Here is a 55338-nt window from a genome sequence, read left to right on the forward strand (position 1 = left end):
AAAAATCCGCTGAACCTTTCAAATGGAAGTTCACCCGTCAGGATCTCAAACGATTACTCGACAAACTATCTCTTTGTTCACAGAAAGAAAAGGCCGCATAAATAATACGTCACCGAACTTATGATCCAGAGCACTAAGTAATAGATACGAAATCCAGCAAAGTACTAAGCCATTAAGGAAAAGCTGAGCCACCATGTGAGCTCCATGGTCAGGACAAAAAGGAATCAATTTTTCAAAAAAAGCCAGATAATAAAAGAGAATCGGACCGGGATGATGATGCTCCCAGCGAGATGGGGGGCCAAGAAGTGCCGAGAACTTTGCAGCACGAATAACTTGAAGCCCATCTATTCCATAGTCAAAAGCCTTGTTTTTATATGTCCGAAAAATGGTAATATTAAAAATAAGAAAGATAACTACCAGCAGGGTAGGAATACACCATATTGAGAGGATTCTTATAATAGAGCAACGTACTGACAAGGATTTCATATTATTAATCGGCTAACGCCATGCTTCACCGGCGCGAAAACCGCCTGCGGGTTTCGCGTACGGTGGAAGCGCTTGTTCGCTGATCATCTTCATCTTTGATTTGCTCCCACGGTATGCCCTTGCCCGCATGGATGCTGGCTCTCGATTCTTCAACCTTTTTCAGGAAACGAGGGTCGTTTTCCAGTCGGAAATCAAACCAGTCGTCTTCATCTTCAAATCCAATTAAAACGCCGGCCGGTTTCCCGTGCTTAGTAATAATGATTTTTTCTTTCCCCGCCTGTATTAAGTACCTCGAAAAATGATCTTTGACCTTAGCTAATGCGACTTGTTTCATGTTCGTTCTCCTTTTTCTCGCAGCCATTGTTCCGCATGGGACTTATTCACAATCCTTAGCACTACATATCCTATTCCACGGCAGAATAATATCGTGGTCCGACCCCGCCACCCATCCGCGCCGGCAAGCCCAATTGTCAAGGATAAAGATTTGACCCCCAAACCTGTTATAAGGGTTAGGCTGAATATTCAATTAAATTTTAAGTAATTTATTTTCTATTTCTTCTCTCATCGAAATAATGTTCAACTGCTGATCATATTCAACATTGAACATAAAGTTTTTATTATCAACTAGATATTTATATATGTGCCAATCAGTTTTCGGTGCGGGAATTCCAAATAATTTTGAAAATCTGATCCATTCAAGTTTACCTTCTTTGCAAGTAGGCGGATCAATATGCTCAATCTCGGCAAGATACACAAAACAGATCCAGTTATAATTAGTTGGTGAACTTTCAACCATTACACCACAATATTTTGGATTTGTGATACGGATTCCAGTTTCTTCAAGTGTCTCTCGACTAGCTGAATGTATCGGACTCTCATATGGATCGATTTTTCCACCAACCGGTGTATATTTACCTTTATTGGGTTCTTTTTTACGTTTCAACAGTAAGAAGCGGTCACCCGACTTCAAAATACACAAAACTGCTGGTTGTTTATGTCCATTCGATACATACATATTTCAAACCATTTTCAGCCTAACGTCAGGAGTCAGGCGCGGGTAGCAACGTCGCCTGCACTCCTTGGTTAGGTGGTTCTTCCTCGATCTTACTCCCGAATGCTATGTTCTTGAAAGTGCTGTCGAACTTTCGCCGCAACCTGACTATCAGTCATCTTGTCAATTGTTTCAATGCCAACGACCCGTCCACCCAGTTTGTTTCTATCCAGACGTTTTTTCAGTTCGCCCTTGGCCTCACCGGGACCAAATATCAGAATAGATTCTGCATCACGAATACACGCAATTACCGCATCGTAGTAAATGTCGAGATGTCCCATAAACTTTCTATCGCGGATATCCCCTGCCGGTCCTTGCCGTGATCCATAGGGAGTCGTAGAACGTATATCATCAGAATGCCCGAGCTGTTTTTCAACCTTCGATATTAGCAGTTTTATCTCTTCCCCTCTGTCCGTAATCGCTACGATAAGAGCCTTCCTATGATCAATCCACAAACCTACTTTTCTTTTCATAGATTTTCCTTTGTCTATTAAGTCCAGTTAACGACGGAATTGAGCGGCGCCCGCAGACGGGGCGGGGAGGAGCGAGCCGAAGGCTCGCGCATCCGCCCAACATAATGCTCACCCGTCGAGGGCCTAATGTCCGAAGATCTCGAGTGAAACGAGAGACCTTTGAGAAAACTACAGTGCCAACCAAAAAAAACAACCACTGACGATTGCCACACCTGCGACTGCTGCTTATGCAAGTCACCGTTTCTCAGGTCGGGTGCAGCGGATAGTTTGCAGCTTCACTCTAGTTTGGATGGGTCAAGCAATCTAGCGCCGTGATGAATTGTAAGAAGCTCGACAAGTTCGGCGCGAAGCCGATAAACGATACGATAGCTTCCTGGGAGAATCTCACGGATAAGAGGGTCGTTCCTCTCCGGTACGATCCTTCCCAAGTTTGGGAAATTAGCAACCTGCTCAACAGCCTCAACGACGTCTGTGGCGAACAAACAAGCATAGTGTGGCGAGTCTTGCGAAATGAACTCAGTGATAGACTCCAGGTCATCGGCTGCTTGCGGAGTCCATCTCACTTCAGCCATTTCGCCATCCGTTCCTTGACCTGAGCATGGGAAAGTGTCTTGCCGGCGTCAGCTTGCTGGAGCCCCCTTTCAATCTTCGAGAGAAACAGAAGACGCTCCATCGCGTCTTCTACCGATGCATCATCTGGAAGCCCCTGCATAGCTTGGATCATCTTCTCTTTTTTCGTCATACCTGCAGCATACCTTTTTCGGTCTAGAGCGTCAACCGGCTATTCGCTGCCAACGACGGAATTGAGCGGCGATCCCGCCAAGGCGGGACGCGGTGAGGAGCGAGCGCATGAGCGCTCGCGCATCCGCGCCGGAAAGGCGGCAGTACCGCCCCGGGCAAAACGTAAACTCCACCTCTTTGTTGGCCTCCTATTTCTTCTTGCTGATCAAACTTTTGTCCACATTCATCCAGATGGTAAATGAATTACCTGCTTCCATTTCTTAAGGATGTTGGCCCTAGGGTTGTAAATTTAGAGTCGAGAACATCGATGCTATGTCTTCGTCTTTAGTCACTTCATCCTGACGGGATTCACTTGAAGAGAAATCGACATCGTCGTCACTTCTGGAGCTGTCTTGCTCTCGTTCATCAGCATGCTCTCTTATTGCAGCTATATCTGCCTCGATATCGAGTTTGACAACCTTTGAAAGCGACTCCAGAGCTTCCGCCTCTTCGCGCAAGGCATCCGCATCAAGATCAGCATAGTCGGACGCGACGCTTTCAGCGACCTCCTGAATAGTGGCGGCCACTCGATCCATCTTTTCATCCGGGAAAAGTCCCGGGCGTGACTGCACGAGTCTGCACAAGGGCCGAAGGTCATCCGCCCACCGTGAGCCAACAAGCAACCCGTCGATAGCCTTTTCCATGAACGGCTCCGTCCATCTGCGGAAATCATCATCGGTAAGTGTTGTCAAGACATCGACAAGATCGGCTAGGCCGTCTCTATCGAATTCTTTTTTGGCGATGCGTGACTCAATTAGCGGAAAAGTCTCGCGTACAAATGAAAGAAGAGGTTTATGAGCATCCGCAGCGATCTCAGCAAATAGCGCGAGTCGTGACTCAATGGCATGCGGCCAGCGTTCTCTACTATCAACATTCCCTCTTCGCATGTTGATCACGCGACACGGTTCTCCCGAAAGCAAACGGCGGAACATTTGCTCGGCCGTCTTTGAGTTGGCCTGGATAAGACCATACAGAAGCGGGCGCCGGTCACGCCATGCCCAGAGGGAATCAAGTTGCTCGTAAAACACAACTGACAGAAACAACAAAGTGAACTCCGCATCGCTTGCCAAGAGATACTTTTTTACAAAATCAGCCACGGAGGGATTCTGAAAGCGAACCAGTATCTCCGCGCCCTCCTGATTATAAGAAAGAAAGTCACCCTCTAGCTCCTTGAGAGCGCTACGATAGTCCTGCGGCCCGATGGTTGCGGCATACTTTTTTGCATAGGCCAAGTTGTATGACTGATAAGCCTTCTCGGCGTCGCGTATGAAACACTGATGAGGCATGCTGGCCAGTACTAGCAGCAGGTTTCGGGCAGCCTGCGATAGCTGGTTGCTAAAAGCGTGTTCCCATAGGGCCAAAGGGTTTTCCATGCTGTTCATGAAGAACTCTATGTATCGAGCCGGCGGGACATCTCGGAGACGCGCGAACTCTGTCAAGAGTTGCACAATGCGGGGGCTATAGTTTCTGTGGTCAATGATCCGCAAATAGTTTTTGTCGGCCAGAATAGAGGCGCGATACTGAGTGGGCAAGGCGGAGAAGTAAATGTGGTTGAATAAGATGCGCGCCCGATTCATCCGCGTATACTTCGCAAGATCCACAATGCATTTCTGCGCGGTAAAGCCTTCTCGATTTAGTTTTTCATATTGCTGATATGCCTGCCGAAGGACGTATTCACGCGTTGTCAGAATAAGCTTAATGCCGGTGGTCTTACGAATAGCATGAATAAAGTCGATGATACGTTGGTCTTCATTCTTGCGGAGCTTCTCCGAGAAGGATGTTTGTCCAAGAAAGTCGTCGTAGTAGAATACACGCCTTGTCTCGGGCGCCTTGAACTCCCACGCTTCAGCGATGTCTTCGCTGACCTTAATGACTTCGAAACCCGCGCGGCTATAGTGGAGAATAAGCATCTCCGCAAGGATGGTCTTTCCGATTCCAGGGATTCCGGCAATGATGCAGAAGTTGTCATGCTCGAGAATGTGGGCGGCTTCATCAAAGCTCTCATTCTGAACATATAGCTTCGCATGCTCGCGAATTCTGTCCAACTCATGATTTGAGAAGTTCCTGACGGCCGCGTGGAGTACTTCTTCAAGCAGAGGAAGGCTAAATAACCACAGCTTGATTGTCTTACGTTCGACCTGCTCGAACTTACCGAGCAGATTGTTTAGATCGTCCTTGCCATAGACGTCATCGGCGCATTTGATGAAAGGGTGAAGTGCCCGAACGATTTCGTCCTTCTTGGCCGGGTTCAATGGCACGGACGTAGCCACAATGTAACGCTCGGGCTTGATCCGAGCCAGTTTAGGTAGTTCGTTGGTCGCTAGAACATGCAGAAGTGCATCGTAGCCCGATTCAACGTAGTGCTTACACTGGACGATCAGGTTGTTCTTGGCGTTGCGGGAATGACGGAAGTCTATGCCGCCGTCTCTGCCAGTGGTGAAAGACTGAAGTGTAAGGCCGAGTTCCTCCTGCAGTAGATCTCGAACGACTACCTCAAAGTCAACTGGTGATAAGGTTCTGAAATCGTAGTTTGGCATCTCTTTTCCCGTGGCCAACAACGGAATTGAGCGGCGATCCCGCCAAGGCGGGACGCGGGGAGGAGCGAACGCCCGAAGCGTTCGCGCATCCGCGCCGGAAAAGCCCAATTGTCAAGGATAAAGATTTGACCCCCAAACCTCCCGTATGTCCCGATCCAGGTGATGAACTCTATATGATTGTCGCAAAATCGGCTTTTCTCATCTTTTACGCCCAACGTTGCTTTCACCGGCGGCGCGCTAGCGGCGTCCGGTGGAAGGCATGGTTGGGACGTTTTTCCATCGTCTTCCGAATCTGATACTTCACCTCAGGCTCATGCACGGCAGGGAACTCATCCATCCACGACAAATCCTTCCCAATAACCAATTCCTCCATTGTCGCATGATGCGTATTTCTCATGGGAATAAGACGCATTTGAAACCCATGTCTTCGGGCCATTGTCTTGACTTCTTCCGCGTTATCGTAGGTTATCAAGAAATCACCCCTCAACGACTCGCACACCGTAAACAATCGCTCATGGTCGATCTCGCAGTGGGTGTACAACCGCCTCCCAGCTTTCTTTCCACCAGCCGTATATGGAGGATCTATGAAATAGACTGCATGGCGGTTCGCTGCAAACTCCTGAATGACTTTTAACCCGTCATCACATCGGAAATCAATTCTCGTTGCAACGTGGTTGAGGTCCGAGAGCCTCCTGGCGAGCGTCGCCGGGTACCAGCGAGAACGGATACCTTTCCCGTTCTCTCCGTACTTAATGAATCCGGAACCATTGGCAAGAATTCCTCCATGGAGCGTTCGATTCTTAAGAATCGTCTGAAACGCTTTCTCTCGTCTTGTCTTCGGAGTTCTCGATAGTTCCTGTACAACGGATTCCTTGTTCAGGTCGAACGCAAGGATATGATTGGCCAGCCAGCCCGCGTCGCCATTGACCACCGTTTCCCATACTGCTGCGATTTCGTCGTCCAATTCGACCATCACTGCTTTCTGCACAAGATTCTCAAAGACAGCCGTAAGGCTGATAATTCCACCGCCAGCGAACGGCTCGACTAATATGCCAGGCTTCGAATACATGCGCGCGATCCAGTGCCGAAACGTTGGCACAAACCATGTCTTGCCGCCGGGGTAGCGGAAGGGGCTTCGTTGCGGGACCGATGCTACATTGACCGGCCTCAGTGCTTCTATTTCTTCACGGAGCTCAGGGAATAAGAGGGATTGCTTGGGGATAGCCATGTCAGAATGGCCTCTCGATAGTCTTGTTTACGGGTGGAGTTTCGATCTGTTCATCCAGCTTTTCCTGAAGCAGTTTCACGAAGTCGTTGATCTTCCCTGGCGCGGGAGTTGTGATAGACATCAAGGCTGGCTCGAATTGGGTGAACACTTCATCGATCTTGGTTAGCTTGAGCCTCTCTTGTCCGCCTTCCTTGGTAATCTTGAGGTCGTAGATCAGCCAGGCAATTTCGGCTTTTGATTTGCTCACCTTTGCCAACGGGGGGAGTGTCTCAAAAAAGCTCTTGTTCAAGGCGACAGCGGTCTTCTTCTGCCAGGAATGCAGAATCCCGCCCTTGAAGAGAAGTTGTGGTGCCAGGCGTTTACGGGAAGATGAAAGATAGTCCGGGCGCGGATAGTTCGGTTGGGTTGACCAATCCATTTGTGCGTGCGTCTTCGGGTTCTTCATATAGTACTCAAAGGGATCGCGCACGTTGCCGGATATGTAAACAGCCTGAACCTCGAGGGCGCCGAAGTCGAAGACCTTACCATTCTCGTCGTAAGCGACGAGGACAACGTCAATGTTACCGGCTGACTTTCCATGCACATCGTTAAGTCTCACTTCTGTCAAGGAACTCCACCGGGTGCCATCGTCAAAGAAAAAGGATGCGGCATCGTCAGCGATGAGCCAGTCTTCGCGGAACCGTATCGGGCATGTTATCACGGTACTTCTCTCGTGCAAGACACTACACACGCCGAGAGGATTCTTGGCCTTGTCTTTCGTGCAGTTTGGCACTTTGTTGTTGAAGGGACACAGACGCCGAGACCGGTATCTGTCTGCCTTGGCCGAGTGATCGGTCAAGAGATGGCCAAAGACCTCTGCAAGTGGTTGTACGGGTTCTTTCATAGTTTCTCTCAATTCACTGCTTTCCATAGGAGGATCATACTGAATTCGTAACTCCTTTTCAACCTCAACTCCCCCTACCTTCGGGATTCTCCCTTGTCCCAACGATGGAATTGAGCGGCGCTCCCGCCAAGGCGGGACGCGGGGAGGAGCGAACGCGAGCGCGCGCGCATCCGCGCCGCCGGGCGCGGACAACACATGATAGCCGCTCAATTCCTTCGTTCGCTGATTACTCTATCGCTTCTGCAAGACGCTTGTCTGACTTGATTAGGTCATTGACGACGGAAGATAAGTCAGAATCCTTGCGCTCTGCAATTCTCTGCACGAACGAAAGATTCTCCCGATCTAGATAGACAGGCAGATTGAACTTTGCGTTTGCCCTGTAGAACTTGCCCCGCTGACCCTTGGAAAAATCGTATTCTTTCTTCATGTTCTACTCCTCATAGTGCTTCGTTTCTCTTTTTGTGGCCTTCCGGCTGGAAATTATCCGAATCCTCACCATCAGGTCATCAAGCTGGTCGTAGGTGTGATGAACAACTAGCAAGGCGCCTGTCGCAGAAATGCCAAGAGTGAGCCAGCGTTCCTCTGATTCGCCATGTTCAGAATCGAACACAGATATGGCTTTCGGGTCTCTGAACACCGTCGAGGCCAGTTCGAAGCTCACTTTGTGCTTGCGCTTGTTAGCTCTGGCCTTCTCGGGATCCCATTCGAAGTTATAGCGCATTCCACCTCTCCCGATTGTAACAAGCTCTCTTCATGATAAGGCATGCCGACAGTTGGATCAATATTTCATTTTTAGCGCCGCGAACGACGGAATTGAGCGGCAATCCCGCTAAGCAGGACGCGGGAAAAGAGCGAGCGCCCGGAGCGCTCGCGCATCCGCGCCGGCAAGGCGGCAGTCCCGCCCTGCGGGAGCGCCCGCTCGAATGACTTGTTCGCACCGCATTTACGCCGCGAACAGCTATTTCCCAGTTCATATATTTTAGCCGAAAAATGGCCTGATGTAATCAAGACAATTCACGAATATTCCGGATAAGGAGAGATGAAAACAGGTAATTCTACTCTATCTGGGGTAGATGATTTCGGAGAGTGCGGAGTCGGCTTGATGCGTAGGAATAGTATAGAGGAGAGAAAGGGAGCGGCGGCCGGAGCTTATTCACAGCCGTACTCAATCACCCTCACCCTGACCCTCCCTTCGGCAGGCGAATTTATCCTGAGCGAAGCCGAAGGAGGGCAAGCTCCCCGTCAGGAGGGGGAGGGGATAAGAAGAAAGAAAAAAAACGGGGGGATGGCACTGCGACGTCCCCCCGCCGCGATCAGGCCCCAGCCCGGCGAAGCCAACATAGGACAGGCGTGGCCGGCTCCACTAAACGCATGGTGAGGTTGTTGATTTATTCCTTTTTGTAATCCTTTTTGTGATGCTTGGGGGCAACAAATTCCCCTTGCGGATTGACGCGGACATCGATCTTTGCTTTGTCCTGAAGCATTTTCACTTTGTACACAATCTGATCGCCTTTGATTTTCTTTTCTGCCGATACGATGACACAGCCAGCATACTTCGTGGTGACTGCCTGGGACACCTTCGACGGCAGGTCGCTTGGTTTCAGCTCTTCCTCAATTTCCAATAAGTCCCCCTGTGCCGAGTATTCCACGTTTCGATGTGTCGAGCCATCAATTGACTCTATCTCGTACGATGTTTTCCCACGGTGTTGCTCCGTTGAGTAGTTTTTCACCGTTGCGTTCGGATACGCCTTCTCAAACGCTGCGATGACGGCGGAGGGGACATCAGCCTTCTTGATCGTTTGCTCTTCAGCCGATATCGCCACCGTGAGTGCTACGAGAAACAGACATGTAAGAACAGCCAATGCGCATCTCATGATTCGTCCTCCCCTGGTTGTTTTCTGCCGTGTGACACGGTGCTGCCGCATCGTCAGCGGCACGGAAATACCGAAATTGGCTCGCGGAGCCTGTCAGTCGCGTGTACCTCGCTTGTCACTTCAGTGTGATCTCTCGCCCACTCTTGATGACGTGCAACGGGGCTTCGTGGTTCCAGATGGCTTCCCAGACGCTCTCCGCATTCAGGACGACGAGGTCGGCTTTGTTTCCTTCCTTGAGCCCGAACTCCTTTATCCCGAGCGCTTGGGCGGCGCGCGTGGTGATCAGGTCATAGAGAATCTCCATGTCCTGAACGGTTATCATCCACATCAGGTGGGCCGCGAGGAATGCCACTTCGAGCATGTTGTTCCGGCCGAACGGATAATACGCGTCCGCGATGTCATCCTGGCCCAGCGCGATTCCCACACCGGCATTGTAGAGATCACGCACCCGGGCGTGCAGCGGGCCCGTCTGCGGATCGCTCACGACGCCGACTCGCGCCTTCTTGAGCAGCGCTTCGATCTTTCTATAGTACGGCTCGGGATAGAGCGCCATTGCGCGGGCGTGCTGAGCCGTCACACGACCTTCCCATCCATCCTTAATCGTTCTCAGGATGAGCATCTCGAGTGTGCGCAGTCCGGGATCGCCCGCGTCATCAACCAGCATGGAGACGCCCTTGTTGTATTCCCTTGCAAGGGCGAACATCTGGTCAATGTGCGTCTGGGAATCCGCCTCGGTATACTCGATCCAGGGGATGCCGCCGACGACGTCCGCCCCAAGATCCATCGCCTGCCTGACATAATCTTCAGCCCCGGGGTCTCTCACCACGCCGTCCTGGGGGAAAGCGACGACCTGGATTTCAACCTGGTTCTTGAACTCCTCTCTCGCCCTGAGCAGCGCCTTGACGCCTTCCAGCTTTGCCTTGGTATCCGTGTCCGCGAACGCGCGGATGTGCGTGTTGCCGAACTTGATCGCCAGTTTCACGGCTTTGCGGACATTCTCGATGATCCATTTCTCATTATATTGGGCTTTCACACTGGCGGCCTGCTCGATGGCGGTCATCGCGCCGCCCATCGCCCCGGCGGTGTAGGAGCTGAGGGCGTCCATTCCCACCATCGACAGCGTGTACACCTTGCAGAGGTGCAGATGCCCGTTGATGAATGACTCGGTGACAAGCTTCCCGCCCGCATCAATCTTTTTCTTTGCGTCCGCGCCGAGTTTCTGGCCGATCTTGAGGATCCGTCCATCCTTGATTCCAATATCCAGCACTTTCCCCTTTGAAAACCGCGTGCGCGCATTCTTGATGCGCAGGTCAAACTTCATTGTGGTCTCCTTTTCTGTAGCTGCCTGTTGCAACAGGTTTCTAAAGAGCTTTTCTACGCTATATTTATGTAGAGCCCCAGTATATACGGGTTAGGCAATTTAATTCCTTAGATAAAATGGCAAAAGCATCAATGCTATTCCAATTGTAATAACCAGGATCGTATTGGATATAAAATATTGATACGCACAGAGCGCTACACCGCAGATGAGCGCAACGGCTTGTTGCTGTTTTTTGCCATAGACAATATACCCCATGCCGATGGCGCTGAATATGACTGCAAGAAGGATATTTGTTGTTGAATCCATTAGTGATTATATGCCTATGCCGCTCAAGGCGTCTATCACTCGCCCCACGGCGAGCGTCAGCGGAAGGTGTGATTCTTCGAAATGCCGGGCAGATTCCCTGAGCCGCTCGAGGAACTGCTGGTGTCGATGCGATGGAATCTCTCCATGTTCCTCAATAAGCGCCTCGATCTCGTTCAGCACGCTCTGGATGCGCGCTCGAACGCGGGCATCGATTGATGGTGTGTTTTCGAGTTCTGCGCGGAGTTCTTGAATTGTTTCATGAAGCTGTCGTTCCTTCATAATGTTTTTCCTTTCTTAATTCGGTTTCTGGCAGGAGATTATTTGATGATATTAGTAAGCTGCAATCGTACAAAGTCCTAATGTGTTGCGTCGCGATCACTCTCCTATCTCAAGTCTGAAGGCTACAAGTGTCTGATTCACGTCTTTGATAAAAGCGATGAGAGATACTATTAACGACAACATGCATCCGATAAAAAGGGCAATGATCAGCCACGCACCTTCACATTGGAGCAGCACGATGAAAAACAGCATGATGATCAGGACCGCGGCCAGGAGCAGGCTGATCGAGGCGAGCATGATGGACAGCCGGATTAGGCGCGCTCTTTTCGATAGTATTTTAAGCTGGGCGTGAATAGCTTCCCGATGTGCGCCAGGCACCTCGCGAAGTTCTCGCCACAGGAACCTTGAGCGGTCGACGACTCGCCCAAGGCGGTTTGTCATGGTGAGGAGAAGGAGTGCCACTCCCGAAACGAGAATAACCGGGCCGATTGCTGTCTGAAGGATCGGTATGAATTCACTGACAGAGATATTTGTCATATATACTCCCTCCACGGCATCAGGTAATGTCAAAAGATATTGTAAAGCAACCACAGATTTCTCTGATTATTTACGCCTTTTCCGAGTAAATCAGTGGTGATTCATCTGTGGTAACATCCGTATAATTAAGCCGCTGTATAGAAATTCTTTTCTTTCTCCATTTACCACAGATTTATTCACCACAGATTGGCGCAAACTTCCTCCCCCCCCCAAAAAATCTTCACCATCACGCAAGACTCACCCATCGAGGGCCAATAGCCCAAAGATCTCGCGCAAAGAGAGCGACCCGGCGTCAGATGTTTCTCAAGTCGGGTGCTGCACGGGGTCAGGTCGAGGGCGTACTATTCTAACGAATAACGGCAAAGATTTTTCGGATTTGCCGTCTATAGCCAGGTCTATTGAATACTGGCCCGCTTTTTCGATCTTGAAATTATGAATGTTTAAAATTAAATTGCTCACCACATAGTGCTGTTCTTCTTTAAATTTAATCTCCACGTTAGCGTTAAGACTCGGGAGAATAGGCTTTCCATCTTCATCGACGAAGTTGATTTTTATTCTATGTCCTCCCTCTTCTATTTGGCTGAATCGTATTCTCAGTGCGACTGAACACTGAGGATGTATCACGGGGAACTTCTGGGCATACAGGCAGTCAAATGCGCCTAATATATTGAGTTTTCCGCCGGTTTCCGTAGCCGCATCACAAAGGGCGAAGACTTCTATATCCATAGAATTACCTCCAGTCTGTTAAAAAGGTCTTATATGAAGCTCACCAGTCCCCAAACACTTTTTTGGTCGGAGGCTGCGGGTGTTCATGCGCTACGATATGATAAATCGACCGCCATCTAATTTGAGTCATGACCACGACCTGATAATTCCCTGTTGAGGGAAAAATTTAAAACTGTTCTTATCGCAACTATTGCGCCCAGGACTATTATCTCATTTAAGCTCGGTTTAACAATAGTATTCACGATGTCTGCTGCGATTAAGAACTCCAGCCCCAGTAAAAGATAGGAGCCGAGATGGTGTCTTACTATCTCTCTGTTCCGGCATTTATCTACTCCTTTTAGCCTATTAGATTCCACTACTATGAATTCAATCAAGCTTGATAAAACACCCCATACGATAATCGAAACGCCTATAAGCCCTATTCCCAGCGTTAGAAAATGCAATATCCTCATTTATAGCCTCCCTCTGATAACCGGAGATACATGAATGAATCCCTGACTATGCCCCCCCTCGGCAGAGTCCCCTGCGACTTGGCCTGCTCATTCGCTCCCGGCTATCTTCCGTGTGCGATACCCCTCATAATCAGTTACCAGACGATCATATTCTCCATCCATTAAGGGGGATGAGATCATGAAATCAGCGGAAGCCCGATTGCAGGCAATCGGGATGTTCCACACCACCGCCATCCGCAGGAGCGCCTTGACGTCGGGATCATGGGGCATCGGTTCGAGCGGATCCCGGAAAAAGATCAGGAAATCGATCTCGCCATCGGTGATCTTTGCGCCGATTTGCTGATCACCGCCCAATGGTCCGCTCTGGAGTTTCGTGACTTTGAAGCCAAGTTCGCGTTCCGGCATCTCGCCGGTGGCATACACTTTATGGTGCGCCAGGAGATCGCGGTTGAATTTGGCCCACTCCACCAGAGCCCCTTTCTTATTGTCATGCGCGACAATGGCAATCTTCTTATCATGTTTCATAGCGATTTTTTTATCAGCCATATGATTTCTTCAGTCCTTTCTCCGCAGCGGCGGAACTACCCTGACCGTGTGGCACCAATGCAAACGGTTATGTTTCACTCCGCCTACGCACACCATCGCTTTAAAAAGGCCGCTCAAGACACATTAGACATACCAGGTTATTGAACATTTTACAGAGATCTCAATGCCCCGGCAATATTATTTGTTATTATCAAAGGGGTTATGTCATAATTGAAATCACACCTCCTACTACAGAATTTCTCGGGCACACACACCGCGAGACGACAATAAGTTAAACACATATCAAGAGTGTAGGGGAGTAAGAAGCCTACTGGGCACGTTGGAATAATCAAACAGAGGAAAAGGTCGTAGACGTTATATGTCGTCCTATCTCTAAGAAAAGATTGCAGACAAATTCATTCCCCAGGGATGAATTAAGATTCAACCCGTTCGCATTGCGGCGGTTAGATAAAACGTCTACAACTTACTGGAGCATCTATGGAAAATTCTAATTAAAACTGTTAAAATTATAGGTGAAAATGTTATGAACGCTCAAATGCGTATTGATCGGAAAAAATCGCCGAATTCTGCAAGCATCACCACATTCGCAAGTTATCATTATTCGGCTCAGTGTTGGAGCAAGGCTTCAGACCGGACAGCGATGTGGACATGCTCGTGGAATTTGATGCGGGGGTAACCGTTGGCCTTATAAACCTTGCAGGGATGGAAATTGAGCTGTCGAAGATTCTCGGTCGGAAGGTTGACTTAAGAACCCCCGCAGAATTAAGCCGATACTTCAGGCAGGAGGTTTTGCGGTCGGCGGAGGTGCAATATGCGCAAGGATGATACTGTGCGCATGCGACATATGCTAGATGCCGCCCGGGAGGCTACCGCCTTTACCCAAAACAAAGCAAGAAGCGATCTGCAGGGCAACCGTATGCGTGCACTCTCTTTAGTCAGGTTAATCGAGATTATCGGCGAAGCTGCATCGAAGGTCGGTCGGGAAAGTCAGCAGCGCTACGCCTCAGTTCATGGGCAAGCATCATCGCTATGAGAAACCGCCTTATCCACGCGTACTTTGATGTTGACCTTGATCGCCTCTGGGACACCATTAAAGCAGATCTGCCTCCACTTATAGCTGAACTAGAAAAGGCCCTACCACCCCCCAGCCCCTCAGTATGAATTATGTGTATATCAAATCCGGCATACAATTTGTGCCGGAAAGAGGGGTATATCTGGAGAATACAAAAATGACCAAGATTGACCCGGCAATAGTGAAAGATGTCGTCACGAGGGCGCTGGAGGAGGATATAGGCTCCGGGGATATCACCACGCTCGCGCTCGTGCCGGCAACCGAGGAGGTGGAGGCTGAGATCACCGCGAAAGAGGACTGCGTTGTTGCAGGGCTCCCGGTTGCCGAAGCGGTATTCGAGCATCTCGACGTCCGCGTGAAATTCGAGGCGCGTGTGCAGGACGGCGAAAAAGCAGCGGCAGGCGGGATGCTCGCGGCCGTGACCGGCCCCGCAATGGCGATTCTCATGGGCGAGCGCACCGCACTCAATTTCCTCCAGCACCTCTCCGGGATCGCGACGCTCACGAGGAAGTTCGTGGATCTCACGAAGGATACCGGTGCGACCATCCTCGACACGCGGAAGACGATGCCCGGTCTCCGCCATATGGAGAAATACGCCGTAAGCGCAGGCGGAGGCATCAACCACCGGATGGGGCTCTTCGATCGTGTGCTCATCAAGGACAATCATCTCCGGATCCAGGAGCGCTACAGTGCCGACGCAATAGCCAGGGCGGTGGCGCTGGCGAGAGAGAAGAATCAGGGCGCGCCCGTGGAAGTCGAGGCGGGCAGCCTCGATGCGGTGGAGGCGGCAGTGAACGCCGGGGCGAACTGCATCCTGCTCGACAATATGACCCCCGACGAGCTCCGCGAGGCGGTCGAACTGATCGCGGGGAGGGCAGCAACAGAGGCATCAGGCGGCATCACCCTCGACAGTGTGAGGGAGGTCGCACTCACCGGCGTTCAATTCATATCTATAGGTCGCCTGACGCACTCTGCCAGGGCCATTGACATAAGCCTGAAAATAGTACGGTAGCAGACGGGCTCCGCGAAGGGCGTCAGCAAGGATTCGGTTGTGGTGGCGTGCCGCCGCCCATGTGCTCTTTGCATATGCAATTATCGTTCTATTTATTACTGTGTCGATCAAGAATGACGTGCTGGTAAAAGAAACTGCGATGCAGACAGATCATAAAATCCATATAGAACGTCCCGATCAATGCGCGGAAGACAGAGTCATTGACCATCTGATCAATGCTTCAGGATACGTCTCGGGTGAAGAAATAGCGCAGGAATTGCGCATCTCGCGGACCGCCATCTGGAACCACGTGAACAATCTTAAAAAAATCGGGTTCCGGATAGAATCCCACCCCCACCTGGGCTACCATCTCATCGGCCTACCGGATAAGCTTTTGCCCGCGCTGATCTCCAATGGTCTCAAGACGGAACTCATTGGGAAAAAGATTGTTCACTGCGCGAGGACAACTTCCAGCAATGATGAAGCTGAGAGGCTCGCGAGGATGGGCGAACATGAGGGGACGGTGATAATTGCCGAGGAGCAGACCGCCGGCAAGGGGAGGGTGGGCCGCGTCTGGCACTCGCCGAGAGGGAAAGGCATTTATCTTTCGGTCATCCTGAGGCCGCAGCTTCCGCCCGCGAGGGTCTCGTATCTGACACTCTGTTCGGCAATCTCCGCAGTTGCGGCAATTCAGGCATGTTCCGGCCTGAGAGCTTTTGTGAAGTGGCCGAACGACGTGCTCGTCTCCGGCAGGAAAGTCTGCGGCATACTGACTGAGCTGGCCACGGAGGCCGACCGAATCAACTACGCGATTGTGGGAGTGGGCATTAATGCAAACCAGGAGCCCCCCGATCTCGCCGGCCTCAAAATGGCAACCTCGATCAAAATAGAGAAGGGGGGGGAGGTGTCCCGCCTCGAACTGAGCAGGGCTTTTCTGGAATCCCTCGACAGCAACTACGCCCTTCTCCTGCACGAGCATTACCGGGAGATCATCGAACGATGGCTTCAGGTATCCGCGACTATCGGCAGGAGAATCCTGGCCGAATCCCTTTCAAATGAGCGATGGGAAGGGGTAGCCACGGGGCTCGATGAGGATGGATGTCTGTTGTTGCGGCTTGACAACGGTATGACAAAACGGATCACGGGCGGAGATGTGAGCATTTTGTAAGCCGTTGCACGTGCAGCGAATATGCGTCGAGATCATGAGTCAACAGGTAATGGACCAGTCCTAGGCGGGTCTTGATTTGTAGGGGTTCGATCCTTCGACTGCGCTCAGGACAAGTTTTATCGAACCCGGGCGCGATGAATCGCGCCCCTACATCATAAATACATTCTGGGGTGTGCATTTCAAATGAAAAAAACGAGTCAAATCTCAGCCCGAAGGCAACGCCGGAAGGAACGTTTCCTCGTCATCGACATCGGCAACACCACGGTTCATTTCGGCATCTGTGATCGGGAGAGAATCCTTAAGCAGTTCAGGATTTCCAGTATCGCATCGCGGTTCCGCAAAGAGGCGGCGCGCGCGCTGAGGGAGAGCGGGCCGTGGGATCTTCCGCTCGGGGGAGCATTGGTCTCCAGCGTCGTGCCGCTCCTTGACAGCTCGGTCAATTCCCTGTGCCGCCGCATGGGGATCATCCCCATCTGGCTGAATCACAAGACGCCCACGGGCATCACATTGCTCTATAAGAAACCTCAGGAGATAGGCTCTGACCGCATCGCAAATGTGGCTGCCGCGAGAGCGCTCTATAGCGTTCCCGCGATAGTGGTGGATATAGGCACCGCCATTACCTTTGACTGCGTCTCCGAGAGGGGGGCTTATCTCGGCGGCGTGATTGCCCCGGGCCCCATGCTCTCACGAGCAGCGCTGGCGGAGTGTACCGGGCTGCTCCCGTTTGCTGAAATTGAAACCCCGCCCCAACTTATCGGCAAGAGCACGGTCCGCGCAATTCAGGCCGGTGTGATATTCGGGACGAGGGCGCTCATCTCCGGAATTATACGCGGGTTGCAAAAGGAGATGGGAGGCCGGCCGGAAATAATTTTCACGGGCGGCCAGCTTGAGCTGATCATCCATGGCTGGGATTACGCGAAATTGGTTGACCCATTGCTGACATTACAGGGTTTGAGGATCATCTACAACAGAGTAGTAGCTAGTAGTCGGTAGCTAGTAGTTAGGGATTCATGGTAATAGTGAAAGAGGAGCTCTTGCTTTGTCCCTTATCCCCTGGCTACTAGCTACTCACTGCTTTTTATGAAGATCATTGTTGGCATGTCAGGCGGCGTTGACAGCTCCGTGGCTGCCCTCCTCCTCAAGGAGAAGGGATACGAGGTCACGGGAGTGACGCTGAGGACATTTTCAGGCTGTCGGAATCCTGAGGATACCTGCGCCGACCAGGGGAGCATTGTCGCCGCGACAGGGGTCGCCCATAAGCTCGGCATAGCGCACAGGGTTGTGGATGTGCAGAACGCATTTAAAAAATTCGTGATTGATTATTTTTGCAGCGCGTACTCCTCCGGACGGACGCCAAACCCCTGCGTGGCATGCAATGAGTCGGTAAAATTCACCTCGCTGCTGCAATGCGCCGATGAGCTCGGGGCGGAGAAGATCGCCACGGGCCACTACGCGAGGGTGAGGGAGGATCACGGGCGCGCGCTGCTCGTGCGTGGGATTGATGAGCGCAAGGATCAGGCATATTTTCTTTCACGCCTCACGCAACCGGTTTTGAAACGGACCGTCTTCCCCCTCGGGGAGCATAGGAAAATCGGGGTGAGGAATTTTGCCCGTGAGCATGGCCTGGCGGCGCACGAGCGGCCTGAGAGCCAGGAAATCTGTTTTATCCCGGGCGACGATTACCGCGCGTTTCTCAAGGAGATGCGCGGCACGCGGATTGCCGGAGGCGATATACTTGACAGGGAAGGGAAGGTGGTGGGTAAACACCAGGGAGTTGAGTTCTACACGGTGGGGCAGCGGGGCGGATTGTCCCTGAACTCAAAGACACCGCGGTATGTGACCTCGATGGACCCCGTCAGACGCACCGTCACCGTGGGCGGCATTAACGATCTCATCAAAAACGAGATGCGAGTCTCGGGTGTCAACTGGATTGCATGGGATGCGCCCGGGGGCCCGTTTCACGCGCTGGTCAAAATCCGCTATAATCATCCGGGCGTCATGAGCACGGTGCAGCCGCAGCCTGGTGGAGGAGCGCTCGTTGTTTTTGATTCACCGCAGAAAGCCGTCACGCCCGGCCAGGCGGCTGTTTTTTACAGTGGCGATGTCGTTATCGGAGGGGGATGGATAGATTAAATCCCAAACCTGCCATCCGGCAGGCAAGTCACAAACTTGCCCCGTGAAGCGGGGTCCCAAATCCCAAAAAAGGAGAAAAAATGGATGGCTGCATATTCTGTAAAGTTGCATGTAAAGAGATAAAGAGCACAATCGTCCACGAGGATGATGAAATTGTAGTGTTCAAAGATATCGAGCCCCAGGCGCCGGTGCATCTGCTCATCATCCCCAGGAGGCATATCGGCGGGCTCACGGAACTGGGGCCGGGGGACGAGCAATTGATCGGGAAGATCATCGCCCTCTCGAAACAGCTTGCCGAGCGCTTTTCCTTTTCCCAGTGCGGATTCCGCCTCGTGGTTAATTCGGGGCCCGACGCGGGCCAGGCGGTAGATCATCTCCATTTCCACCTGCTCGGCGGCAGAAAATTCAGCTGGCCGCCAGGGTGATAAAGTTATCCACAGCCTTAGCCGACACTTACTAATGGGAGCACATTATTCTTTACACTTTTTTCCATGGTCATTGCGATCCCGCAAAGCGGGAGAAGCAATCTCCTGCTGCTCAATGAGTTAGGATTGCTTCGTCGCTGCGCTCCTCGCAATGACATGTCAAGTATTTAATGCTCCCCGTAATAAGTGTCGGCTGCAAGGGGTGCGCTACAGAGGTGGGGATAGGAAATGCATGCGGAGAGACTTGAGGAGAAAGTGGGCAATTTTCTGAAAGCCCATGACCTCACGCTTGCTCTAGCTGAATCCTGTACCGGCGGCCTGGTCGGGCACACGATTACGCAGGTCGCCGGGAGTTCTGATTACTTTCTGGGCGGCGTCATCGCCTACAGCAACCGCGCCAAGGTTGAGCTCCTCGGCGTCAAGAGAGCAACGCTGAACAGATGCGGCGCGGCGAGCAGCGAAACCGCTGCGGAGATGGCCGAGGGTGCTCAAAGGATTTTTGGCGCTGATTGCGCATTGTCCACGACGGGTATCGCGGGGCCCACGGGCGGCAGCGACGCCAAGCCGGTCGGCCTTGTGTATATCGGGATGGCAATGAGGGGCAGAACTGTAACCGCAAGACACCTGTTCAGCGGGACGCGACACAAGATCAAAACGCAGGCATCCAGGGCTGCGCTCGCAATGCTATGCGCATATATTAAAAGTAACTGCTCAGGAGCCGGAATTCAGGAGTCAGGAGCCAGGAGTTAGAATAAGGACGCCGGCGGCGACCTCTGAGGACTTGGGCTACGGCGATGTTTCCGAGTTAATGCAGTTACTCGAAGAGGTCAGCAAGCTCCTGGAAGCTTATGCGCGATCCATTCTGGATTCTGGCTCCTGGCTTCTGACTACCTGAGTAGTTACCTTAAAACATGTACTTTCAACCTTAGGCCTTAAACTTCTGGCTATTTTTAGATGAGCATACGATCCTTCATCGCGATAGAGCTCGGAGACAAGGAGAAGCGGTCTCTTGAGCTTATTCAAAATAAGCTGAAACGTGAGCTGCCCGCCGTGAGGTGGGTCAAGCCGCATACGATCCATCTCACGCTCAAATTCCTCGGCTACATAGAGGAGAGCCGGATAGCCGGGATTAAGGAGATAGTTGACACTGCCGCTAAGAATTGCAGGCCTTTCCGGATACTGCTGAGCGGCATCGGAGCCTTCCCGAATGCCAGAAATCCACGAGTGGTCTGGATTGGAGTCCGGGAAGAGAGCGGAACGCTGAAAAAATTTGCAGAAGCGCTTGACAGGCTTCTCTCCGGGATAGGCATTGAACCCGAAGACCGCGCCTTCAGCCCGCACCTCACGCTCGGAAGGGTGAAGGAGCGGGGGGGCAGGGATATTTTTAGCGGCGTGTTAACTCTGTTTAAAGATCAAGAAGCCGGCGAGATGGGGGTAGATAGAATCTCCCTCATGCGCAGCGATCTCACGCCACAGGGACCTATCTACAGCACGCTGCATCTGGCTGAATTGCATTGAGTTCCTACCTATTTACAGGTCTGCATTGTTGATCCAACGGCACGTTACCGCGTGCTCACCGCTTACCGGCATACTCTCGCGCGATCGATCCGTGAAAAATAATGGAATAAAAGTCAATGTCACTTCGTCTATTATAGTGAAGAGCTGAAGAATCTTTATAGCGGGTGAACGCGATGTGTTATAATGTGGGGCATTTGACGGCAAAGCGAACCATATGAACGCCTATCAGCTCAGGGAGGAGGTGCGCAATGGCGCAAAAAGATGATGTAAAGGAAGTAAAACTGGACGAGGGTAAGGCTAAAGCGCTTGAGGTCGCCGTATCGCAGATTGAGAAGCAGTTCGGCCAGGGCGCCATTATGAAGCTCGGCAGTCAGGCAGCCAAGGTGAGTGTGCCCACCATTTCGACAGGCGCCCTCACCCTTGATATCGCGCTGGGGATAGGTGGAGTGCCCCGGGGAAGGGTCATAGAAATTTTCGGGCCTGAATCTTCCGGGAAAACGACACTCGCCATGAGTATTGTCGCAAATGCCCAGCGGGCGGGCGGCACCGCTGCGTTCATTGACGCCGAACACGCCTTCGATGCGGCATACGGGCAGAGGATCGGGATCAACCTGGATAATCTCCTCATCTCGCAACCTGACTGCGGCGAAGACGCCCTCAATATCGCCGAGGTGCTCGTGCGCAGCAATGCGGTTGACGTGGTCGTGGTTGATACCGTCGCCGCGCTTGTCCCGAAGGCTGAGATTGAGGGGGACATAGGAGATTCACACGTCGGTCTCCAGGCAAGGCTCATGTCCCAGGCGCTGCGCAAGCTCACGGCCAGCATCAATCGCTCTAAAACGTGCTGCATTTTTATAAACCAGATCAGGGAAAAGATCGGCGTGATGTTCGGGAACCCCGAGACGACCCCCGGGGGGCGGGCGCTCAAGTTCTACTCATCAGTGCGATTGGACCTCCGAAGGATTGAGAGCTTCAAAAACAGCCAGGGGGTTGTTATGGGAAACCGCGTCAGGGCAAAGGTCGTGAAAAACAAGCTGGCGCCCCCGTTCCGCACCGCCGAGTTCGAGATCTTCTTCGATGAGGGCATTTCACGGGAGGGAACAATCCTCGATGTCGCGATCGAGCACGGGATCGTGGAGAAGAAAGGGGCCTGGCTCGCCTTTGGGGGGGAGCATATAGGACAGGGTCGTGAGGCCGCCCGACTGGCGCTGAAGGGGAACCCGAAACTCGCCAAGGAGATCACCCAGGAGATAAAGAAGAAGTTAGACCTTAAATGAAGAGATACGTACTGTTGCTCACACTGATGGTAGTCTGCGCGTCAGCGTTGATTGTGTTTATTTCAGACTATCAGGCCCTCGTGAAAAAGAGCAAGGGGCGGCGTGGGTTCGCCGGGGAGGCTGCCGAGAGGTCAATCGAAGATATCGTCGAGGCGGTCGGTCCCTCAGTGGTCGCGATCAATACCAGGGAGAGGAGGCTCGTACGCCCCCGCGGCGGGGACCCGCTCCTGCGCTATTTCGGGGACGATTCGGATCTGCTCGCTGAATCTGAGGGGATAGGCTCCGGCGTCATATTCGATCCAGATGGTTATGTCCTGACGAATGGCCACGTCGTGGGGCGCGCGCAGGAAATTCAGGTGACTCTGGCTGATGGACGGCGGGTTGAAGCGACACTCTGCGCGATAGACCAGGAACGCGATCTGGCGTTAATCAAGTTGGCCGAGGGCGGCCTCCACGCTGCCGAGTTCGGGGACTCTGAAAACCTCAGGGTGGGGCAGTGGGTCATCGCGTTTGGCAATCCTTTCGGAACGGCGTCGAGGAACGCCCAGCCCTCGGTGACGAGTGGTGTGATCAGCGCGCTTCAGAGGAACCTGAAAGTCGGGCATGGGCTTATTTACCGTGATCTCATTCAAACTGATGCCGCGATCAACAGCGGCAATAACGGCGGGCCGCTCGTAGACCTGAGCGGCAGGGTGATAGGGTTAAACACATTGATCCTCACCTCTTCGGGCGCCTCGACCGGTTTAGGATTCGCAATACCCATTGATTCCATTAAAGAGAGGCTGGATGAGCTGAAGCGGCAGTGCCTGAAAAGACAAGGCGTCAGGGGTGCCACGAGGTGAGGAAACGGTCGCTTTTGAAGGGGAAGGGCGCGTCTGGCAATCGCGCGGAGGATGCATCCGGCGGTTACTCCAAGGCCATGAGTGCTGCCTTGAGGCTCCTCTCCTTCCGGCCGCGCACAGAGCAGGAGCTGGCGAGCCGCTTATATGCAAAGGGCTTTGCTCAGGATCTGATCGCACGGGTGTGCGAGAGATTGAAAGCGCTGGCCTATATTGATGACCGCCAGTTTGCCATATCCTGGATCAAGGCCTTCTCCGGTCCCAGGTGCCGAAATGCCTGGGTGTTGAAGCGGGAGCTCAAGAAGAAGGGAATTGTTCCCGAGCTCGCTGATGAGGTCGTCAAAGATAATTTTAAAAAGGAGGAAGTTTTTAAGGCCGCCTGCGAGCTCGCGCGGCAGAGGATGAGCAAAGCGGCCTCACGCGAGGCCGATAGGGTGAAAACACGGGTACAAAACCTGCTCCTCCGCAGGGGGTTCGACTACGATTTTATCCGGGAGGTCATTGCCGGAGCGATCGACACAAAGGAAGAATAGAAACCGCGGATGAGGCGGATTGGACGGATTATTGTTGGAGCTCGTTGTGTCTCAATCCGCATAATCCTCGCAGAGTTTTTATATGGAATCGAGTGAAATACGGCAGCAATTTATCGACTACTTTTGCAATCTTGGCCACCGCCATGTGCCGAGCGCCCCGCTCATCCCGGCTGACGACCCCACGCTCCTTTTCACAAATGCGGGGATGAACCAATTCAAGGATGTTTTCCTGGGCACCGGCACGAGGGATTATCCGCGCGCGGTAAATTCACAGAAGTGCATGCGTGTTTCCGGCAAGCACAATGACCTCGATGATGTCGGGAGGGATACCTACCACCACACGTTTTTCGAGATGCTCGGAAACTGGTCTTTCGGCGATTACTACAAGCGCGAGGCGATTGAGTGGGCCTGGAATCTTCTCACGGCAAAATGGAAGATATCGCCTGAGCGACTCTGGGCAACGGTTTTCACGGGCGACGATGAGGCTGCCCGCATCTGGCCTGAGGTCAGCGGGATCAGTCCCGAGCGCGTACTCCGCTTCGCTGAAGATGAGAATTTCTGGGAGATGGCTGAGACCGGTCCCTGCGGCCCTTGCTCTGAGATCCATATCGATATGGGGGAAAAACATTGTCTCCGGAGGGGAGAGCCGGGACACCGCTGCGTGGTAAACGGCAATTGCGGCAGATACATGGAGATATGGAATCTCGTGTTCATTCAATACAACAAGGATGAGCAGGGCGCCCTTCAGCCATTGCCGAAAAGGCATGTTGATACCGGCATGGGCTTTGAGCGCCTGGTGGCGGTTCTGCAGGGGGTGGACTCGAATTACGCGACCGATCTGTTTGTTCCGATTTTGGCTGCGCTGGAGGAGGCAGCCGGTGAGCGGTTCGCGCCCGACAGCCCGCACGCGACCCCCTTCCGGGTGATTGCGGACCATCTGCGCGGCCTGAGTTTTGCCATCGCCGACGGCGCCCTCCCCTCGAATGAAGGGCGCGGCTATGTCCTCCGTATGCTCCTGAGGCGCGCGGTTCGCTACGGACGCACGCTCGGGATCGAGGAACCGTTCCTCTACAGGATGGTGCCCGTGGTGGCGTCAATCATGGGGAACGCGTACCCGGAACTGGTACAGCATCGAGAACATGTGAGCAGGGTGATACTTTCCGAGGAGGAGAGGTTTCATAACACGCTCAGCTTCGGCCTCGAGTTGCTCTCTGAGATAATCAAGAACGCGAAAACGAATGGCCAGAAGGCCCTTGCCGGGAAAGATGTCTTCAAGCTCTACGACACCTACGGTTTCCCGGTCGACCTCACGGGCATGATCGCGAGGGAGGAAGGCCTCTCGATTGACGAAAAGACTTTCAAGGAACTCATGGAGGGCCAGAGAGAGAGAGCCCGGGTGACATGGAAAGCCGCTCCCGCCGGCAGGACAGCCGCGGTGTATAGAGAGATCTTGGAACGCGGCGGCGGGACGGAGTTTTGCGGATACGAGAGGCTCTCGGTTGAAGCGACGATTACGGCGCTTCTCAAGCAGGGAAGGGAGGTGGACAACCTCGCGGAAGGGGAGGAGGGCGAGCTCGTCCTCGACAGGACGCCATTCTATGCTGAGGCGGGCGGGCAGGTTGGCGATGAGGGGCGGATCTGCAGCGATACGGCTACCGCCCTGGTCTTCGGTACCCAGTCCCCCCTCCCTGGCCTCGTCGTCCACCGGGTGAAGATGATCAACGGTGGGGTGCGGGGGGGGGAGCGGGTGAAGGCCGAGGTGAACGAGGGGAAAAGGCTGGAGACCGCGAGAAATCACACCGCGACGCATCTTCTCCAGAATGCCCTCAAACAGGTACTGGGTGAGCACATCAAGCAGTCGGGCTCCCTCGTGGCGCCGGGCCGGCTGCGGTTTGACTTCACCCACTTTACGGCGATGTCTCCGAGAGAGATCGAACGGGTGGAGGAGATTGTCAACAAGCGGATCCGTGAAAACGCGCGGGTTGGGGTATATGAAATGCTATTCGAGGAAGTTCGCACGAAGGATATCATTGCGATCTTCGGGGAAAGGTACGGTGACAGGGTTCGCGTCATCGATATCGGGGAATACAGCAGGGAGCTCTGCGGGGGGACGCACGTCAATGCGGTCGGGCAGATCGGGCTGTTCACAATACTCGGTGAGGCCTCCGTCGCTGCGGGGGTGCGGCGCATTGAGGCCCTGAGTGGCGAGGCGGCGTTCCACCTGTTGAGGAAGCGGGAGCGCCAGATCGCGGAGCTCGCAGAGATGCTCAAGGTTGAATCAGACAAGGTCGTGGAGAGGGTGGATGCGCTCCGTGGAGAGTGCAAAAGTCTCAAGAAACGAGCCGGCCGTGAGCACGAGAAGGAAGCGATCGGTGACGTCTCAGAACTCATTCGCGAGGCGATGGACGTGGGGGGGATTCAGGTAGTTGCCGCCGAGCTCAAAGGGCTCCAGGTCGATGGTCTGAGAAACGCCGGGGATCGGATCAGGCAAAAGCTTGGGTCTGGAGTAATTCTCCTCGGGGCACGCCATGACAACAACGCGCACCTTATCTGCATGGTGAGCGAAGACCTGGTTAAAAAGGGCCTCCACGCCGGCGCGATTGTGAAGGATATTGCCAAAGTCATAGGGGGAAGCGGCGGCGGGCGGCCTCAGATTGCCCAGGCGGGTGGGCCCCGGGCAGACAAGCTAGTTGAGGCCCTTCAGGAGGCCCGCGACGTCATCGGGAAGATGATAAAAAAATAGTCGCAGGAAGCTTTTCCACAGTATGAGCGCATTTGAAAAAAAGGTGGCCCTGATCATTGAGCAGGTGAGGCGGGGGGGGGACCGCGCGCTCGTCCGCTTCACCAGGGACTACGACCGCGTGCGCATCCGGCAAGGCGGGATCCGTGTCACCAGGGGGGAAATTGCGGCTGCCCTCAAGGAAACGGGCGCCGGTTTTACGCGATTCGTGAGGAGGATGGGCAGGAATGTTTCGTCCTATCACAGGAAGCAGGTGTCAGCCGCCAGATTTTTCAAGAACGTTCATGGAGCCCAGGTCGGCTGGCTCTATCGTCCCGTCGAGAAAGTGGGTGTGTATCTCCCTGCGGGGAGTGCCCCACTGGTGTCCACGGCCCTGATGACCATTGTGCCGGCGAAGGTAGCGGGCGTTCGTGAGATCGTCGTCGCAACGCCCCCCGGTAAGAACGGGAGGATCAATCCGTTCCTCCTTGCCGCCTGCCACGAGCTGGGCGCGAATTGTATCGTCGGCATTGGCGGGGCCCAGGCGATCGCGGCGATGGCATTCGGGACGCGGAGCGTCCCCAGGGTTGATATGATTGTCGGCCCTGGCAATAGGTATGTCACCGAGGCAAAGCGCCAGCTCTACGGGAAGGTGGGAATTGATATGACTGCGGGGCCGAGCGAGGTGGCGATTATCGCTGACTGCACCGCTCATCCGTCATTCATTGCCGCCGATCTTCTGGCGCAGGCGGAGCACGACCCTCTGAGTACCGCCGTTCTCTTAACGCCCTCCGTGCGGCTCCTGCGCCGGGTGAGGAGAGAGATTCAGAATCAGTTGCAGTCGCTCGAAAGAAAAGAGATACTCTCTAAGGCGATGGCGCGCGGCCTCAAACTTATTAAATGCCGCAGCCTCGGCGATGCGGTGGCAAGGGTCAACCTGATGGCTCCTGAGCATCTCGAGATCATTGTCCGCGATCCCGGGGAGATTCTCATGGGGATCCGTCATGCGGGAGCCATCTTCGTGGGGGCATACAGCCCCACCGTGTTGGGTGATTATGTCGCGGGGCCGAGCCATGTGCTCCCCACGGGCGGGACGGCCAGGTATTTTTCTGTGCTCTCGATTGATACTTTTTTGAAGCGCGTGAGCGTGGTGAGATATGGCAGGGCTTCGCTCAGAAAGGCCTCTCGGTCGGCAGAGCGCCTGGCCATGCTGGAGGGACTCGGTGCACACGCGAGGTCCATCCGGCTGAGATTGGAAAAGAAATAGTAAGGACGCGATACGCGCCTCAGTATTGACAGGGATATCATGCAAAAGAAAATTTCCTTACTATTTCAGCGCGCTCAAGGGAAAGAGATGAGCCCCATTCGCAAAAACATAGCGCGGATGGAGGGGTATAAGCCGGGCGAGCAGCCGTCTACCACGGATTACATCAAGCTCAATACGAACGAGAATCCCTATCCGCCCTCGCCGCGCGTCCAAAAGGCGCTGGTCGCCGAGATTGAGCGGCTCCGCCTCTATCCGGATCCGATGGCGACCAGGCTGCGGGAGAGAATCGCCGAACTCCATCAGGTACCGCTGGAAAATATTCTCGTGGGGAATGGCTCTGATGAACTTCTGACAATCGTGATCCGGACATTTACCGACAGGGGCGATCTTGTGGCGAGTCCCTCACCAACGTACACACTTTACAAGACATTGTGTGAGATACAGGGGGCGCGGTACGTCCCCGTTGAATACCGGGATGACTACTCGCTGAACGAGAATCTGATCCCCTCACGGGCGAAGATTGTTTTCGTCGCCAACCCCAACTCCCCTTCCGGGACGCTCCTGCCGGAGGAAACCCTTGCCAAAATCGCGGCCACTATCTCCGGCGTCCTCGTCATTGATGAGGCGTATGTGGATTTCTCCAGGAAGAACTGCCTGGGTCTCTTGAAGAACCACACAAATGTGATCATCCTGCGCACCCTCTCGAAGTCATTCTCACTCGCGGGGCTGAGGATTGGCTATGCGCTCGCCGATAAGGATATCATCGCAAATTTCATCAAAGTCAAAGATTCATACAATGTGAGCCGGCTGGCGATCGCGGGCGGCCTCGCGGCACTGAGCGACCTCGAATGGATGAGGGCGAATATCCGGAAAATAATCGGCACCAGGAGGCGACTCATATGGGGGCTTGAAGAGCTCGGCTTCTCTGTGTACCCCTCGGAAGCCAATTTTGTGCTCGCGAGGCTCGACGCCTTCCCGGCCGACCAGCTATACCGGCAACTCAAGAGAAAGAAAATTCTCGTGCGCTATTACGACACCCCGTGCTTAAGAAACTGCCTGAGGATCAGCGTGGGGACAGACCGCGAAATAAAGCAGCTCGTCATTCATATTGCGGAGATCATGGGCTGGAGGAGCAGGAGTTAACTACGGCTCAAAGTTGAAGGTGTAAAGTTTAAAGTAGGTTAACGATACACTCATGACGAATGGGGGCATGAGATGGCAGCCAGAAAAGTAACGGTCAACAGGAAAACCCGCGAGACGGATATCCGGATGCAGGTCAATCTCGACGGGACGGGAGCCTCGCGCATCTGCACGGGGATCGGCATCTTCGATCACATGCTCGAGCTCTTTTCAAAACACTCACGCATAGACATGGTTCTCACTGCGCGGGGAGACCTCCGGGTCGATGCGCACCATACCGTGGAGGATATAGGAATCTGCCTGGGCGAGGGGATCAAGAAAGCCCTCGGCCGCAAGGAGGGCATTGCCCGATACGGGTTCTGCAATCTCCCGATGGATGAGGCACTGGCCTCGATAGCGATTGACCTGAGCGGGCGTTCCTACCTCCGGTACGAGGCAAAGCTGGGGAGGAGGAAGATCGGGGGTTTTGATCTCCAGCTCATCGAGGAGTTTTTTCAGTCCTTCGTGAACCATGCCGGCCTCACCCTGCACATCGAGATGCTCAGCGGCAGGAATCCCCACCACATCATAGAGGCGATTTTTAAGGGTGTGGCGAGGGCAATGGCAATGGCGATCAGCAGGAGCGGAAAGAAGAGGGGGATCCCCTCGACCAAAGGCGCGCTGTAGCGCACGAGAGGGGAAAGGCCATGCCCAGGGTTCTGATCCTCGACTACGGGATGGGGAATCTCCACAGCGTCCGGAAGGCGTTTGAGGTATGCGGCTGCACGGCTGCCCTCTCGCACAGCGCCGGGGAAATACAGACGTGCGATGCGCTGGTGGTCCCCGGCGTGGGTTCTTTCGGCGATTGTGTGTTAAACCTGAGTCGCCTGGGACTGAGAGAAGCGCTCGCGAACTATATACAATCAGGGAAACCGTATCTCGGCCTCTGCCTGGGCCTCCAGATCCTTTTCTCGTCGAGCGAAGAATCTCCAGGAATTCAGGGGCTGGATGTGTTTCATGGGCGGGTGAGAAGGTTCACTCACGAACTTAAAATCCCGCACATGGGGTGGAACACCCTGACCTTTATACCGGCCCGCGCGGGGGATCGTTCACGCAGCCAACCATCCGTCGGCGCGGATGCGGAGTGCCCGTTGTTCAGGGGGATTGAGGATGGCGCGTACGTCTACTTCGTTCACTCGTATTACCCCGAAATCATTGAACGCGGGATCATCGCTGCGACAACTGACTATGGCGTGACATTTGCGTCGGCGGTGTGGCGGGGCGCTCTCATGGCTACACAGTTTCACCCCGAAAAGAGCCAGCGCGTCGGCCTGGCGATGATCAGGAACTTTATCGAGTTTGTGGAGTCAAAAGAGTAAAGCAATCTGCATTGACGGTGAGTTGGTTGCAACAACTGGTTGTGTATGCTTATCATTCCGGCAATTGATATAAAGAACGGCAAATGCGTGAGGCTCTACCAGGGGAGAGAGGATCGAGAAACTGTCTATGGAGACGATCCCGGCGCCATGGCGGTCCGCTGGCAGCAGGGCGGAGCTCAGTACCTCCATGTGGTCGACCTCGATGGGGCGTTCAAGGGCGCGCCCCAGAACCTGCGGACGGTCAAGGAGTTACTTGAGCGGGTGACCATTCCCGTGGAATTTGGGGGTGGCCTGAGAGATATCGGGGCAATCAGGCAGGTGTTCAAGATGGGGGTTGATAGGGTGGTTCTCGGCACGGCCGCGATCCGAGACAGGGATTTCCTCAGGGCGGCGGTGAAGGAGTACGGGCGGCAGATTTTTGTGGGGCTCGACATAAAAGAGGGGCGCCTCGCCATCGAGGGATGGACAAGGATCGCTGGAGTGAGCCCGCGCCGGATACTTCCCGAACTTCAGGAAATCGGAGTGGGGGGGGTGGTGTGCACCGATGTGCTGACTGACGGGGCCATGTCCGGTCCGAATTTCAAAGTTCTGGATGAGATACTGGCCTCGTGCCCCATCAGCGTCATCGCCTCAGGCGGGGTGAGCTCGGTTGAGCACGTGAGGCGGCTCAGGGCCCTGCGTGGAGGCACGCTCTTTGGCGTGATTATCGGGAGAGCGCTCTACTCGGGAGACATCGAGTTGCGCGAGGCATTTGATGCGGCGGCTGACCGGGGCGAGCCCGAGAGGAGCGCGCCGCCATGCTAGCCAAGAGGATCATCCCCTGCCTCGACGTCAAAGAGGGCAGGGTCGTCAAGGGGGTCAATTTCGTTCGGCTGCGCGATGCCGGCGACCCCGCCGAGGCAGCTCAGGCGTATGACGCGGCGGGAGCCGATGAGCTCGTGTTCCTTGATATCACCGCGTCTCACGAAAAGAGGCCGACGCTCATTGATGTGGTGCGGCGCACGGCGGACCTCATCTTCCTGCCGCTCACCGTAGGGGGCGGCATCGACGACCTTGACGGTATCCGCGCGCTGCTTCTGGCGGGGGCCGATAAGGTATCCATAAATACCGCTGCGGTGGACGATCCCGGCTTCATCAGCCGCGCGGCAAAATCTTTTGGTTCGCAGTGTATCGTGCTCGCGATTGACGCGCGGAGGAGCGCGGACAGCTGGGAGGTGTACACGCACGGCGGGAGAGAGGCGACGGGAATGGATGCGATCCTCTGGGCGCGACGCGGCGCCGAGTGCGGCGCTGGAGAGATCCTCCTCACGAGCATGGATGCCGATGGCACGGAAAACGGATACGATCTCGATCTGACACGGCGGGTCGCGGAGAGTGTCCATGTGCCGGTAATCGCGTCAGGAGGCGCCGGGACCCTTGAACACCTACATGCCGCGCTCACCGCGGGAAAAGCGGACGCGGCCCTCGCGGCATCGATTTTCCATTTTGGCAAGTATTCAGTTGGGGAGGCCAAGCGCTACCTGAAGGGGAAAGGGATCGAGGTGCGTGTATGAAGATAGTGCAGGAGCTTACGTTCGATGAGCGAGGGCTCATTACCGCCATCATCCAGGACGTCCGAACGAACGAGGTCCTGATGGTGGCGCATATGAATAGGGATGCCCTCATGAAAACGGTGGAATCAGGCATGACCCATTTCTGGAGCCGGTCGAGAAAGAAATTATGGTTGAAGGGTGAATCCTCGGGGCACGTCCAGAGCGTCCGCGGGATCTTTGTCGACTGCGATGGGGACGCGCTGCTCATCAAGGTTGATCAAAAGGGAGGAGCCTGCCACACGGGATATCGCTCCTGTTTCTATCGCAAGCTCGCCGCGGGAGATGCCGGGTTTGAGATAGTGGGAGAAAAAGTATTCGAGCCTGATAAGGTGTATAAATAGCACCGGAGAGCGCACGTGAGTGCCATCACAGGATAACGCGCATGTATACCCCGACAAAAAAGGAATTCATTGCAAAGGCGAGCGAGGGGAACCTGATCCCCGTCTATAAGGAGATCATGGCAGACATGGAGACCCCGCTCTCCGCGTTCCTCAAGCTCGAGCGCGGGCAATACTCCTATCTCCTGGAGAGCGTTGAGGGAGGTGAAAAGGTCGGGCGCTACTCGTTCCTCGGAAGCAATCCCGAGAGAATTTTCATGGCCAAGGGGAAAAAGATCACTATCGAGGAAAACTCAAAGAGGCGCAGCTTCGAGTGCGCGTCGGACCCGCTCGACACCCTGGCTCAGATGATGGCCGAATACAGACCGGTCCCGATCAGCGGCCTCCCTCGTTTTTGCGGCGGCGCGGTTGGCTATGTCGCGTACGACGCGGTTCGCTATTTCGAGAGGCTCCCCGATAAGAATCCGGATGATCTCTGTCTCCCCGATCTCTTTTTTATGATCACGGATACGATTCTCATATTTGATCATGTGCGCCACACGATTAAAGTTGTGTCCAATGCGCACGTGACCGATACACCGGAGCGTTCCTATGAAGCCGCGATCAGGAAAATAGAACGGATAGAGGCGTGCATACGGAACTCTCTCCCCGCAATACAGTTGGAGCTTGCTCCTCCCGCGGGCAGTATATCGTTCAGGTCAAACGTGACACGAGCGGAGTACATATCGATGGTCGAGAGAGCAAAGGAGTACATCAGGGCGGGCGACGTGATCCAGGTCGTTCCCTCGCAGCGTCTGGAGACGGACGTTCAGGCCCCCCCCTTCAACCTCTACCGGGCGCTTCGGTCGATCAACCCCTCGCCGTATATGTTCTACCTCCAATTCGGCGACGTGTATCTCGTGGGCTCCTCGCCGGAGATTCACGTGCGCTGTGAGGACGGCATCGTGGAGGTCCGTCCCATCGCCGGCACGAGGCCCCGGGGCCGCGACGAGGAAGAGGACCGCGCTCTGGAGCGCGACCTCCTCGCCGACCCGAAGGAGCGCGCTGAACACATCATGCTCGTGGACCTGGGCAGGAACGACATCGGAAGGGTATGCCGCTACGGGACCGTCACCCCGAAGGCGCTGATGACCATCGAGCGTTACTCGCACGTGATGCACATCGTCTCAGACATTCAGGGGAGATTGTGCGAGGGGAAGAACGCTTTTGATGTGATGAGGGCATCATTCCCCGCGGGTACCGTTTCGGGAGCGCCCAAGATCAGGGCGATGGAAATTATCGACGAACTGGAAAATCGGAGGCGCGGCCCGTACGCGGGGGCCGTCGGCTACTTCAGCTTTACCGGGAATCTCGACTCATGCATTACCATCAGGACCATCCTCGTCAAGGGCGGGAAGGCGTACATTCAGGCGGGTGGAGGGATCGTCGCCGACTCGGTCCCCGAGACAGAGTATGAGGAGACCCTGAATAAGGCCCAAGCGATGCTGCGGGCGATCGCAATGGCGGAGGGGCTCCACAAGTGAAAATCAAAAATCCCAGGCTCAAAATCCAAATAAATAAACCCCGGTATTCTCCTCATGTGTTGAAATCTATTGAAATTTATCTCTTTGGGATTTGGGATTTAATCTTATGATTCTCGTCATCGACAACTACGACTCGTTCGTCTACAACCTCGTCCAGTACCTCGGGGAATTGGGGCAGGAGCCGGTGGTGTACCGCAACGACCGGATCACGGTCGACCAGGCGCGCACCTTGGGCCCGATGCGCATCGTGATCTCGCCGGGCCCCTGCACCCCTCGTGAGGCAGGGGTCTCGAAGGAGATCATCGCCGAGTTCGCCGGGAAGGTGCCCATCTTGGGCGTGTGCTTGGGCCACCAGTGCATCGGGGAGGTCTTCGGCGGCGAGGTCGTGCGTGCAGATCGATTGATGCACGGAAAAACCTCGATGATTTACCACGCGCAGCGCGAACTATTCGATGGCCTTCCGAATCCATTCGAGGCGACACGATATCACTCGCTCATCGTGAAGCGCGAGAATCTGCCGCAGTGCCTGGAAATAATCGCCGAGACGGAAGAGAAGGAAATCATGGGGCTGAAACACAAGAGGTACCCCGTGTGGGGTGTCCAGTTTCACCCGGAGTCGATTCTCACCAGGGACGGCAAGAAGCTGCTGCAGAACTTTCTGGGAGCATCTCCCTGAGCTCGCCACGGGAAGGTAATGCGATGAACCCCGATATGAGGGATGTGGAGGAATCAGATTCCGGCGAGCGCTGCTCAACCCACCGCCCCCAACGGGTTTTTTATCTCCCACTCACGGAAAGGGTCATCCGCTGCCTCTGGTACGCTCAGCATCTCTATCTCAAGAGAAAAATCACCGCGCTGGACGGCCGAACGATTCAGGTAATCTCCCCCGGCTATTGGAACACGGGACGAGGCCCGGATTTTCTCCATGGTGTGTTCTATCTGGGAAAGGGCAAGAAGCTGTGCGGGGACGTGGAGATTCACCGGGAACAGGCCGACTGGAAGGCTCACGGTCATCAGGCCGACCCCTTTTTCAAGAATGTGAGGCTCCATGTATTCATGGGGACGCATTCCAAGAATGGCTCATGTCGTGAGCTCGGGGGAAAGAGAATCACTGAGGTGTGCCTGCTGAAGCAAATGCGCAATGACCTGAGGGGCCTCATCGGTGCAATCAACCCCGAGCGGTATCCCTATGCGGTGGATGTCGCGAGAGGGCGGTGCAGTTCGGTTTTTAAGAAAGTGGGTGAGCGGACAGCCGTCAGGGTGCTCCGCGAGGCGGGCGAGAAGAGGCTCGCCCGAAAGGCAGTAAGAGTCGGCGCGCTGGCGCGAAAGCTGGGAGAGGAGCAGGCGATATACCGGCTGCTGCTTGAATCGCTGGGATACGCGTCCTGCAAGAAATCTTTCGCTCAGCTCTCAGAGCGGCTCCCATGGAAGTTATTGCGGCGGATCGTGGTTAAGAGCAGAGGGGATTCAGGACAAGCCCGCGTGGAGGCAGCGCTTCTGGGGATCGCCGGCCTGATCCCCGATCGGCCCGCCCCAGGGTGGGACAGCGAATCGAAGCGTCACTGGGAAAAATCGTACCGCGCGTGGGAGAACCTTCAATCCCATTGGGGACTTAAACCGATGGATGGCGTGATCTGGAAAAGGTGGGGGAGTAGACCTGCCAACAGCCCCCATCGGAGAGTGAGCGCGATCGGCCCCCTCTTATCCCACGCCGCGGAGAGCGGCTTGGCAATGACCATTCTCCCACCCAATTTAAAGATGGACAGACATTCGCTGGAAGATCATTTCCGAGAACTCCTGGGCGGGCATAGAGATCTATTCTGGCAGCGCCATTACACCTGGGGAGGGGAAAGGCTTTCCAGCTCAACCGCGCTCCTCGGGAGAGACCGGATCCTCGCGATTATTGCAACTGTTCTCCTCCCGCTGCTCTCCCACCGAGAAGGAGAGGCTTCAGCCCGCAGGATTCTTAACCAGCTTCCGGCGGGTGCCCCAAATTCCATCACAAGGCTTATGAGGGCTCGCCTTTTCGGGAACGAGTATGCTGTTGCGCGTTCGGGGGGCATGGCGGCGCAACAGGGATTGATCCAGATTTATAAGATGTACTGCGCCCGTGACAGATCTGGTTGTCAGAGATGCGGATTCCCATGCAGCATAAAATAAAAATCGCAGCGTTCGGCCCCGGGAAAGCTGCTGCGATAACTCAAGGGGCGCAAGAGGCGTCATCGGGGCGCCGCGCGCGCCACATGCACCAGGGAAAATGTACGCCACCAAATAACCCAAGGAGGTAAACCATGTCGAGCCCGGTTGAATTGAAGGAAACGGCTGTCGCATCGCCAGAGGATTCCCACCATATCACGCAACGAAAAACGGCATCGCTCATTAAGGCGCTCGGCATTATTACCATCGTCCTGGGCGCCCTGCCCGTACTCAATTATCTGCTCATGATAATGTATATCCTTCGCGCAATTTTCGCAAAGGGGAGGCCGCCGGAGAGGATGTCGGTTCTGTTCATCATTATCGCATTCTCGCTGGTGCTGCCGGTCGCCAAGGTCATCGGAGGCTATGGCCTGTTGAAGATAAGGCTCTGGGCGAGAAAACTCACGATCGCCGTTTTCGCGATCGAATATCTCATAGGCTTCACCGCGGCGATGTTCTTTGGGATTCAGTGCTACCGTCTGCGGCACATGCCGCCCTCGATGTATGATAATGCGATTACCGTTGGCACGTTGAGCATGCTGCCGACGTACATTTTTGCGCTCGTATCACTGCTCGTTATAGCGCTCCTCACGAGGAATTCCGTGAGAAAAGCATTTCCCGGAAACGACACCAGGTCGCCGTGACCCACCATGTATCTCGACGGCCACGCTCGTATCGGCTGAGCTTATGGTGAATGCCTTGTATCAATACCTGTTGATTATCTCGACGCTCCTCCTGTCATGGCTCGGCATGATGCTCGTGCATGAGTTCGGCCATTGTTTTCATGCCTGGCTCAGCGGAGGCGCGGTGACGAGGGTTGTGCTCCACCCACTCGTCATTTCCCGCACCGATTGTGCAATGAATCCCCATCCGCTTTTAACAGCGTGGGGAGGACCATTGATCGGTTCGCTGCTCCCCCTCGCGATCCTCCTGATTGCCAGGTTCATGCGCACATCTGTTTGGTACATTTTTCAATTCTTCGCAGGCTTCTGTCTGATCATCAATGGAATTTATATTGCCGAAGACTCATTCCTTATGGCGGGGGATGGCGGTGACATGCTCCGGAACGCGATGCCGCGTTGGATCCTGGTCGCGTTCGGCGCCGTCACAGTCCCGCTTGGGCTCTATCTCTGGAATGGGCTCGGCCCCTCGTTTGGCCTCGGCGAGGCGAAGGGCAATGTCAGCCGGAAGGCGGCGGTAGGTGCTTTTTGCGCTCTCGCAATCATTGTGCTCGCGGAGGCATTGCTCGCGAGCGGATAGGCGCGCACTGGTAACACTATGGTAGTCAATCAGCTGGCGGTCGGCGGCCTCGACTCAAATTTCTCGTATCTCATCCATGACGAAAGAAGCGGGGACGCGGCGCTCGTGGATCCCTGCGGCGACATGCGGGTCATAGAGAGTGCGGTCGCGGCGATAAGAGAGGCACATCCGCGATACATTCTTCTGACCCATGGGCACCGCGATCACTGCTCCGGCGTGACTGCGGTGCGGGAGTTTTTCAATGCGCCGGTTGCCGCGCACCCCGCGTGCCCCTTCAGGCATAATGTTGACCTTGACAACAGGCAACAACTGCCATTCGGGGCAATGTATATCGAGTGCCTTTATACGCCGGGGCACTCCGTGGATAGTGTTGTGTACCATCTGAGCGATGATTCCGCACTCTTTACCGGCGATACGCTCTTCATTGACTGGTGCGGCTATTGCGATCCCAGAGCCATGTTTCACACCATGCGCGAGATTCTTTATCCGCTCGCCGGCGGCAACGAGGTCTATCCGGGACACGACTACGGTCGTCATCCCCATGCGTCTCTCGAGAGGGAGAAAAAAGAGAACCCCTACCTCTACACTGCCGCGTATGATCAGTTCTGCGAAGAATTGAAAAAATTATAGGGACTGCTGTCAGGGAGCGGAAAAACGTATGAGCCCGAAGATCGGCCAACAAATTGAGTGCACCATCGAGAGCCTCGCCTTCGGTGGAGCAGGGGTTGCCCGGCTCGATGGGATGGCGCTCTTTGTTGAGGATGCCCTGCCTGGAGAGAGAGTAATTGCTGAAATCACAAAGCCGAGCAAGAAATTCGCGCATGCACGCACGTTAAAAATACATGAGCCATCCGCAGAAAGAGTGGTTCCCCCCTGCCGTTACTACGGCCAGTGCGGCGGTTGCCAACTCCAGCACCTTCGCTACGACGTCCAGGTGGAATGGAAAAAGAAACAGGTAGGAGAGCTCCTCAAGAGGATAGGTGGCGTAAGCAATTTTACTCTAACTGACAGCGTGCCTTCTCCGAATCCATATGGCTATAGAAACACCATCCGCCTGCACCGTATCCCCGGCAACCCATTGCGGTACGGTTATTATTGCAGGGATGGCCGGAGCCTTATCGCGATATCGCGCTGCCTCATCGCCCAGAACGTAATCAACGAGATTTTATCAGACCACAAAAATTTCATTGATTCCGGAAGGAGTCCTGCAGAGATTATTTTGCACGCGGGCACCGACGGCAACGTCGCGGTGTGCACCGGCGGGGGAAACACAGCTGACATTGTTGAAGTTTTGTGCGACACTCGCTTCACAATTCCGCCCGCGTCATTTTTTCAGGTGAACAGAGCAGTCGCGGCGCTGCTCGTTGAAAAGGTGCGGGGATGGATGCAGTCCAGCCGTTGTCAGGGGACCTTTTTTGATCTCTACTGTGGCGTCGGTGTATTCTCAGTGCTCCTCGGGAGATCTTTCTCGCGTGTGATCGGGATAGATTGCGATGTGCGCGCCATCGCGCACGCGAGAGTCAATAGCGCCCCGCTCGATGATAAAAGGTTCAGCTTTATTGCTGGGCAAGTGGAAAGTTCCCTCCCGGGGATATACAAACGCCACATCCTCCCGAGGAGCATCATGCTGCTTGATCCTCCCCGCACGGGAGTGGGGGAGGGGGTAATCAAATTCCTCAGGGAAGCGGATCGGCGCGTCGAAAAGATCATCTACGTTTCATGCAATCCCGCGACGCTTTCGAGGGATTTGAACCGGCTCTGCACGAATAGCCGCTGGCGCCTTGACACGGTAGCAATCTTTGATATGTTTCCCCAGACGGCGCACATTGAGGTATGCTGTTCTATCGTCAGGGAAAATTGCGAGGCGGGGATCGCCCAAGACATGCCGACGCGCATGAAGCACCACAGACCTAGAGGTCCAGATGAGATTTCTTGAGCTTGTGCGGAAGCGGCACAGCGTAAGGAATTACGCCCAGGCTCCCGTGTCGAGAGAAATCATAGACCGATGTCTGGAAGCGGCACGACTCGCGCCGTCCGCCTGCAATTCACAACCATGGACTTTTATCGTGATCGATGACAGGAATCTGATCGCTGCGTGTGCGGATCAGGTATTTTCAGGGATGTACTCAATGAACTCCTTTGTCAAAAACGCCCCGGTGCTCATCGTGGTGATCACCGAACGGTCCGCGTACTCAGCCACACTCGGCGGCTACTTCCGCGGCACGCAGTACAGCCTGATCGACATCGGGATCGCGTGTGAGCATCTTGTCCTCCAGGCAGCAGAGGAGGGGCTGGGGACGTGCTGGATTGGCTGGTTCAATGAAAAAAAGATGAAGAAACTGCTGGGCCTTTCGCGCCCGGCGAAGATCGACGTCATCATCAGCATGGGCTATCCCATCGATCAGCCAGCGGGGGGTACACCAAGAAAATCACTGGATCAGATCAGGCGTTACCATCCCGCGCACGGGAGCACCCCATGAAATATGATGCGGTGCTCTTCGACCTCGACGGGACACTCCTTGATACCATCGAGGACATCACCAACGCGATGAACTCTACCCTCGCGCACCTCGGTTTTCGCGGCCACGAGAGGGATGAATATAAATACCTTGTCGGTGCCGGCATCGAGACGCTCGTCTACAGAGCCCTTCCTGAAAACCAACGGGATGATTTGACAATAGATCGTTGCCTCACTGCCATGAATGAGCTTTACCGCTCCCAGGGGTTTAGAAACACCACCCCCTACCCAGGCATCCCCGAACTTTTAGATTCTCTGCAATCGCGGGACGTCAGGATGGCGGTGCTCTCTAATAAACCGGACGATTCCACGAGGGCGATTGTCTCGACGCTGCTCCACGGGTGGAAATTTGACGCGGTGCGCGGCTCGCGCCCCCCCGCCCCCCTAAAACCCGATCCCGCGGTGGCCCTGGAGATAGCAGCGCATGTGGGGATTGCACCCGAGCGATTCATCTATTGTGGTGATACAGATATCGATATGCGCCTGGCACACGCAGCCCGCATGTATCCCGCAGGAGCCCTGTGGGGATATCGCACGGCTGAGGAACTGCTCTTGAGCGGCGCGAAGGTGCTGCTCAAGGAACCAGGCGATCTCCTCAATTATCTGTAGTGGGGCACTGATGCAGATTTGCACAGGTGTGGATGGTGCCGATATATGTGTGGGCTTCCCAGGATGCTGCAGCGCACACTTACGCGTGCGCTACAGGGCCCTTGAGAGTACACACCTTTACCCGGATAGTCCGGGTGGGAAGCGTCAAAACAACCGTTTGCATCTGTATCGCTTTAGTTTAGAATTAGCAGCAACAATAAGAAAGGAGGGGGAAGAGAATGAAAAAGCTCAAGGGCAGCAGGACTGAAAAGAATCTTCTGGCTGCATTTGCGGGCGAGTCCCAGGCGCGGAACAGGTACACCTACTTCGCCAGCGCAGCGAAGAAGGAAGGCTACGAGCAGATTTCCAAAATTTTCCTTGAAACCGCCGACAATGAAAAAGAGCACGCGAAGGTATTCTTCAAGCACCTCGAGGGTGGCGACGCTGAAATTACCGCCACCTACCCTGCGGGGAAGATACGGGAGACCAGAAGCAATCTCGAGGCGGCGGCGGCCGGTGAGAATCTGGAATGGACAACACTCTACGCCGATTTCGCGAAGGCCGCGAAGGATGAAGGGTATCCCGAGGCGGCGAAGTCGTTCGAGCAGATCGCGAAGGTGGAGCGCTTCCACGAGTCGCGCTACCGAAAGCTGATCGATAATATCGTCAACAAGGAAGTGTTCAAAAAGAAAGTTCCAGTCAAGTGGCACTGCACGAACTGCGGTTACGTCGTCGAGGGCACCCAGGCGCCGGAAAAATGCCCCTCCTGCCTTCACCCGATGAGCTATTACGAGATGCTGGCAGAAAATTACTAGCCTGTGGTGGATTGGTGCGCCTCTTCACTAATCTGACAGCACGCCGAGAGCACGGATATGAAGATCGCCCTGGGGGCAGATCACGCGGGATTTCGCCATAAGGAGCGTATCAAAAAATATCTCCTCCAGGGGGGATACACGGTCGTCGACTTTGGCACGCACTCAGAAAAGCCCGTCGACTACCCAGGAATAATCAGGCCGGTGGCGGAAGCCGTGGCGAGCGGGGACTGCGATAGAGGCATTGTGCTCGGCGGTTCCGGGAATGGCGAAGCCATCGTGGCGAACAGGGTGAAGGGAATACGTTGTGCGCTGTGCTGGAATGCAACGACCGCCCGTCTTTCCAGGGAACACAATGATGCGAACATGCTCTCCATGGGGGAGAGGACCACTCCGCTCAAAGCCACTTTGAAGATAGTGGACGTATGGCTCACCACAAGATTCAAGGGGGGCCGCCACAGAAGAAGGATCGAGCAGATCGACGGCGCGTATCGCGCATCCTGATCAATGGCGCGGTGCGTGATAGGATTGTCCCTTGCGAATTGCCAGCTTGCTTAAAACCGGGAAACCGTTTGTCTCCCTGGAATTTTTCCCACCAAAGGACCGGACGAAGTGGCCCGGCTTTTTCAACGCGGTGGAGAAGACACTGATCGTAAATCCCCTGTTCGTGTCCGTCACGTATGGGGCCATGGGCAGCACCCGCGCCAACACACTGGAGATCGTCTCCAGGCTCAAAAAAGAATTCGGTCTGGAAACCATGGCGCACCTGACCTGTGTTGGTGCGTCCGGTCAAGATGTTGGCTCCTATTTAGGAGATCTTGTGCGGGCTGGCGTGGACAACGTGCTGGCGCTGCGGGGCGACCTCCCCCAGGGAGAGATTACCTTTGCCCCCTCTGCCCACGACTTCACGTGCGCCGCTGACCTGGTGTCCTATATCCGCGCTCGTTTCCCCGGCCTGGGAATCGGCGTCGCCGCCTATCCGGAAGGGCATCCGGAGGCTCCAAGCATCGAGAAAGACCTGATTTTTTTGAAACGGAAACTTGATCGGGGCGCGGATTTCGCCATCACCCAGCTCTTTTTCGACAACGGCCTGTACTGGAACTTTGTACAGCGTGCCAGGGGCATCGGCATCGACAAGCCGATTATCCCTGGTATATTGCCGATCGTTAACCTGTCAAATGTCGCCCGCATAATCTCGCTCTGCGGGGCTACCATCCCTGGCCCGTATCTTAAGAAGCTCCATGATGCGCAGAGAGGGGAGGGGGGAGAGGCGGTGAGGATGATAGGAGTCGAGTATGCCAGAAAGCAGGCACAGGAACTCCTGGACAGGGGGGCGCCAGGCGTCCATTTGTATACACTGAACAAGGCTGAGGCATGCGTGAGTCTCGTGAGGGGCTTGGATCTTGAAACCAGGAGAGAGCGCCAGGCCTGACATTCTCTCCTGAGAAGCGAGCGGCTCCTCGTAGCCCGATCGGGGGAATCGTACCATAGAAGATGGACACAGCTTTTTTTATTGTAACCAACCGATGTTCGAAAAGCTGCTCATTCTGTTTCTATTTCACGCACTCCCTCAGCCATCCTGCCAGTGAGATGGGCGAGAAAGGCCTTTTTAACGCACTTGAGAGGCTCGCGGCTCTGGGCGTGAGGCAGCTCATCATCACGGGTGGAGAGCCGCTCATCCGCGCGGAGACGGCGGAGCTCATACGCAGGTCGGGGGCCCTCGGGATGACACGGCTGCTCCTGACCAACGGAGACCTCCTGGACCGGGCGACGGCACGCGGGCTTCTGGACTGCGGGCTCGAGGGGCTTTCCCTCTCCGTGAACAGCCGCGATGACGCCCGGAGGCTGGAGGGAGCGGCCGCACTCCTGCGCGGGGCGCCTCGCATGACCCTGACCGCGACGACCGTCTTCACCAGGGAAAACGCAGGGGATCTCGGAGCGCTCTACGAGTGGGCAAGCCGAAATGGGCTTGGAGCAATCTTCCAACCGGCGTATATCCCGGTAGATTCGAAGCAATTTGGTCCTCTCTCGCCGCATCGCCTGAGCAGAACGCAATGGGAAATCGCGGCCACGCTGCTGCGGGAATGGGGCCTCAGGGAACACGTGACTCACTATGTCGATTTTATCCTCAGCCTCTATGGTCAGGGCGGCGGCGCGAAGCCACGGCGCTGCGCTATGGGCTCGCAGGCCTTTGTGCTCGATTGCGACGGCACAGTATATCCGTGTTTCCATCGCCGTGACTTGAAGGCGGGGAACGTGTTCCAGACTCCCGAGGAGGTCATTGTAAAGAACCTGGAATATTCCTCCATGGAGACATGCAATGCGCGCTGCTATGGCGAGCACTGCGTGTCGCTGTTTTATGGTCAGCATTCTAATTGACGTCAAAGCAAGAAGTTAGTACATTCTGTGTAAGGGGAGTAAGGGGAGCAGGGGGGACGCATGAAGGCGCTCGTGTTCGATGGCGCTTTGAAATTCAATGCCGATTATCCGAAGCCTGAGCGCGTACCGGGAGAGTCCCTTATAGCTGTTGCCCTTGCGGGAATCTGTGCCACTGATATTGAAATTGTCAAGGGATATATGGGGTTCCGAGGCGTGCTGGGGCATGAGTTTGTCGGGCGGGTTGAGGAGAGCGACCGGAAGGAGTTGGTGGGGAAAAGAGTAGTGGGCGAAATCAACTGCGCCTTTCGTGCGCCCTGCGGGGAGGATTATCATGAAAACAACAGTCGCGGAATCCTCCAGGATACCACTCGCCCGGATGGTCGTCGACGAGCTGTCCCTCATCGGTTCTCGCTGCGGTCCCTTCGGCAGAGCCCTCCAGCTCCTCGCCGATAAAAAAGTGGCGGTACAATCTATGATCAGCGCCGAATATCCTCTGGAGAGAGGAGTAGAGGCTTTTAAAAAGGCTCAGGCGACTGATACGCTTAAGGTGCTGTTGACGATTTCTTGATGAAAACAGGGCTCAACAGGGGAGGCGTTCGCCGCATGCTCAGGTACACCGCCGGTCATATGGTGGTTGCACATACAGGGGCGCACCGTGAGCGCACGTTAAAGAAGCTGAGAGGGATTTTCGGGAGGTTCTGAACCATGAAGCCGTTGATTGCGATTCTGGCGCTGTTACTTTTCCAGTCGCATGGAGCGGGCGCTGAGGAAATACGGATCCTCGCCCCTGACCGGAGTCAATTGACGCTGCGGGCTGGCCGGCTGGCGAGGGATGCGTCGGGAAATATCTCTGCGAGCGGGAAGGTTGAGGTGAAGCATGGGAGTGTTGAAATCGCGTGCGAGGGCACTGTGAAGGTGTATGTGTCCCGCAGCGTGTTTTCAGCCCTTGAGGCGCAGGGCGTCATCGAGGCCACTGCAGCACGCAAGAAAATATGGTGCCAGCACCTATTTTATGAGGAGCCTCGGCGCCTGATCACGGCGAGCGGCGATCCGCGCGTCCAGGAGGGCAGCACCACATACAGGGCCACACAGAGGATCCTCTTGTATACGGAAACCGGCGTGATGAAGTTTGAGCCGTCGGCTCAGATCCTTATCGACAAGGGACTGGACCACAAGAAAAAGAAGCGTGAGAGGAAATCGTTCCTTGGGCTCTTTTAGACACGCGGGGGATATACTGGAAGCGATTGTGGGAGCGAAACGGGACGACGTCGAGCGTCTCAAGAGGGGCACTCCTCGCCGTGCGCTCATCGCGCGCGCGGCGGCGAGGGAGCCGAGAGACTTTCACGCCGCGCTGGCGGGAGAGGGCATTGCCATCATCGCCGAGCTTAAGAAGGCTTCGCCGTCTGCCGGTATTCTGCGGCGCGTGTATCATCCCGTGGACATCGCGCGCGGGTATGAAACGGCTGGCGCGGCGGCACTCTCCGTGCTCACCGAGGAGCACTACTTCCAGGGGAACCTCGATCACCTCACCGCGGCAAGGGACGCCGTATCGATTCCCGTGCTGAGGAAGGATTTCATCATTGACGAATACCAGGTGTATGAATCAGCAGCAGCGGGGGCTGATGCAGTACTGTTGATCGCCCGCCTCCTCGGCCGGGAGGAACTTGCGAGGCTGGTCGAATTGTGCTATACATTGCGCGTTTCACCCCTCGTCGAAATTTACAGCGAAGACGACATCGGCAAAGCGAATGCCTCGGGAGCACGTATACTCGGGATCAACAACCGCGATCTGAGGAGCGCCCAAGTAAACATCGAGCGGACGATCGCGCTCAAAAAATCGCTCCCGGAGGACTGCCTCGTCGTGAGCGAGAGCGGAATCAGAAACGCAGATGACCTCAGCACTCTCGTGCGCGCTGGTGTGCGCGCGGCGCTCATCGGCGAGAGTCTGCTCAGGCACGAAGACCCGGGGCGTGCGCTGGCAAACCTTCGGCGGGAGCTCATACAGGCCCATGGTCAAAGTTAAGATATGCGGAATCACCAACCGGGACGATGCCCACGCGGCGGTGCACGCGGGGGCTGACGCACTCGGTTTTGTATTTGCCCCGAGCCCGCGCCGCGTCGCTCCGGAGCGCGCGCGGGAGATCATCGGGTCTCTGCCACTCTTCGTGTCCACCGTGGGCGTGTTCGTGGACGAAGACCCCGCGAGCGTGAGAGAGGTTGTTTCCTTCTGCAACCTGCGCTACATTCAATTTCATGGGGATGAACCGCCGGAGATATGCAACGCGTTCGGCGACCGTGCGATCAAGGCGGTGCAAATTAAAGACGAGGGGGACCTGCGTGGCCTTGAGCGCTACCACGTTTCCGCGTTCTTGCTCGATAGCCATGTGGCGGGGAGGCGCGGAGGGACGGGCACCTCCTTCCCGTGGGAGCTTGCCGCCAGGGTGGGGTCGATGGGAAGATCGGTGATCCTTTCCGGGGGATTGAACAGCGGAAACGTCGCTCAGGCCATCAGGATTGCAGCGCCTTACGCGGTTGACGTGAGCAGCGGAGTTGAATCTGAACCAGGCAAAAAAGACCCCGCCCTCGTGAGAGAATTTATCAGAATTGCGAAAACTGATTCCCGGTGAGCGGCTGGATGCTGCAGAAAACGGTAACGTAAATGAAATTTCCGGATCGCAGGGGATACTTCGGGGATTACGGGGGGCGTTTTGTGCCGGAAACGCTGGTGCCGGCGCTGCAGGAACTTGAGCGGGAGTTTAGACATGCTCGGCGAGACAGGAAGTTTCGCGCCGAATTAGACCACTACCTGCGGCAGTATGCCGGCCGGCCGACCGCCCTCACATTCGCGTCCACACTGACACGTCTCCTGAGAGGCGCGAGGATCTACCTCAAACGGGAGGATCTCGCGTTTACGGGAGCTCATAAGATCAACAACTGTCTCGGCCAGATTCTGCTCGCCAAGAGAATGGGGAAAAAGAGGATCATCGCTGAAACCGGCGCCGGCCAGCATGGTGTCGCCACTGCCACCGTTGCGGCAAAATTCGGGATGCCATGCACCATCTATATGGGAGAGGATGATATCGAGCGCCAGGCGCTCAATGTGTTTCGCATGGAACTTCTGGGGGCGACTGTCGTACCGGTGAAGAGCGGGAGCAGGACGCTCAAGGACGCTATTGACGAGGCCATGCGCGACTGGGTCACCAATGTGCGCGACACTCATTTCGTGCTGGGCTCTGTTGCGGGCGCTCATCCCTATCCGCTGATCGTGAGGGAATTCCAGCGGGTCATCGGAAGGGAGACCAAGCGTCAGATCCTGAGACGAGAGGGCCGTGTGCCCGATTGTCTCATCGCCTGCGTCGGCGGTGGGAGCAATGCAATAGGCTTCTTCTATGATTTTCTCTCCTGCAGGAAGGTGCGCATGTACGGTGTCGAGGCGGGCGGTCTCGGTATTGCGAGCGGGAGGCACGCCGCGCGCTTCAGTGGAGGGCGCCCCGGCGTTTTCCAGGGCAGTCTGAGCTATGTACTTCAGGACAGGGCGGGTCAGATCAGAACCACTCACTCGATATCAGCAGGTCTCGATTACGCGGGGGTGGGGCCCGAGCACAGCTACCTCTATGAAACCGGCCGCGTGCGCTACGTGAATGTTTCCGACAGGAAGGCGGTAGAGGGGTTCATGCTCCTGAGCGAAACAGAGGGGATAATCCCTGCGCTTGAGTCTGCCCACGCGATTGCCTATGCCCGTGAGGTCGTCCCGAAAATGAAGAAGGGCGAGATTGTCATTATCAATGTTTCCGGGCGCGGCGATAAGGACGTCGAAATCATTGAAAAGTTCATAAAGAACCGAGTATGAGCAATCGAATTGATGCCAGATTCAATGAGCTTGCCCGGGAACGCCGCACGGGTTTTATCGCCTATATCACCGCCGGCGATCCACAGCCGTCCCTGACCGCGCCCCTCGTTCTCGAAATAGAGAAGCGGGGGGCGGACTTCATCGAGCTGGGGGTTCCGTTTTCCGATCCCCTCGCCGATGGCGCCGTGAACCAGAGGGCCGCGGAACGGGCCCTCGCTCATGGCGTGGACGTGCGAAGGGTCTTTGGTATTGTCACGAAGATCAGGAAGAGTTCAGAGATCCCGATCATCATCTTCACCTACCTCAATCCCGTGCTGAGTTACGGGTACGCTCGATTCGCCCGAGACGCAGCGCGCGCGGGCGTGGACGGGATCCTGAGCCTTGATCTCCCGCCTGAAGAGGCGGCACGCTACGAAGCCGAGCTCGCGCGCCGCGGCGTCAACGGCATCTTCATTATCGCTCCCACAACGCCGGCTGATCGCATGAAGCTCATTGCCCGCCACGCGCGTGGGTTCATCTACTATGTTTCAAGAACGGGTGTCACGGGAGTGCGCGCGCACCTCGCCGCCGAGCTCGCACACCGGCTGCGCCTCGTCAGGCGCATGACCCACACCCCCATCGCCGTGGGGTTCGGGATTTCGACCGCCGCGCACGTCCGGGCTGTCGCCAGGCTGGCCGATGCGGTGGTGGTGGGGAGTGCCCTCGTGAGCGAGATAGAACATCACCGTGAGAAGTCGGATCTCGTCACACGGGTCGGGGAAAAGGTCGCGCAGCTCACCGCACCGCTCAGGACGGGTGGCCGGGGGCGTGCGCAAGAGGTCAATGACCGATAAGGGGTTGTACGCTATGCAATTCGAGGAAATCAAGAAACACATCTACGCGCTGATCATGGCCGGAGGGGGAGGGGAGAGGTTCTGGCCGAAGAGCCGGCAGGCATACCCGAAGCAACTGCATAAGATTTTCGGGGACCGAACCATGATTCAGGAGACCGTGGACCGAATATCTCAACTTGTGCCCCGGGAGCAGATCATCGTGATTACCAACAAAGTGCAGGCGCCGCTTATTAAAAAGCAGCTCAGGGGTGTGCCGGCTTCCGCAATCGTCGCCGAGCCGCTCGGGCGGGACACCGCCGCCTGTATCGCGCTCGGTGCCGCAGTAGTCATGGAGAGAGACCGGGATGGCATCATGCTGGTGTTGCCCGCGGATCATGTCATCAAAGACGTGAAGAAGCTCGTTGCCAACCTGCGGGATGCCTGTCAGGTAGCATGGGAGCGCGGCTGCCTGGTAACACTCGGTATCAAGCCCACCAGCCCCGCCACAGGATATGGCTACATACGCAAAGGGAAAAGGCTCGACTGCGGGCTGAAGACAACCTTCTCGAAAGTTGCAGCGTTCGCAGAAAAGCCAGATGGCGCGATGGCGAGACGCTACCTCAAGAGCGGGCGCTATTTCTGGAACAGCGGCATGTTTGTCTGGAGAGCGGCGGTCATCGCGGACGCGCTCAAGAAACAGATGCCGGACCTCTATCGCGGGTATGAGAGAATCAGGAGGGCCATGGCATCTCCGGCGAGAGAAAAGGTTGTCCGGAGGGTGTACGCCGGGCTGAAAAAGGTATCAATAGACTACGGTGTCATGGAGAAGGCGGACAACACGGTCGTCGCGAAGGCGGATTTCGACTGGGATGATGTTGGCTCATGGCTGGCGCTCGAACGGCACCTGCCTGCAGATAAGAATCGGAATGTCATCCTCGGGGAAAGTATCGCGCTGGATACGAAACGGTGTATAATAATCGCGGACGAGGGTATTGTGGGTTGCCTTGGCCTGGAAGACCTCATCGTCGTTAAAACACCGGATGCCGTTCTCGTTTGCCACCGGAGGGCATTGCAGGATCTCAAGAAGATCATACAGAAGCTCAAGTCGCGTGGGGAGTGGGTGCGGTACATGTAGCAATCGCAGGTGCGCAGGTAGTGTCAAAAGTTCTATGAAAGAGCTGAATGCAACCACAGATTGCACAGATAGTTGTGAAGATTTTTTGGGGGGGGGAGGAAGTTTGCGCCAATCTGTGGTGAATAAATCTGTGGTAAATGGAGAAAGAAAAGAATTTCTATACAGCGGCTTAATTATACGGATGTTACCACAGATGAATCACCACTGATTTACTCCACAAAGGAGGGGTGACAATGAAAATATTTTGCGGTCGTTCCAATCCGGAACTCAGCCGCGAGATCTGCAACTATCTCGGCGTGGAGATGGGGAAATGCATTGTACACAAGTTCAAGAATGACAACACATTCGTGCGCATCGAGGAGAATGTCCGCGGGAAGGATGTTTTCGTCGTCCAGACCAGCGCCATCCCGGTGAATGACTACCTCGTGGAATTGTTGATAATGATCGACACCCTCAAACACGCCTCCGCGAGCCGCGTGACGGCAGTGATCCCCTACTATCCATATGCCCGCTCCGACAAGAAGGATCAACCACGCATTTCTATAACCGCCAGGCTCGTCGCCGATCTGCTGGAGACTGCAGGCGCCGACCGCGTGCTCACCATGAATCTGCACTCCGAACAAATTCAGGGGTTCTTCAGGGTCCCTGTCGATCAGCTGCTCGCATCGCCCATCCTGTGCGAATATTTCTCAAAAATCGGACTCGAAAACTTCATCGTCGTAGCGCCCGACGCGGGCAGCGCAAAACGCGCGGAGAAATATGCACTCGCGCTCGGCCTCCGGATGGCGGTACTCGACAAGCGCCGCGATCCGCTCAACGACACGGTGGAAATCTTCCACATCATCGGGGATGTGGAGGGTAAAAACGCGATCGTGTTTGATGATGAGATTGCGACGGGGGGGTCGATGATAGAAACGGCTCATGCCCTCATAGAACACGGGGCAAAAGAGATCTATGCGGGCGCCGCGCACGCCGTCCTCTGCGGCGATGCTCCCCAGAGGCTCCAGAAATCACCGTACAAACAAATCGTGGTGACCAACTCCCTCCCCGTGGAGAGAGAAAAGAAAATTGCGAAGATAAAAGTCCTCTCGGTCGCAGGGCTGTTTGGTGAGGCGATAAAAAGAATTCACGAAGGCAAGTCGGTGAGCGAGCTCTTCAGGAAGCACCTATAATCCAGAGGAGGCTGAAGATGAGGGTGCTCGCCCTGGACGTGGGGGAGAGGCGAATCGGAATGGCGATGAGCGATCCCCTTGGGATAACCGCCCAACGCGCGGGCACCATAGAGCGGGGGGCGCTCGAGGAGACGCTTCGTCGTCTGCAGGAGATCGTCATCAGGGATGAGATCGGCACGGTCGTGGTCGGCCTCCCCCTGAGCATGGATGGTTCACGGGGCACGAGCGCAGCGGGCATGGGCAGGTTCGCTGAGGACCTCAGACGCGCCCTCGCTATCCCCGTCACGCTGTGGGATGAGCGGCTGACCACCGCGGAGGCGGACAGGCTCATGAGATCGGCTGGGGTTTCTCGGAAGGAGAGGATGAGGCACCTCGATGAGGTTGCTGCCCAGCTCATCCTCCAATCATACATGGACAGCCGCAGAGAAGGTTCAGAACGCGAGCACTGCTGATATTTCAGAGCCGCCCCGCTGCCCGCCTACCATGGGACGGGACAGGTACGAGCCTTTGAGTCCATTGGAGCGCATGTATACCACAACCGTGCTTGATAACAACCTGAGGGTAACCACTCACGAGATGCCTTCCATGGAGTCGGTTGCCCTCGGGCTCTGGGTGGGGATTGGCGGCCGCCATGAGGAGAAGCAGTTCAACGGCATTTCCCATTTTCTCGAACACATCCTCTTCAAGGGGACGTCGAGACGTTCGGCCATACAGATCTCCGAGGAGATTGAGGGCGTGGGCGGATCGCTCAACGGATTCACGAGCGAGGAGTACACCTGTTATATCGTCAAGGTGCCGCACGCCCATCTCCGGCTCGCCTCCGACGTCCTCTTCGATATGTACCTGCATCCGGCCATACGAGAGGAAGATGTACAAAAGGAAAAGACGGTAATCAAAGAGGAAATCAATCTGTACCGCGACACCCCTCAGCACCATGTCCTGGACCTGTTCAACGAGGTAATGTGGACTGATCACCCGTTGGGACGCCCGCTCGTAGGCACCGCTACGACGATCAGCGCGCTGTCGCGGGAATCCCTGCGTGGCTACCAGAGACGATACTACACGCTGCGCAATGCGGTCCTCGCCGCAGCGGGGCGCCTGCGGCACGGTGAATTGCTCGAGGCGGTGGGCGGCTCCCTCCCGAAGCGAAGCGGGGCCTCGCGTGGCCCGAGGTGCATTTCCGCTGCTGATGCCCAGCGGTCTCCCGGCTTGCTCCTGCATCAAAAAAACACCGAGCAAACACATATCTGCGTGGGAGTGCGGGGATATCACCAGGAGCACCCGGATAGGTACGCGCTCCAGCTGCTGAGCATTGCGATGGGGGAGAACATGAGCTCGCGGCTCTTTCAGAGGATCCGGGAGAAACACGGCTTGGCGTACGCGATACATTCATCTGTCGCGCGCTACAAAGACACGGGGTTCTTTTCCATCTATGCCGGCGTGGAAAGCAGCAAATTTGTCAAAGCCATCTCCTTGATCATGAAAGAGCTCGCGATGCTTCGGAAGACAGGGTTGCGAAAGATCGAACTGGCACGCGGAAAGGAGTACTGGATCGGGCAGCTCTCAATGGAGATGGAAAAAACAACTCCGCAGATGATCCATATAGGCGAGAGCCTTATCTGCTCTGGACGGATTTTGACAATGGATGAAATATTATCTAAGATTATGTGCGTGAGCCTCGATGATGTGCAGAGGGTGGCGGTTGATATTTTGAATGACCGCAGACTCAATATGGCAGTCATAGGCCCCCTCCGCGAAGAGGAGAGTCAGGTGAGGGAAAATCTCCATTTCGACTACTAATTGTAAATACTATGTTCATCTGTGTTTATCTGTGGTTATACGTTAGTTTCCACATTTAGTTCTATTTAGCTATAGAGGTGTCCGGTGCGAACTGCTCCGGGAATCAAAATTGCCCCCTCGCTGCTGGCGGCCGATTTCGGCAGGCTGGGAGATGAGGCGCAGGCCGCTGAATCGTCAGGCGCCGATATGCTGCATCTCGACGTGATGGACGGCCACTTCGTGCCCAACATCACCATCGGACCGGGAACAGTAGCGGCGATCCGGAAGCGGGTCAGGATTCCCCTGGATGTCCACCTTATGATCAGCGAGCCTGATAAATATATTGATGCGTTCGTCGAGGCAGGGGCCGATATCCTCACCGTGCACGCCGAGGTCCTCCCTCGCCTCCACCACACGCTCCAGGTGATTCGCTCCAGAGGCATCAAAGCGGGCGTTTCCATAAATCCGGCGACTCCGTTGAGGGATATCGAGGCCGTGCTCGACGAGGCCGACCTCGTGTTGCTCATGACCGTCAACCCGGGATTCGGCGGCCAGAAATTCATTCGCTCCGTTCTGCCGAAAATAGCGGACTTGCGGAAGATCGCCGACACAAGGGGATACGCATTTGACATTGAGGTGGACGGCGGAATAACACTGCATTCCGCGCGGGAGGCGGCGGAGGCGGGCGCCACTATTATCGTGGCAGGCACCGCGATCTTCGGCGCGAGCGATATCGCTCACGCCATTAAGGTGCTACGAGAAGCCGCTCAGTTCGTTGCAGGTGAATGAGTTATAGTACACTCACAATCAGTTATGATGTGCGTGGCAGGACGGGATATCTCGAGCCCGAAACTCACTTCGGGCTTTTTTAGCCTGGACACAAATTATGACTCCTCGCATAGATCATATAAGAAACTTCTCGATTATCGCTCATATAGACCACGGCAAGTCCACGCTGGCTGACCGTCTTCTCCAGCTGACTCACACCATTGATGAACGGCAGTTCAGGGACCAGTTTCTTGACGATATGGACCTGGAGAGGGAGCGTGGGATCACGATCAAGGCTCATCCCGTCCGCATGCGCTATGTGGCGCGGGACGGCAAAGAATACATTCTCAACCTGATTGATACTCCCGGCCACGTTGATTTCAGCTATGAGGTCTCACGCAGCCTCTCGGCGTGCGAGGGAGCGCTGCTCGTCGTTGACGCATCGCAAGGCGTTGAAGCTCAAACAGTTGCGAACTGCCACCTCTGCATGCAGAACAATCTCAAGATCATTCCCGTCATCAATAAGATAGATATCGCGAGCGCCGACGTTGATGAAACCAAGCGCCAGCTCGAGGATGTGCTCGCGCTGCCCTCGGAAGACGCCATCTGTGTGAGCGCCAAGGAGGGCACCGGGATTGATCAGTTGATGGAGGCAATCGTGAGGCTCATCCCCCCACCCGAGATGCCGAAAAGGGATGAGCTTAAGGCCCTGATTTTTGATTCTCTCTTCGATACCTTCCGCGGCGTGATTGTCCACGTGCGCGTCTTCAGCGGCCATGTGGAGGCGGCGACAAGGATCCAGCTCATGGCGACCGGGAAGACCTTTGAAGTCCATGAGGTCGGTATTTTCATGCCCGAGGCTGACTCCCGTGAACAGCTTCAGGCGGGGGAGGTGGGCTACATTATCGCCAACATTAAGGATTCAGCCGATGTGCGGATCGGCGATACCATCACCAGCGCGAGCAGGCCAGCCGCTCAGCCGCTCCCGGGCTTCAGGCGGCTGCGCCCGATGGTGTTCAGCGGCTTTTACCCGGTCAACACCTCAGAATACGAAGGCCTCAAATCCTCCCTGAACCGCCTCCGGCTCAATGACCCCTCCTTCACCTATGAAGCGGAAAACTCGGTTGCCCTCGGGTTCGGCTTCCGCTGCGGTTTCCTCGGGCTCCTGCACATGGAGATCATCCAGGAGCGCCTCGAGCGCGAATATAACATGGGCATTGTGGCAACTGTTCCCAGTGTGATCTACTCCGTCAAGAAAAAGGATGGGAGCACCATTGAAATTGACAACCCCGTGCGCCTGCCGCCGACACAAGAAACAGAGGAAATCCGCGAACCGATGATCCGGGCATGCATCATCGTGCCCAATCAAATGATCAGTTCAATGATGAAACTCGCTCAGGAACGAAGGGGTGAGTGCGTCGGGACTGAATCGCTCGATAAACATCGCGTCATCCTCACCATGGAGCTCCCATTCAATGAGGTCGTGATTGACTTTTACGACCGTCTGAAAACAGTCACGAGCGGCTATGGGTCGATGGACTACGAACACATCGGCTTCCGGGCGTCGGACATCGTCAAGCTGGACATCCTCATCAACAAAGAGCCTGTTGACGCGTTCTCATGCCTCGTCCACCGGAGCAAGGCCGAGCACAGGGGACGCCAGCTCGCGGAGAAGCTCAAAGAGGTCATTCCCCAGCAGCTCTTCCGCGTGGCCATCCAGGCGGCCATAGGCAACCGGATCATCGCGAGCGAGGTGGTGCGGCCGCTCAAGAAGGATGTGACGGCGAAGTGCTACGGCGGCGACATCACGCGCAAGCGCAAGCTCTGGGAGAAGCAGAAAGAGGGGAAGAAGAAAATGAAGCAGATCGGCAAAATCAACATTCCTCAGAAGGCCTTTATCGAAGTGCTGAAGATGGACTGAATCAATCTGCGCATACGACACCCCATGTTTTGCCTATTTTATGGATGAAGAGTTATGGTATCCTTTTAAAACTTTTTCCGACTGAGCATGTGGGCAATATGGATCTGGGGTAGGGGAGAGGGGAAATGAGTTTCTGGAAAAATAGAAAGATAGTCAGCTATGCCAGGCTGGTGCTCAAAACAACGCGAAAGAGCTACCTGAGACATGGCAAAAAGCTCATCGAGCGCGATGCGCATTGCCTCGAGAATGACATAACGGCGGTTGCTGACGCGCTGCGGAGCGGGAATATTTCCGATGTAGAGAAATCTGCCGAGAAACTGCACAGCAGTTTCGAGAGGTACCTTGGGTTTGCCAAGAAATCGGTTATCAGGGAATATGCAGAGGCCTTCCTTTTCGCCCTCATCCTGGCGGTCTTCTTGCGCACCTTCGTGATACAGCTCTTCAAAATCCCCACGGGCTCCATGGAACCCACGCTCCACGGCGCTCAGAATTACGGCTTCGGAGACCATATCGTGGTGAATAAGTTCATCTATGGCCCGCAGACGCTCGATTGGGTCGGCGTCCCGTGGACAAATTATGGGTTTGATCTGCCCACCTGGCGCTTTACAAAACTCGCGCTGCGGGAACCGAAGCGCGGCGATATCGTCGTCTTTAAATTTCCGTTTAACTACCACTGCAATCAATGCTATGTCGATTTCAATCTGTCAAGAGGTACGCCCCGGGTATGCCCATCCTGTGGGTCCCGGCATGTAGAATACCAGAATAAGGATTTCGTC

The 55338-nt window shown here is 55.2% G+C and carries 66 protein-coding genes and 1 pseudogene (1 of these 67 only partly in view); 49 read left to right on the forward strand and 18 right to left on the reverse strand.

Annotated elements, in window-relative coordinates; genetic code table 11:
• Window positions 1–511: 511 nt before the first annotated feature.
• From NTX71_05395 to NTX71_05445, 11 genes are all read right to left on the reverse strand, one after another.
• Window positions 512–820, reverse strand: a complete 309-nt coding sequence (locus NTX71_05395) for a type II toxin-antitoxin system Phd/YefM family antitoxin (GenBank protein MCX6339336.1) — start codon at window positions 818–820, stop codon at window positions 512–514.
• Between the two features lie 192 nt (window positions 821–1012).
• Window positions 1013–1501, reverse strand: a complete 489-nt coding sequence (locus tag NTX71_05400) for an NUDIX domain-containing protein (protein MCX6339337.1) — start codon at window positions 1499–1501, stop codon at window positions 1013–1015.
• Window positions 1502–1590: 89 nt separating this feature from the next.
• Window positions 1591–2010: a hypothetical protein gene (locus NTX71_05405; protein MCX6339338.1), complete on the reverse strand. Its 420-nt coding sequence runs from the start codon at window positions 2008–2010 to the stop codon at window positions 1591–1593.
• Between the two features lie 275 nt (window positions 2011–2285).
• Complete coding sequence (locus NTX71_05410; GenBank protein MCX6339339.1) at window positions 2286–2582, reverse strand: type II toxin-antitoxin system RelE/ParE family toxin; 297 nt, start codon at window positions 2580–2582, stop codon at window positions 2286–2288.
• The gene (locus tag NTX71_05415) at window positions 2570–2752 is read right to left on the reverse strand and encodes a hypothetical protein (protein ID MCX6339340.1); all 183 of its coding nucleotides are present in this window, start codon (window positions 2750–2752) and stop codon (window positions 2570–2572) included. The genes NTX71_05410 and NTX71_05415 overlap by 13 nt, the downstream gene beginning before the upstream one ends.
• A 31-nt stretch (window positions 2753–2783) precedes the next feature.
• Window positions 2784–2924 (reverse strand): hypothetical protein, encoded by a 141-nt coding sequence (locus tag NTX71_05420; GenBank protein MCX6339341.1) that lies wholly within the window; start codon window positions 2922–2924, stop codon window positions 2784–2786.
• Window positions 2925–3026: 102 nt separating this feature from the next.
• Window positions 3027–5327, reverse strand: coding sequence for a restriction endonuclease (locus tag NTX71_05425; protein MCX6339342.1), 2301 nt, complete (start codon window positions 5325–5327; stop codon window positions 3027–3029).
• Window positions 5328–5550: 223 nt separating this feature from the next.
• On the reverse strand, window positions 5551–6555 hold the full coding sequence (locus NTX71_05430) for a DNA adenine methylase (protein MCX6339343.1): 1005 nt from the start codon (window positions 6553–6555) through the stop codon (window positions 5551–5553).
• Window position 6556: 1 nt separating this feature from the next.
• Window positions 6557–7438, reverse strand: a complete 882-nt coding sequence (locus NTX71_05435) for a NotI family restriction endonuclease (protein MCX6339344.1) — start codon at window positions 7436–7438, stop codon at window positions 6557–6559.
• Between the two features lie 226 nt (window positions 7439–7664).
• The gene (locus tag NTX71_05440; protein MCX6339345.1) at window positions 7665–7865 is read right to left on the reverse strand and encodes a hypothetical protein; all 201 of its coding nucleotides are present in this window, start codon (window positions 7863–7865) and stop codon (window positions 7665–7667) included.
• Between the two features lie 3 nt (window positions 7866–7868).
• On the reverse strand, window positions 7869–8159 hold the full coding sequence (locus NTX71_05445; protein ID MCX6339346.1) for a BrnT family toxin: 291 nt from the start codon (window positions 8157–8159) through the stop codon (window positions 7869–7871).
• A 381-nt stretch (window positions 8160–8540) separates the two neighbouring features.
• Between NTX71_05445 and NTX71_05450 the strand changes: the two genes are divergently transcribed.
• On the forward strand, window positions 8541–8816 hold the full coding sequence (locus NTX71_05450; protein ID MCX6339347.1) for a hypothetical protein: 276 nt from the start codon (window positions 8541–8543) through the stop codon (window positions 8814–8816).
• 10 nt (window positions 8817–8826) lie between these two features.
• Here the strand turns inward: NTX71_05450 and NTX71_05455 are convergent, their stop codons facing one another.
• The 7 genes from NTX71_05455 to NTX71_05485 form a co-directional block, all read right to left on the reverse strand.
• Window positions 8827–9312, reverse strand: coding sequence for a PepSY-like domain-containing protein (locus tag NTX71_05455; GenBank protein MCX6339348.1), 486 nt, complete (start codon window positions 9310–9312; stop codon window positions 8827–8829).
• A gap of 115 nt (window positions 9313–9427) precedes the next feature.
• Window positions 9428–10633 carry an amidohydrolase family protein gene (locus NTX71_05460; protein MCX6339349.1) on the reverse strand — a complete coding sequence of 402 codons (1206 nt, stop codon included), beginning with the start codon at window positions 10631–10633 and terminating at the stop codon, window positions 9428–9430.
• A gap of 312 nt (window positions 10634–10945) precedes the next feature.
• On the reverse strand, window positions 10946–11218 hold the full coding sequence (locus NTX71_05465) for a DUF4404 family protein (GenBank protein ID MCX6339350.1): 273 nt from the start codon (window positions 11216–11218) through the stop codon (window positions 10946–10948).
• 96 nt (window positions 11219–11314) lie between these two features.
• Entirely contained in the window at window positions 11315–11755 is a 441-nt protein-coding gene (locus tag NTX71_05470; GenBank protein ID MCX6339351.1) for a DUF2721 domain-containing protein, read from the reverse strand.
• Window positions 11756–12058: 303 nt separating this feature from the next.
• A complete protein-coding gene (locus tag NTX71_05475) occupies window positions 12059–12481 on the reverse strand; it encodes a hypothetical protein (GenBank protein MCX6339352.1) in 423 nt (140 codons plus the stop codon).
• A gap of 116 nt (window positions 12482–12597) precedes the next feature.
• Window positions 12598–12933, reverse strand: coding sequence for a DUF1622 domain-containing protein (locus NTX71_05480; protein ID MCX6339353.1), 336 nt, complete (start codon window positions 12931–12933; stop codon window positions 12598–12600).
• An 87-nt stretch (window positions 12934–13020) separates the two neighbouring features.
• Entirely contained in the window at window positions 13021–13479 is a 459-nt protein-coding gene (locus NTX71_05485) for a methylglyoxal synthase (GenBank protein MCX6339354.1), read from the reverse strand.
• 555 nt (window positions 13480–14034) lie between these two features.
• On the opposite strand from NTX71_05485, the gene NTX71_05490 reads away from it, so the two are divergent.
• The 48 genes and pseudogenes from NTX71_05490 to lepB all read left to right on the forward strand — a co-directional run.
• A complete protein-coding gene (locus NTX71_05490; protein MCX6339355.1) occupies window positions 14035–14304 on the forward strand; it encodes a nucleotidyltransferase domain-containing protein in 270 nt (89 codons plus the stop codon).
• Window positions 14291–14512 (forward strand): hypothetical protein, encoded by a 222-nt coding sequence (locus NTX71_05495; protein MCX6339356.1) that lies wholly within the window; start codon window positions 14291–14293, stop codon window positions 14510–14512. Before NTX71_05490 ends, NTX71_05495 begins: the two co-directional genes overlap by 14 nt.
• Window positions 14509–14640, forward strand: coding sequence for a DUF86 domain-containing protein (locus NTX71_05500; protein MCX6339357.1), 132 nt, complete (start codon window positions 14509–14511; stop codon window positions 14638–14640). The genes NTX71_05495 and NTX71_05500 overlap by 4 nt, the downstream gene beginning before the upstream one ends.
• Window positions 14641–14708: 68 nt before the next feature.
• Window positions 14709–15563 carry a carboxylating nicotinate-nucleotide diphosphorylase gene (nadC, locus tag NTX71_05505; protein ID MCX6339358.1) on the forward strand — a complete coding sequence of 285 codons (855 nt, stop codon included), beginning with the start codon at window positions 14709–14711 and terminating at the stop codon, window positions 15561–15563.
• A 139-nt stretch (window positions 15564–15702) separates the two neighbouring features.
• The gene (locus tag NTX71_05510) at window positions 15703–16710 is read left to right on the forward strand and encodes a biotin--[acetyl-CoA-carboxylase] ligase (protein ID MCX6339359.1); all 1008 of its coding nucleotides are present in this window, start codon (window positions 15703–15705) and stop codon (window positions 16708–16710) included.
• A gap of 183 nt (window positions 16711–16893) precedes the next feature.
• Window positions 16894–17703 (forward strand): type III pantothenate kinase, encoded by an 810-nt coding sequence (locus NTX71_05515; protein MCX6339360.1) that lies wholly within the window; start codon window positions 16894–16896, stop codon window positions 17701–17703.
• 87 nt (window positions 17704–17790) lie between these two features.
• Window positions 17791–18843 (forward strand): tRNA 2-thiouridine(34) synthase MnmA, encoded by a 1053-nt coding sequence (gene mnmA / locus NTX71_05520; GenBank protein MCX6339361.1) that lies wholly within the window; start codon window positions 17791–17793, stop codon window positions 18841–18843.
• An 80-nt stretch (window positions 18844–18923) separates the two neighbouring features.
• Complete coding sequence (locus NTX71_05525) at window positions 18924–19268, forward strand: histidine triad nucleotide-binding protein (GenBank protein MCX6339362.1); 345 nt, start codon at window positions 18924–18926, stop codon at window positions 19266–19268.
• A 228-nt stretch (window positions 19269–19496) separates the two neighbouring features.
• Window positions 19497–20018 carry a CinA family protein gene (locus tag NTX71_05530; GenBank protein MCX6339363.1) on the forward strand — a complete coding sequence of 174 codons (522 nt, stop codon included), beginning with the start codon at window positions 19497–19499 and terminating at the stop codon, window positions 20016–20018.
• A 204-nt stretch (window positions 20019–20222) separates the two neighbouring features.
• On the forward strand, window positions 20223–20786 hold the full coding sequence (gene thpR / locus NTX71_05535; protein ID MCX6339364.1) for an RNA 2',3'-cyclic phosphodiesterase: 564 nt from the start codon (window positions 20223–20225) through the stop codon (window positions 20784–20786).
• A gap of 248 nt (window positions 20787–21034) precedes the next feature.
• Window positions 21035–22063, forward strand: coding sequence for a recombinase RecA (gene recA / locus NTX71_05540; protein MCX6339365.1), 1029 nt, complete (start codon window positions 21035–21037; stop codon window positions 22061–22063).
• Window positions 22060–22905 carry a trypsin-like peptidase domain-containing protein gene (locus tag NTX71_05545; protein ID MCX6339366.1) on the forward strand — a complete coding sequence of 282 codons (846 nt, stop codon included), beginning with the start codon at window positions 22060–22062 and terminating at the stop codon, window positions 22903–22905. Before recA ends, NTX71_05545 begins: the two co-directional genes overlap by 4 nt.
• Window positions 22902–23435, forward strand: a complete 534-nt coding sequence (locus tag NTX71_05550; protein ID MCX6339367.1) for a RecX family transcriptional regulator — start codon at window positions 22902–22904, stop codon at window positions 23433–23435. The genes NTX71_05545 and NTX71_05550 overlap by 4 nt, the downstream gene beginning before the upstream one ends.
• A gap of 82 nt (window positions 23436–23517) precedes the next feature.
• Window positions 23518–26178 (forward strand): alanine--tRNA ligase, encoded by a 2661-nt coding sequence (alaS, locus tag NTX71_05555; GenBank protein ID MCX6339368.1) that lies wholly within the window; start codon window positions 23518–23520, stop codon window positions 26176–26178.
• Window positions 26179–26200: 22 nt separating this feature from the next.
• Complete coding sequence (gene hisD / locus NTX71_05560; GenBank protein ID MCX6339369.1) at window positions 26201–27421, forward strand: histidinol dehydrogenase; 1221 nt, start codon at window positions 26201–26203, stop codon at window positions 27419–27421.
• Between the two features lie 39 nt (window positions 27422–27460).
• Window positions 27461–28564 (forward strand): histidinol-phosphate transaminase, encoded by a 1104-nt coding sequence (hisC, locus tag NTX71_05565; protein MCX6339370.1) that lies wholly within the window; start codon window positions 27461–27463, stop codon window positions 28562–28564.
• Window positions 28565–28636: 72 nt separating this feature from the next.
• The gene (gene hisB / locus NTX71_05570) at window positions 28637–29227 is read left to right on the forward strand and encodes an imidazoleglycerol-phosphate dehydratase HisB (GenBank protein MCX6339371.1); all 591 of its coding nucleotides are present in this window, start codon (window positions 28637–28639) and stop codon (window positions 29225–29227) included.
• Window positions 29228–29247: 20 nt separating this feature from the next.
• Window positions 29248–29919: an imidazole glycerol phosphate synthase subunit HisH gene (gene hisH, locus NTX71_05575; GenBank protein ID MCX6339372.1), complete on the forward strand. Its 672-nt coding sequence runs from the start codon at window positions 29248–29250 to the stop codon at window positions 29917–29919.
• A 45-nt stretch (window positions 29920–29964) separates the two neighbouring features.
• Window positions 29965–30723: a 1-(5-phosphoribosyl)-5-[(5-phosphoribosylamino)methylideneamino]imidazole-4-carboxamide isomerase gene (hisA, locus tag NTX71_05580; protein MCX6339373.1), complete on the forward strand. Its 759-nt coding sequence runs from the start codon at window positions 29965–29967 to the stop codon at window positions 30721–30723.
• The gene (gene hisF / locus NTX71_05585) at window positions 30717–31472 is read left to right on the forward strand and encodes an imidazole glycerol phosphate synthase subunit HisF (GenBank protein MCX6339374.1); all 756 of its coding nucleotides are present in this window, start codon (window positions 30717–30719) and stop codon (window positions 31470–31472) included. Before hisA ends, hisF begins: the two co-directional genes overlap by 7 nt.
• Window positions 31469–31852, forward strand: coding sequence for a phosphoribosyl-AMP cyclohydrolase (hisI, locus tag NTX71_05590; protein ID MCX6339375.1), 384 nt, complete (start codon window positions 31469–31471; stop codon window positions 31850–31852). The genes hisF and hisI overlap by 4 nt, the downstream gene beginning before the upstream one ends.
• A gap of 41 nt (window positions 31853–31893) precedes the next feature.
• The gene (trpE, locus tag NTX71_05595; protein ID MCX6339376.1) at window positions 31894–33372 is read left to right on the forward strand and encodes an anthranilate synthase component I; all 1479 of its coding nucleotides are present in this window, start codon (window positions 31894–31896) and stop codon (window positions 33370–33372) included.
• A gap of 106 nt (window positions 33373–33478) precedes the next feature.
• Window positions 33479–34048: an aminodeoxychorismate/anthranilate synthase component II gene (locus tag NTX71_05600; GenBank protein MCX6339377.1), complete on the forward strand. Its 570-nt coding sequence runs from the start codon at window positions 33479–33481 to the stop codon at window positions 34046–34048.
• A 23-nt stretch (window positions 34049–34071) separates the two neighbouring features.
• A complete protein-coding gene (locus NTX71_05605) occupies window positions 34072–35532 on the forward strand; it encodes a DUF2851 family protein (GenBank protein ID MCX6339378.1) in 1461 nt (486 codons plus the stop codon).
• A 131-nt stretch (window positions 35533–35663) separates the two neighbouring features.
• The gene (locus NTX71_05610; protein ID MCX6339379.1) at window positions 35664–36212 is read left to right on the forward strand and encodes a hypothetical protein; all 549 of its coding nucleotides are present in this window, start codon (window positions 35664–35666) and stop codon (window positions 36210–36212) included.
• Between the two features lie 43 nt (window positions 36213–36255).
• The gene (locus NTX71_05615) at window positions 36256–36828 is read left to right on the forward strand and encodes a M50 family metallopeptidase (protein ID MCX6339380.1); all 573 of its coding nucleotides are present in this window, start codon (window positions 36256–36258) and stop codon (window positions 36826–36828) included.
• A gap of 18 nt (window positions 36829–36846) precedes the next feature.
• Window positions 36847–37458, forward strand: a complete 612-nt coding sequence (locus tag NTX71_05620) for an MBL fold metallo-hydrolase (GenBank protein MCX6339381.1) — start codon at window positions 36847–36849, stop codon at window positions 37456–37458.
• 28 nt (window positions 37459–37486) lie between these two features.
• Entirely contained in the window at window positions 37487–38764 is a 1278-nt protein-coding gene (locus tag NTX71_05625) for a class I SAM-dependent RNA methyltransferase (protein ID MCX6339382.1), read from the forward strand.
• Complete coding sequence (locus NTX71_05630) at window positions 38751–39308, forward strand: nitroreductase family protein (GenBank protein MCX6339383.1); 558 nt, start codon at window positions 38751–38753, stop codon at window positions 39306–39308. Before NTX71_05625 ends, NTX71_05630 begins: the two co-directional genes overlap by 14 nt.
• Window positions 39305–39955: an HAD family hydrolase gene (locus NTX71_05635; GenBank protein MCX6339384.1), complete on the forward strand. Its 651-nt coding sequence runs from the start codon at window positions 39305–39307 to the stop codon at window positions 39953–39955. Before NTX71_05630 ends, NTX71_05635 begins: the two co-directional genes overlap by 4 nt.
• 218 nt (window positions 39956–40173) lie before the next feature.
• Window positions 40174–40749: a rubrerythrin family protein gene (locus tag NTX71_05640; GenBank protein ID MCX6339385.1), complete on the forward strand. Its 576-nt coding sequence runs from the start codon at window positions 40174–40176 to the stop codon at window positions 40747–40749.
• A 57-nt stretch (window positions 40750–40806) separates the two neighbouring features.
• Window positions 40807–41250, forward strand: coding sequence for a ribose 5-phosphate isomerase B (gene rpiB / locus NTX71_05645; GenBank protein ID MCX6339386.1), 444 nt, complete (start codon window positions 40807–40809; stop codon window positions 41248–41250).
• A gap of 31 nt (window positions 41251–41281) precedes the next feature.
• Window positions 41282–42178, forward strand: a complete 897-nt coding sequence (locus NTX71_05650) for a methylenetetrahydrofolate reductase (GenBank protein MCX6339387.1) — start codon at window positions 41282–41284, stop codon at window positions 42176–42178.
• Between the two features lie 62 nt (window positions 42179–42240).
• The gene (locus NTX71_05655) at window positions 42241–43125 is read left to right on the forward strand and encodes a radical SAM protein (protein MCX6339388.1); all 885 of its coding nucleotides are present in this window, start codon (window positions 42241–42243) and stop codon (window positions 43123–43125) included.
• A 60-nt stretch (window positions 43126–43185) separates the two neighbouring features.
• Window positions 43186–43693: pseudogene (locus NTX71_05660) on the forward strand (alcohol dehydrogenase catalytic domain-containing protein).
• Window positions 43693–43827 (forward strand): hypothetical protein, encoded by a 135-nt coding sequence (locus NTX71_05665; protein MCX6339389.1) that lies wholly within the window; start codon window positions 43693–43695, stop codon window positions 43825–43827. The pseudogene NTX71_05660 and the gene NTX71_05665 overlap by 1 nt, the downstream one beginning before the upstream one ends.
• A gap of 3 nt (window positions 43828–43830) precedes the next feature.
• A complete protein-coding gene (locus tag NTX71_05670) occupies window positions 43831–44343 on the forward strand; it encodes a hypothetical protein (GenBank protein MCX6339390.1) in 513 nt (170 codons plus the stop codon).
• Window positions 44330–45148, forward strand: a complete 819-nt coding sequence (trpC, locus tag NTX71_05675) for an indole-3-glycerol phosphate synthase TrpC (GenBank protein MCX6339391.1) — start codon at window positions 44330–44332, stop codon at window positions 45146–45148. Before NTX71_05670 ends, trpC begins: the two co-directional genes overlap by 14 nt.
• Window positions 45135–45752, forward strand: coding sequence for a phosphoribosylanthranilate isomerase (locus tag NTX71_05680; GenBank protein ID MCX6339392.1), 618 nt, complete (start codon window positions 45135–45137; stop codon window positions 45750–45752). The genes trpC and NTX71_05680 overlap by 14 nt, the downstream gene beginning before the upstream one ends.
• A 32-nt stretch (window positions 45753–45784) precedes the next feature.
• On the forward strand, window positions 45785–46975 hold the full coding sequence (trpB, locus tag NTX71_05685) for a tryptophan synthase subunit beta (protein MCX6339393.1): 1191 nt from the start codon (window positions 45785–45787) through the stop codon (window positions 46973–46975).
• Window positions 46972–47808 carry a tryptophan synthase subunit alpha gene (trpA, locus tag NTX71_05690; GenBank protein MCX6339394.1) on the forward strand — a complete coding sequence of 279 codons (837 nt, stop codon included), beginning with the start codon at window positions 46972–46974 and terminating at the stop codon, window positions 47806–47808. The genes trpB and trpA overlap by 4 nt, the downstream gene beginning before the upstream one ends.
• Complete coding sequence (locus NTX71_05695) at window positions 47783–48922, forward strand: mannose-1-phosphate guanylyltransferase (protein ID MCX6339395.1); 1140 nt, start codon at window positions 47783–47785, stop codon at window positions 48920–48922. Before trpA ends, NTX71_05695 begins: the two co-directional genes overlap by 26 nt.
• Before the next feature lie 233 nt (window positions 48923–49155).
• Entirely contained in the window at window positions 49156–50094 is a 939-nt protein-coding gene (locus NTX71_05700) for a ribose-phosphate pyrophosphokinase (GenBank protein ID MCX6339396.1), read from the forward strand.
• Between the two features lie 17 nt (window positions 50095–50111).
• Window positions 50112–50546 carry a Holliday junction resolvase RuvX gene (gene ruvX / locus NTX71_05705; protein ID MCX6339397.1) on the forward strand — a complete coding sequence of 145 codons (435 nt, stop codon included), beginning with the start codon at window positions 50112–50114 and terminating at the stop codon, window positions 50544–50546.
• A gap of 73 nt (window positions 50547–50619) precedes the next feature.
• The gene (locus tag NTX71_05710; protein MCX6339398.1) at window positions 50620–51894 is read left to right on the forward strand and encodes a pitrilysin family protein; all 1275 of its coding nucleotides are present in this window, start codon (window positions 50620–50622) and stop codon (window positions 51892–51894) included.
• Window positions 51895–51978: 84 nt separating this feature from the next.
• Window positions 51979–52662, forward strand: coding sequence for a ribulose-phosphate 3-epimerase (gene rpe / locus NTX71_05715; GenBank protein MCX6339399.1), 684 nt, complete (start codon window positions 51979–51981; stop codon window positions 52660–52662).
• Between the two features lie 97 nt (window positions 52663–52759).
• Window positions 52760–54562: a translation elongation factor 4 gene (lepA, locus tag NTX71_05720; protein MCX6339400.1), complete on the forward strand. Its 1803-nt coding sequence runs from the start codon at window positions 52760–52762 to the stop codon at window positions 54560–54562.
• Between the two features lie 125 nt (window positions 54563–54687).
• Window positions 54688–55338 carry the 5' portion of a signal peptidase I gene (gene lepB, locus NTX71_05725; protein MCX6339401.1) on the forward strand. It continues 321 nt past the right edge of the window, so only the first 651 of its 972 coding nucleotides appear in the window; it begins with the start codon at window positions 54688–54690; its stop codon lies off the right edge, out of view.

Source organism: Candidatus Auribacterota bacterium, from assembly GCA_026392035.1.
Lineage (GTDB): Bacteria > Auribacterota > Tritonobacteria > UBA1439 > UBA1439 > JAPLCX01.

Bases quoted from the DNA above. Each gene is read 5' to 3' on its own strand.
- recA (MCX6339365.1), top strand. From the start codon at position 21,035: ATGGCGCAAAAAGATGATGTAAAGGAAGTAAAACTGGACGAGGGTAAG.
- NTX71_05670 (MCX6339390.1), top strand. From the start codon at position 43,831: ATGAAGCCGTTGATTGCGATTCTGGCGCTGTTACTTTTCCAGTCGCAT.
- NTX71_05455 (MCX6339348.1), bottom strand. From the start codon at position 9,312: ATGAGATGCGCATTGGCTGTTCTTACATGTCTGTTTCTCGTAGCACTC.
- NTX71_05615 (MCX6339380.1), top strand. From the start codon at position 36,256: ATGGTGAATGCCTTGTATCAATACCTGTTGATTATCTCGACGCTCCTC.
- lepA (MCX6339400.1), top strand. From the start codon at position 52,760: ATGACTCCTCGCATAGATCATATAAGAAACTTCTCGATTATCGCTCAT.
- nadC (MCX6339358.1), top strand. From the start codon at position 14,709: ATGACCAAGATTGACCCGGCAATAGTGAAAGATGTCGTCACGAGGGCG.
- NTX71_05480 (MCX6339353.1), bottom strand. From the start codon at position 12,933: ATGAGGATATTGCATTTTCTAACGCTGGGAATAGGGCTTATAGGCGTT.
- NTX71_05440 (MCX6339345.1), bottom strand. From the start codon at position 7,865: ATGAAGAAAGAATACGATTTTTCCAAGGGTCAGCGGGGCAAGTTCTAC.
- NTX71_05640 (MCX6339385.1), top strand. From the start codon at position 40,174: ATGAAAAAGCTCAAGGGCAGCAGGACTGAAAAGAATCTTCTGGCTGCA.
- hisC (MCX6339370.1), top strand. From the start codon at position 27,461: ATGCAAAAGAAAATTTCCTTACTATTTCAGCGCGCTCAAGGGAAAGAG.
- NTX71_05515 (MCX6339360.1), top strand. From the start codon at position 16,894: ATGAAAAAAACGAGTCAAATCTCAGCCCGAAGGCAACGCCGGAAGGAA.
- NTX71_05450 (MCX6339347.1), top strand. From the start codon at position 8,541: ATGCGTAGGAATAGTATAGAGGAGAGAAAGGGAGCGGCGGCCGGAGCT.
- NTX71_05395 (MCX6339336.1), bottom strand. From the start codon at position 820: ATGAAACAAGTCGCATTAGCTAAGGTCAAAGATCATTTTTCGAGGTAC.
- thpR (MCX6339364.1), top strand. From the start codon at position 20,223: ATGAGCATACGATCCTTCATCGCGATAGAGCTCGGAGACAAGGAGAAG.
- alaS (MCX6339368.1), top strand. From the start codon at position 23,518: ATGGAATCGAGTGAAATACGGCAGCAATTTATCGACTACTTTTGCAAT.
- NTX71_05465 (MCX6339350.1), bottom strand. From the start codon at position 11,218: ATGAAGGAACGACAGCTTCATGAAACAATTCAAGAACTCCGCGCAGAA.
- NTX71_05425 (MCX6339342.1), bottom strand. From the start codon at position 5,327: ATGCCAAACTACGATTTCAGAACCTTATCACCAGTTGACTTTGAGGTA.
- NTX71_05545 (MCX6339366.1), top strand. From the start codon at position 22,060: ATGAAGAGATACGTACTGTTGCTCACACTGATGGTAGTCTGCGCGTCA.
- NTX71_05530 (MCX6339363.1), top strand. From the start codon at position 19,497: ATGCATGCGGAGAGACTTGAGGAGAAAGTGGGCAATTTTCTGAAAGCC.
- hisA (MCX6339373.1), top strand. From the start codon at position 29,965: ATGCTTATCATTCCGGCAATTGATATAAAGAACGGCAAATGCGTGAGG.
- NTX71_05470 (MCX6339351.1), bottom strand. From the start codon at position 11,755: ATGACAAATATCTCTGTCAGTGAATTCATACCGATCCTTCAGACAGCA.
- ruvX (MCX6339397.1), top strand. From the start codon at position 50,112: ATGAGGGTGCTCGCCCTGGACGTGGGGGAGAGGCGAATCGGAATGGCG.
- NTX71_05510 (MCX6339359.1), top strand. From the start codon at position 15,703: ATGCAGACAGATCATAAAATCCATATAGAACGTCCCGATCAATGCGCG.
- NTX71_05710 (MCX6339398.1), top strand. From the start codon at position 50,620: ATGTATACCACAACCGTGCTTGATAACAACCTGAGGGTAACCACTCAC.
- NTX71_05600 (MCX6339377.1), top strand. From the start codon at position 33,479: ATGATTCTCGTCATCGACAACTACGACTCGTTCGTCTACAACCTCGTC.
- hisH (MCX6339372.1), top strand. From the start codon at position 29,248: ATGCCCAGGGTTCTGATCCTCGACTACGGGATGGGGAATCTCCACAGC.
- NTX71_05525 (MCX6339362.1), top strand. From the start codon at position 18,924: ATGGATGGCTGCATATTCTGTAAAGTTGCATGTAAAGAGATAAAGAGC.
- NTX71_05495 (MCX6339356.1), top strand. From the start codon at position 14,291: ATGCGCAAGGATGATACTGTGCGCATGCGACATATGCTAGATGCCGCC.
- NTX71_05605 (MCX6339378.1), top strand. From the start codon at position 34,072: ATGAACCCCGATATGAGGGATGTGGAGGAATCAGATTCCGGCGAGCGC.
- NTX71_05445 (MCX6339346.1), bottom strand. From the start codon at position 8,159: ATGCGCTATAACTTCGAATGGGATCCCGAGAAGGCCAGAGCTAACAAG.
- NTX71_05400 (MCX6339337.1), bottom strand. From the start codon at position 1,501: ATGTATGTATCGAATGGACATAAACAACCAGCAGTTTTGTGTATTTTG.
- NTX71_05680 (MCX6339392.1), top strand. From the start codon at position 45,135: ATGGTCAAAGTTAAGATATGCGGAATCACCAACCGGGACGATGCCCAC.
- NTX71_05485 (MCX6339354.1), bottom strand. From the start codon at position 13,479: ATGGCTGATAAAAAAATCGCTATGAAACATGATAAGAAGATTGCCATT.
- trpB (MCX6339393.1), top strand. From the start codon at position 45,785: ATGAAATTTCCGGATCGCAGGGGATACTTCGGGGATTACGGGGGGCGT.
- trpA (MCX6339394.1), top strand. From the start codon at position 46,972: ATGAGCAATCGAATTGATGCCAGATTCAATGAGCTTGCCCGGGAACGC.
- NTX71_05700 (MCX6339396.1), top strand. From the start codon at position 49,156: ATGAAAATATTTTGCGGTCGTTCCAATCCGGAACTCAGCCGCGAGATC.
- NTX71_05405 (MCX6339338.1), bottom strand. From the start codon at position 2,010: ATGAAAAGAAAAGTAGGTTTGTGGATTGATCATAGGAAGGCTCTTATC.
- NTX71_05415 (MCX6339340.1), bottom strand. From the start codon at position 2,752: ATGACGAAAAAAGAGAAGATGATCCAAGCTATGCAGGGGCTTCCAGAT.
- NTX71_05435 (MCX6339344.1), bottom strand. From the start codon at position 7,438: ATGAAAGAACCCGTACAACCACTTGCAGAGGTCTTTGGCCATCTCTTG.
- NTX71_05500 (MCX6339357.1), top strand. From the start codon at position 14,509: ATGAGAAACCGCCTTATCCACGCGTACTTTGATGTTGACCTTGATCGC.
- NTX71_05630 (MCX6339383.1), top strand. From the start codon at position 38,751: ATGAGATTTCTTGAGCTTGTGCGGAAGCGGCACAGCGTAAGGAATTAC.
- hisI (MCX6339375.1), top strand. From the start codon at position 31,469: ATGAAGATAGTGCAGGAGCTTACGTTCGATGAGCGAGGGCTCATTACC.
- hisD (MCX6339369.1), top strand. From the start codon at position 26,201: ATGAGCGCATTTGAAAAAAAGGTGGCCCTGATCATTGAGCAGGTGAGG.
- hisB (MCX6339371.1), top strand. From the start codon at position 28,637: ATGGCAGCCAGAAAAGTAACGGTCAACAGGAAAACCCGCGAGACGGAT.
- NTX71_05635 (MCX6339384.1), top strand. From the start codon at position 39,305: ATGAAATATGATGCGGTGCTCTTCGACCTCGACGGGACACTCCTTGAT.
- NTX71_05475 (MCX6339352.1), bottom strand. From the start codon at position 12,481: ATGGATATAGAAGTCTTCGCCCTTTGTGATGCGGCTACGGAAACCGGC.
- NTX71_05655 (MCX6339388.1), top strand. From the start codon at position 42,241: ATGGACACAGCTTTTTTTATTGTAACCAACCGATGTTCGAAAAGCTGC.
- NTX71_05625 (MCX6339382.1), top strand. From the start codon at position 37,487: ATGAGCCCGAAGATCGGCCAACAAATTGAGTGCACCATCGAGAGCCTC.
- hisF (MCX6339374.1), top strand. From the start codon at position 30,717: ATGCTAGCCAAGAGGATCATCCCCTGCCTCGACGTCAAAGAGGGCAGG.
- NTX71_05610 (MCX6339379.1), top strand. From the start codon at position 35,664: ATGTCGAGCCCGGTTGAATTGAAGGAAACGGCTGTCGCATCGCCAGAG.
- mnmA (MCX6339361.1), top strand. From the start codon at position 17,791: ATGAAGATCATTGTTGGCATGTCAGGCGGCGTTGACAGCTCCGTGGCT.
- NTX71_05620 (MCX6339381.1), top strand. From the start codon at position 36,847: ATGGTAGTCAATCAGCTGGCGGTCGGCGGCCTCGACTCAAATTTCTCG.
- NTX71_05410 (MCX6339339.1), bottom strand. From the start codon at position 2,582: ATGGCTGAAGTGAGATGGACTCCGCAAGCAGCCGATGACCTGGAGTCT.
- NTX71_05430 (MCX6339343.1), bottom strand. From the start codon at position 6,555: ATGGCTATCCCCAAGCAATCCCTCTTATTCCCTGAGCTCCGTGAAGAA.
- trpE (MCX6339376.1), top strand. From the start codon at position 31,894: ATGTATACCCCGACAAAAAAGGAATTCATTGCAAAGGCGAGCGAGGGG.
- NTX71_05460 (MCX6339349.1), bottom strand. From the start codon at position 10,633: ATGAAGTTTGACCTGCGCATCAAGAATGCGCGCACGCGGTTTTCAAAG.
- NTX71_05665 (MCX6339389.1), top strand. From the start codon at position 43,693: ATGAAAACAGGGCTCAACAGGGGAGGCGTTCGCCGCATGCTCAGGTAC.
- rpiB (MCX6339386.1), top strand. From the start codon at position 40,807: ATGAAGATCGCCCTGGGGGCAGATCACGCGGGATTTCGCCATAAGGAG.